General features: G+C 58.6%; 50 protein-coding genes, 2 tRNA genes and 6 pseudogenes (1 of these 58 only partly in view). 26 read left to right on the top strand and 32 right to left on the bottom strand.

Annotated elements, in window-relative coordinates; translation table 11 throughout:
• Window positions 1–146 precede the first annotated feature (146 nt).
• A pseudogene (locus LJU29_RS15660) lies at window positions 147–962 on the bottom strand (sensor histidine kinase); the annotation flags it as partial.
• A 25-nt stretch (window positions 963–987) separates the two neighbouring features.
• On the opposite strand from LJU29_RS15660, the gene LJU29_RS15655 reads away from it, so the two are divergent.
• Window positions 988–1,563, top strand: a complete 576-nt coding sequence (locus LJU29_RS15655; RefSeq protein ID WP_057424255.1) for a nitroreductase family protein — start codon at window positions 988–990, stop codon at window positions 1,561–1,563.
• A gap of 44 nt (window positions 1,564–1,607) precedes the next feature.
• Here LJU29_RS15655 and LJU29_RS15650 read toward each other — a convergent pair.
• Window positions 1,608–2,924 (bottom strand): annotated as a pseudogene (locus LJU29_RS15650) (APC family permease).
• 230 nt (window positions 2,925–3,154) lie between these two features.
• On the opposite strand from LJU29_RS15650, the gene LJU29_RS15645 reads away from it, so the two are divergent.
• Complete coding sequence (locus LJU29_RS15645; protein ID WP_054996809.1) at window positions 3,155–4,015, top strand: CAP domain-containing protein; 861 nt, start codon at window positions 3,155–3,157, stop codon at window positions 4,013–4,015.
• Between the two features lie 50 nt (window positions 4,016–4,065).
• Here LJU29_RS15645 and LJU29_RS15640 read toward each other — a convergent pair.
• Window positions 4,066–5,217 (bottom strand): annotated as a pseudogene (locus LJU29_RS15640) (hypothetical protein); the annotation flags it as partial.
• Here LJU29_RS15640 and LJU29_RS15635 point away from each other — a divergent pair.
• A pseudogene (locus LJU29_RS15635) lies at window positions 5,217–5,813 on the top strand (COG4705 family protein); the annotation flags it as partial. The pseudogenes LJU29_RS15640 and LJU29_RS15635 overlap by 1 nt on opposite strands.
• Here the strand turns inward: LJU29_RS15635 and LJU29_RS15630 are convergent.
• Window positions 5,804–6,016: pseudogene (locus LJU29_RS15630) on the bottom strand (response regulator); the annotation flags it as partial. The pseudogenes LJU29_RS15635 and LJU29_RS15630 overlap by 10 nt on opposite strands.
• 66 nt (window positions 6,017–6,082) lie before the next feature.
• Window positions 6,083–7,726, bottom strand: coding sequence for a malate dehydrogenase (quinone) (gene mqo / locus LJU29_RS15625; RefSeq protein WP_257110903.1), 1,644 nt, complete (start codon window positions 7,724–7,726; stop codon window positions 6,083–6,085).
• Between the two features lie 894 nt (window positions 7,727–8,620).
• On the opposite strand from mqo, the gene LJU29_RS15620 reads away from it, so the two are divergent.
• From LJU29_RS15620 to LJU29_RS15605, 4 genes are read left to right on the top strand one after another with little or no spacing between them, the layout of a single operon-like run.
• Entirely contained in the window at window positions 8,621–9,292 is a 672-nt protein-coding gene (locus LJU29_RS15620) for a (2Fe-2S)-binding protein (protein WP_054995159.1), read from the top strand.
• The gene (locus LJU29_RS15615) at window positions 9,292–10,275 is read left to right on the top strand and encodes an FAD binding domain-containing protein (protein WP_005777643.1); all 984 of its coding nucleotides are present in this window, start codon (window positions 9,292–9,294) and stop codon (window positions 10,273–10,275) included. The genes LJU29_RS15620 and LJU29_RS15615 overlap by 1 nt, the downstream gene beginning before the upstream one ends.
• Before the next feature lie 9 nt (window positions 10,276–10,284).
• Complete coding sequence (locus tag LJU29_RS15610) at window positions 10,285–12,501, top strand: xanthine dehydrogenase family protein molybdopterin-binding subunit (RefSeq protein WP_057424258.1); 2,217 nt, start codon at window positions 10,285–10,287, stop codon at window positions 12,499–12,501.
• Window positions 12,502–12,503: 2 nt separating this feature from the next.
• The gene (locus LJU29_RS15605; protein WP_257112757.1) at window positions 12,504–13,472 is read left to right on the top strand and encodes an XdhC family protein; all 969 of its coding nucleotides are present in this window, start codon (window positions 12,504–12,506) and stop codon (window positions 13,470–13,472) included.
• Here the strand turns inward: LJU29_RS15605 and LJU29_RS15600 are convergent.
• A pseudogene (locus tag LJU29_RS15600) lies at window positions 13,453–14,076 on the bottom strand (nucleotidyltransferase family protein). The gene LJU29_RS15605 and the pseudogene LJU29_RS15600 sit on opposite strands and share 20 nt — an antisense overlap.
• A gap of 128 nt (window positions 14,077–14,204) precedes the next feature.
• Here LJU29_RS15600 and LJU29_RS15595 point away from each other — a divergent pair.
• Window positions 14,205–14,789, top strand: a complete 585-nt coding sequence (locus tag LJU29_RS15595) for a flavin reductase family protein (RefSeq protein WP_005733382.1) — start codon at window positions 14,205–14,207, stop codon at window positions 14,787–14,789.
• Between the two features lie 221 nt (window positions 14,790–15,010).
• On the opposite strand, the gene LJU29_RS15590 is transcribed toward LJU29_RS15595, so the two are convergent.
• Window positions 15,011–16,402, bottom strand: a complete 1,392-nt coding sequence (locus LJU29_RS15590; protein ID WP_005757877.1) for an aldehyde dehydrogenase family protein — start codon at window positions 16,400–16,402, stop codon at window positions 15,011–15,013.
• Window positions 16,403–16,504: 102 nt separating this feature from the next.
• Between LJU29_RS15590 and ptrR the strand changes: the two genes are divergently transcribed.
• Window positions 16,505–17,383, top strand: coding sequence for a putrescine utilization regulator PtrR (gene ptrR / locus LJU29_RS15585; RefSeq protein WP_257110902.1), 879 nt, complete (start codon window positions 16,505–16,507; stop codon window positions 17,381–17,383).
• Between the two features lie 14 nt (window positions 17,384–17,397).
• Here ptrR and LJU29_RS15580 read toward each other — a convergent pair whose 3' ends face one another.
• Entirely contained in the window at window positions 17,398–18,492 is a 1,095-nt protein-coding gene (locus tag LJU29_RS15580) for a tartrate dehydrogenase (RefSeq protein WP_257110901.1), read from the bottom strand.
• 113 nt (window positions 18,493–18,605) lie between these two features.
• Between LJU29_RS15580 and LJU29_RS15575 the strand changes: the two genes are divergently transcribed.
• Window positions 18,606–19,517 (top strand): LysR substrate-binding domain-containing protein, encoded by a 912-nt coding sequence (locus tag LJU29_RS15575; protein ID WP_004665017.1) that lies wholly within the window; start codon window positions 18,606–18,608, stop codon window positions 19,515–19,517.
• A gap of 16 nt (window positions 19,518–19,533) precedes the next feature.
• On the opposite strand, the gene LJU29_RS15570 is transcribed toward LJU29_RS15575, so the two are convergent.
• The 5 genes from LJU29_RS15570 to ribBA form a co-directional block, all read right to left on the bottom strand.
• Window positions 19,534–20,688 carry an ABC transporter ATP-binding protein gene (locus LJU29_RS15570; RefSeq protein WP_257110900.1) on the bottom strand — a complete coding sequence of 385 codons (1,155 nt, stop codon included), beginning with the start codon at window positions 20,686–20,688 and terminating at the stop codon, window positions 19,534–19,536.
• Window positions 20,685–21,500 (bottom strand): ABC transporter permease, encoded by an 816-nt coding sequence (locus LJU29_RS15565; RefSeq protein WP_054995436.1) that lies wholly within the window; start codon window positions 21,498–21,500, stop codon window positions 20,685–20,687. The genes LJU29_RS15570 and LJU29_RS15565 overlap by 4 nt, the downstream gene beginning before the upstream one ends.
• A 6-nt stretch (window positions 21,501–21,506) precedes the next feature.
• Complete coding sequence (locus LJU29_RS15560; protein ID WP_080438570.1) at window positions 21,507–22,463, bottom strand: ABC transporter permease; 957 nt, start codon at window positions 22,461–22,463, stop codon at window positions 21,507–21,509.
• On the bottom strand, window positions 22,448–23,473 hold the full coding sequence (locus tag LJU29_RS15555) for an ABC transporter substrate-binding protein (RefSeq protein WP_257110899.1): 1,026 nt from the start codon (window positions 23,471–23,473) through the stop codon (window positions 22,448–22,450). The genes LJU29_RS15560 and LJU29_RS15555 overlap by 16 nt, the downstream gene beginning before the upstream one ends.
• A 290-nt stretch (window positions 23,474–23,763) precedes the next feature.
• Window positions 23,764–24,873 carry a bifunctional 3,4-dihydroxy-2-butanone-4-phosphate synthase/GTP cyclohydrolase II gene (ribBA, locus tag LJU29_RS15550; protein WP_257110898.1) on the bottom strand — a complete coding sequence of 370 codons (1,110 nt, stop codon included), beginning with the start codon at window positions 24,871–24,873 and terminating at the stop codon, window positions 23,764–23,766.
• Between the two features lie 94 nt (window positions 24,874–24,967).
• On the opposite strand from ribBA, the gene LJU29_RS15545 reads away from it, so the two are divergent.
• Complete coding sequence (locus LJU29_RS15545; RefSeq protein WP_004665021.1) at window positions 24,968–25,258, top strand: DUF1330 domain-containing protein; 291 nt, start codon at window positions 24,968–24,970, stop codon at window positions 25,256–25,258.
• Between the two features lie 51 nt (window positions 25,259–25,309).
• On the opposite strand, the gene LJU29_RS15540 is transcribed toward LJU29_RS15545, so the two are convergent.
• The 6 genes from LJU29_RS15540 to LJU29_RS15515 form a co-directional block, all read right to left on the bottom strand.
• Entirely contained in the window at window positions 25,310–25,873 is a 564-nt protein-coding gene (locus LJU29_RS15540; protein WP_005757895.1) for an NUDIX hydrolase, read from the bottom strand.
• 1 nt (window position 25,874) lies between these two features.
• The gene (locus LJU29_RS15535; protein ID WP_002553605.1) at window positions 25,875–26,627 is read right to left on the bottom strand and encodes a GntR family transcriptional regulator; all 753 of its coding nucleotides are present in this window, start codon (window positions 26,625–26,627) and stop codon (window positions 25,875–25,877) included.
• A gap of 188 nt (window positions 26,628–26,815) precedes the next feature.
• A complete protein-coding gene (locus LJU29_RS15530; protein WP_002553606.1) occupies window positions 26,816–27,301 on the bottom strand; it encodes a flavin reductase family protein in 486 nt (161 codons plus the stop codon).
• Window positions 27,302–27,314: 13 nt separating this feature from the next.
• Complete coding sequence (locus tag LJU29_RS15525; protein ID WP_005757901.1) at window positions 27,315–28,796, bottom strand: aldehyde dehydrogenase; 1,482 nt, start codon at window positions 28,794–28,796, stop codon at window positions 27,315–27,317.
• Window positions 28,793–29,641 (bottom strand): alpha/beta fold hydrolase, encoded by an 849-nt coding sequence (locus tag LJU29_RS15520; RefSeq protein ID WP_005757902.1) that lies wholly within the window; start codon window positions 29,639–29,641, stop codon window positions 28,793–28,795. Before LJU29_RS15520 ends, LJU29_RS15525 begins: the two co-directional genes overlap by 4 nt.
• A 48-nt stretch (window positions 29,642–29,689) precedes the next feature.
• Window positions 29,690–30,280, bottom strand: a complete 591-nt coding sequence (locus LJU29_RS15515; RefSeq protein WP_005757904.1) for an amino acid synthesis family protein — start codon at window positions 30,278–30,280, stop codon at window positions 29,690–29,692.
• Window positions 30,281–30,551: 271 nt separating this feature from the next.
• Here LJU29_RS15515 and LJU29_RS15510 point away from each other — a divergent pair, with 271 nt between their 5' ends.
• The 4 genes from LJU29_RS15510 (at window position 30,552) to LJU29_RS15495 (ending at window position 34,760) form a co-directional block, all read left to right on the top strand.
• The gene (locus LJU29_RS15510) at window positions 30,552–31,691 is read left to right on the top strand and encodes a glutathione-independent formaldehyde dehydrogenase (RefSeq protein WP_057453585.1); all 1,140 of its coding nucleotides are present in this window, start codon (window positions 30,552–30,554) and stop codon (window positions 31,689–31,691) included.
• A 107-nt stretch (window positions 31,692–31,798) separates the two neighbouring features.
• Complete coding sequence (locus LJU29_RS15505; RefSeq protein ID WP_002553611.1) at window positions 31,799–32,659, top strand: SDR family oxidoreductase; 861 nt, start codon at window positions 31,799–31,801, stop codon at window positions 32,657–32,659.
• A gap of 231 nt (window positions 32,660–32,890) precedes the next feature.
• Complete coding sequence (locus LJU29_RS15500; RefSeq protein WP_005733403.1) at window positions 32,891–33,286, top strand: low affinity iron permease family protein; 396 nt, start codon at window positions 32,891–32,893, stop codon at window positions 33,284–33,286.
• Window positions 33,287–33,329: 43 nt separating this feature from the next.
• On the top strand, window positions 33,330–34,760 hold the full coding sequence (locus LJU29_RS15495) for an NAD-dependent succinate-semialdehyde dehydrogenase (RefSeq protein WP_005757909.1): 1,431 nt from the start codon (window positions 33,330–33,332) through the stop codon (window positions 34,758–34,760).
• A 71-nt stretch (window positions 34,761–34,831) separates the two neighbouring features.
• Here the strand turns inward: LJU29_RS15495 and pbpG are convergent, their stop codons facing one another.
• Window positions 34,832–35,767, bottom strand: a complete 936-nt coding sequence (gene pbpG, locus LJU29_RS15490; protein WP_002553614.1) for a D-alanyl-D-alanine endopeptidase — start codon at window positions 35,765–35,767, stop codon at window positions 34,832–34,834.
• A 267-nt stretch (window positions 35,768–36,034) separates the two neighbouring features.
• On the opposite strand from pbpG, the gene LJU29_RS15485 reads away from it, so the two are divergent.
• Window positions 36,035–36,595 carry a hypothetical protein gene (locus LJU29_RS15485; protein ID WP_005757910.1) on the top strand — a complete coding sequence of 187 codons (561 nt, stop codon included), beginning with the start codon at window positions 36,035–36,037 and terminating at the stop codon, window positions 36,593–36,595.
• 96 nt (window positions 36,596–36,691) lie between these two features.
• On the opposite strand, the gene LJU29_RS15480 is transcribed toward LJU29_RS15485, so the two are convergent.
• Window positions 36,692–36,874: a hypothetical protein gene (locus LJU29_RS15480; RefSeq protein ID WP_005757912.1), complete on the bottom strand. Its 183-nt coding sequence runs from the start codon at window positions 36,872–36,874 to the stop codon at window positions 36,692–36,694.
• Between the two features lie 172 nt (window positions 36,875–37,046).
• A complete protein-coding gene (locus LJU29_RS15475) occupies window positions 37,047–37,403 on the bottom strand; it encodes a hypothetical protein (RefSeq protein WP_057453588.1) in 357 nt (118 codons plus the stop codon).
• Window positions 37,404–37,613: 210 nt separating this feature from the next.
• Between LJU29_RS15475 and LJU29_RS15470 the strand changes: the two genes are divergently transcribed.
• Window positions 37,614–38,429 (top strand): shikimate 5-dehydrogenase, encoded by an 816-nt coding sequence (locus LJU29_RS15470; protein WP_257110897.1) that lies wholly within the window; start codon window positions 37,614–37,616, stop codon window positions 38,427–38,429.
• A gap of 39 nt (window positions 38,430–38,468) precedes the next feature.
• Here the strand turns inward: LJU29_RS15470 and LJU29_RS15465 are convergent, their stop codons facing one another.
• Entirely contained in the window at window positions 38,469–39,131 is a 663-nt protein-coding gene (locus LJU29_RS15465) for a YceH family protein (RefSeq protein WP_005757918.1), read from the bottom strand.
• A 154-nt stretch (window positions 39,132–39,285) separates the two neighbouring features.
• Here LJU29_RS15465 and LJU29_RS15460 point away from each other — a divergent pair, with 154 nt between their 5' ends.
• Both LJU29_RS15460 and LJU29_RS15455 read left to right on the top strand, forming a co-directional pair.
• Window positions 39,286–39,795 (top strand): DUF1993 domain-containing protein, encoded by a 510-nt coding sequence (locus tag LJU29_RS15460; RefSeq protein WP_002553619.1) that lies wholly within the window; start codon window positions 39,286–39,288, stop codon window positions 39,793–39,795.
• A 210-nt stretch (window positions 39,796–40,005) separates the two neighbouring features.
• Entirely contained in the window at window positions 40,006–41,160 is a 1,155-nt protein-coding gene (locus LJU29_RS15455; RefSeq protein WP_257110896.1) for an MFS transporter, read from the top strand.
• On the opposite strand, the gene nhaR is transcribed toward LJU29_RS15455, so the two are convergent.
• Window positions 41,052–42,059, bottom strand: coding sequence for a transcriptional activator NhaR (gene nhaR, locus LJU29_RS15450; RefSeq protein WP_257110895.1), 1,008 nt, complete (start codon window positions 42,057–42,059; stop codon window positions 41,052–41,054). The genes LJU29_RS15455 and nhaR overlap by 109 nt on opposite strands.
• 132 nt (window positions 42,060–42,191) lie before the next feature.
• Between nhaR and LJU29_RS15445 the strand changes: the two genes are divergently transcribed.
• Window positions 42,192–42,428, top strand: coding sequence for a hypothetical protein (locus LJU29_RS15445; protein ID WP_005757924.1), 237 nt, complete (start codon window positions 42,192–42,194; stop codon window positions 42,426–42,428).
• 43 nt (window positions 42,429–42,471) lie between these two features.
• Complete coding sequence (locus LJU29_RS15440) at window positions 42,472–43,230, top strand: TerC family protein (RefSeq protein ID WP_005757925.1); 759 nt, start codon at window positions 42,472–42,474, stop codon at window positions 43,228–43,230.
• Window positions 43,231–43,327: 97 nt separating this feature from the next.
• Here LJU29_RS15440 and LJU29_RS15435 read toward each other — a convergent pair whose 3' ends face one another.
• Window positions 43,328–43,510: a hypothetical protein gene (locus LJU29_RS15435; protein ID WP_005757926.1), complete on the bottom strand. Its 183-nt coding sequence runs from the start codon at window positions 43,508–43,510 to the stop codon at window positions 43,328–43,330.
• A gap of 219 nt (window positions 43,511–43,729) precedes the next feature.
• Between LJU29_RS15435 and LJU29_RS15430 the strand changes: the two genes are divergently transcribed.
• On the top strand, window positions 43,730–44,425 hold the full coding sequence (locus LJU29_RS15430) for a peptidase C39 family protein (protein ID WP_257112756.1): 696 nt from the start codon (window positions 43,730–43,732) through the stop codon (window positions 44,423–44,425).
• Between the two features lie 59 nt (window positions 44,426–44,484).
• Here the strand turns inward: LJU29_RS15430 and LJU29_RS15425 are convergent, their stop codons facing one another.
• Window positions 44,485–45,768 (bottom strand): NAD(P)/FAD-dependent oxidoreductase, encoded by a 1,284-nt coding sequence (locus LJU29_RS15425; RefSeq protein ID WP_005757927.1) that lies wholly within the window; start codon window positions 45,766–45,768, stop codon window positions 44,485–44,487.
• A gap of 181 nt (window positions 45,769–45,949) precedes the next feature.
• On the opposite strand from LJU29_RS15425, the gene LJU29_RS15420 reads away from it, so the two are divergent.
• Together LJU29_RS15420 and LJU29_RS15415 are read left to right on the top strand one after the other, a co-directional pair.
• Window positions 45,950–46,026: transfer RNA gene (locus tag LJU29_RS15420), tRNA-Val, on the top strand.
• Window positions 46,027–46,192: 166 nt separating this feature from the next.
• Window positions 46,193–46,269 (top strand) — tRNA-Val (locus tag LJU29_RS15415).
• Window positions 46,270–46,405: 136 nt separating this feature from the next.
• On the opposite strand, the gene LJU29_RS15410 is transcribed toward LJU29_RS15415, so the two are convergent.
• From LJU29_RS15410 to LJU29_RS15400, 3 genes are all read right to left on the bottom strand, one after another.
• Window positions 46,406–47,467 (bottom strand): SDR family oxidoreductase, encoded by a 1,062-nt coding sequence (locus LJU29_RS15410; RefSeq protein WP_257110894.1) that lies wholly within the window; start codon window positions 47,465–47,467, stop codon window positions 46,406–46,408.
• A 127-nt stretch (window positions 47,468–47,594) separates the two neighbouring features.
• Window positions 47,595–47,957, bottom strand: coding sequence for an NUDIX hydrolase (locus LJU29_RS15405; protein WP_057423724.1), 363 nt, complete (start codon window positions 47,955–47,957; stop codon window positions 47,595–47,597).
• A 318-nt stretch (window positions 47,958–48,275) separates the two neighbouring features.
• The gene (locus LJU29_RS15400; RefSeq protein ID WP_005743562.1) at window positions 48,276–49,352 is read right to left on the bottom strand and encodes an NAD(P)-dependent alcohol dehydrogenase; all 1,077 of its coding nucleotides are present in this window, start codon (window positions 49,350–49,352) and stop codon (window positions 48,276–48,278) included.
• Window positions 49,353–49,619: 267 nt separating this feature from the next.
• Between LJU29_RS15400 and LJU29_RS15395 the strand changes: the two genes are divergently transcribed.
• Together LJU29_RS15395 and LJU29_RS15390 are read left to right on the top strand one after the other, a co-directional pair.
• Window positions 49,620–52,502: a bifunctional diguanylate cyclase/phosphodiesterase gene (locus LJU29_RS15395; protein WP_257110893.1), complete on the top strand. Its 2,883-nt coding sequence runs from the start codon at window positions 49,620–49,622 to the stop codon at window positions 52,500–52,502.
• Window positions 52,503–52,680: 178 nt separating this feature from the next.
• On the top strand, window positions 52,681–53,235 hold the full coding sequence (locus LJU29_RS15390) for a hypothetical protein (protein ID WP_005757228.1): 555 nt from the start codon (window positions 52,681–52,683) through the stop codon (window positions 53,233–53,235).
• Window positions 53,236–53,456: 221 nt separating this feature from the next.
• Here LJU29_RS15390 and LJU29_RS15385 read toward each other — a convergent pair whose 3' ends face one another.
• The 3 genes in view from LJU29_RS15385 to LJU29_RS15375 are tightly spaced (at most 22 nt apart) and all read right to left on the bottom strand, a layout consistent with a single transcriptional unit that may run on beyond the window.
• On the bottom strand, window positions 53,457–54,395 hold the full coding sequence (locus tag LJU29_RS15385; protein ID WP_054098409.1) for a carbohydrate kinase family protein: 939 nt from the start codon (window positions 54,393–54,395) through the stop codon (window positions 53,457–53,459).
• A gap of 22 nt (window positions 54,396–54,417) precedes the next feature.
• A complete protein-coding gene (gene xylB, locus LJU29_RS15380; RefSeq protein WP_257110892.1) occupies window positions 54,418–55,899 on the bottom strand; it encodes a xylulokinase in 1,482 nt (493 codons plus the stop codon).
• Window positions 55,900–55,908: 9 nt separating this feature from the next.
• Window positions 55,909–55,910 carry a 2-nt sliver of a mannitol dehydrogenase family protein gene (locus LJU29_RS15375; protein ID WP_054994950.1) on the bottom strand. Its footprint extends 1,480 nt past the window's final position, so a 2-nt sliver of its 1,482-nt coding sequence is all that appears in the window; its start codon lies off the right edge, out of view — the gene reads right to left on this strand; its stop codon straddles the right edge of the window (only 2 of its three bases are visible, at window positions 55,909–55,910).

Below are 55,910 nucleotides of genomic sequence, written 5' to 3'. Positions count from 1 at the left end.
TTTTTTTTTATGACGGTAAGGGTGTTTTTTGGCCTGTGAAAAAAATTTAACTTAGCGTGCTTATTAATAGTGTCGCACCGTTAATCTCATGATGTTTCTCATGCCATTCATGACGACGCTGAAGTTATAGAGGCTTGCTGTCGAATTTACCGGTACTGCACTAGCCGAGTCCGGAAATCCAGCTCCGCTCTGGTGCCTAGCGTCGGCATCGACTCCAGGGTCAGCGTCCACCGAAATCGTTCGCAGATGCGCCGCACCAGAAAAAGCCCCAGGCCTTTCCCGGTGCCCGCTCTGGTCGAGTTTCTCAGCAGAGACAGGTAATGGAGGGACGCCTGCGCAGTGTCGAAGCCTTCGCCCGAGTCGGTCACGCTCAATACACCGTCCTTGAGGCGCACGGTGATTGTTCCGTCATAGGTGTTTTCGGCAGCGTTACGCAACAGGTTGCCGATGGCAATGCGTAACATCGCCTCGGGCACTTGCAGGCAAAGCGTCTGGTGGATGTGCACCGAAAACTGCACGGGTTTGCCGTCCAGAAGGTGTTGGTGGTCCTTGACCAGGCCTGGCAACAGGCGGTCCAGCTCGACGGGGTCGTCCGGCGCCGAGGACATGGGCTCGCGCGACAAATACAGCAGCGCGACCATGATCTCGGTCAGGTTATCCACGGTTGCCCGCATGCGTTGAATCGGTGGCGCTGCACACGCGGGTAGCGCTTGCCTGGCCAGCACATCCAGCGCGCCGCTGATCACCGCGATCGGCGTACGAAACTCATGACTGGCCTGATCGAGAAGGGCGCGTTCCCGGGCCATGAATTGCTCGACCCGTTCCAGATGTGCGTTTATACCGCAGGCAATGTCTTTGAGTTCTTCCTGGTCGTATTGCACTGGCAGGCGTTGCGAAAGGCTTTCCGGATCGAGTTGCTTCATGCCTAGCGCAAGCGCCTGAACCGGGCGGTGCAGGCGCACAGCCTATGCCCCCTCCAGCGGGAACATGCAGCCTTATCAACTGCACTGGGTTCGCGATCCTGGGCTCAAAGCGAATTTGGCGGTCGCTTGCAACGGCCAGAAAGCTGCAGCATCAGCGGCCGAGCTCATCGTGATCGTGGCGAGTCCTGCGCTGGGGTTGCGTACAGCCAACGCACAACTTGCCCACGTTGAAGGTTCGTCTGTGTTGGGAACAGATTCGAAGGTCTGCTACCGCAAACAGATAGGTATGTTTCAGAAGGTTCTCGGAGTGGGATCTTCTGTCTTGTGGTCGCCCATTGTTGCGGTTGCAGCGCTGATCCGACCGACCCTCTCGCTACTCCCCATCGGCCATATCGGCGGTCGGCAATGGGCGGCACGCAATGCCATCTTCGCAGCTCAAACCATCATGCTTGGTGCAGCCGCGAAGGGCATCGATACGTGCCCGATGGAAGGATTTTCAGGCGCGAAAGTTGCCAAACTTCTCCAGCTGCCACGTGGTGCCGTCATACCGCTGGTTATCGCTCTTGGCTATCGAGCAGACGATGCGAGAATCGAAGAGCGGTGGCGCAATCCGATTTCAGACATCGTCGCTACACACTGAAGTAAAGCCTGAATCACGCGCGTGGCATGCATCACAAATGCCGTTCAGCGCGGGTGTGAAACCAGCACTGAACTGCCTAATCGGGTCAGTCCATAAAGCGCGGCTCCGACAGCGAGCATCATGCTGGCACGCAACTAGGTTTCAGGGCCTTGCTGGGTCAGCAAAAGCAGGCAGGAAAGAATCGCCAATACCGGAATGACCCAGTGAACCTGAAAATGGCCGGCTTCGACCTTGTCGCGCTTGAGCACCAGAACCGCGATATTGACGCTGAGAAACACGAACAGCAGCAATAACACCACGGTTTCAGCGAGCGTGGTGAGGGTGCTGGTAAAGGACAGCGCGATGGCAACCACTGTGGTTGCGAAAATGGCCACGCCGGGTGTGCGCCGTTGAGGCAGAACCGAGCCCATCACCGCGGGCAACAGTCCTTCACGAGCCATCCCGAAGGTCAGTCTGCTGGCCATGATCATGGTCAGCAGTGCGCCATTGGCAACCGCAATCAGCGCGATCACCGCGAACCATGGGGCAGGTATCCCCAACCCTGAAGCACTGACGACATCCATCAGCGGGGCCTGCGAAGCTTTCAACTGTTCGACGGGCAGCACCATGGCCGCGCCCACGCCGACCAGCATGTAAACCACGCCTGCAATGAGCAGTGCACCGAATAGCGCCCGTGGATAAACCCTGCGCACATCCTTGATCTCTTCGGCCAGGTTGGCAGACGTTTCAAAGCCCACAAATGAATAAAATGCCAGTAGCGATGCGGCAAGAATCGCGGTGGCGGGTGAGTTCGTGTCCAGTTCGAATACACGTTGCGGCACACCATTACCCTGACTGACAAACCAGACTGCGGCCGCAATCACCATTGCCAGCCCGCTCAGCTCAATCAGGGTCATTACCAGATTGGCCGACAACGACTCCTTGATGCCACGCGCATTCAACAGCGCAACAATCACCAGAAAGCCCACACATACCCACTGCGCCGGCCAGCTCACCAATGCCTGGAAATAGTCGCCGGCAAACGCGACCGCCAGCCCGGCCGCACTGGTGACACCTGCCGCCACCATGGAAAAGCCGACCAGAAACGACAGCAGCGGCTTGCCGAAGGCTTTTTCGGCATACACCGCTGCACCGCCCGCACGAGGGTATTTGGTCACTAGTTCCGCATAGGACGCAGCGGTCAGCAAGGCGAAGCACAGGGCAATCAGCAGGGGTGCCCAGATGGCTCCGCCGACACGTCCGGCGATGGTGCCTGCCAATGCATAGACGCCAGCACCCAGCACGTCACCGAGGATGAACAGTGTCAGCATCGGTGCCGTGATTGCCCGGCGCAGCGACGGAGTTTCGGGAGGAGTGGCCATGGTGAAAGAATCCTTTCTCGGCAGTTACAGGAGGTCTGTAAGGAAGATCGTGATGGTCCGGGTAAATTCAACGTGATCGCGAGAGGCCCGGATCAGCGGTGCTTTTTGCCGGAACAGGCATTTGAATAACCACTGCACTTGAACATGCAGCATGAACCAAGAGGCTTTTTCAGGGTCCTATTCGGGCCTTGAAATTCATGGCGTGCCTTTTCCTTTTCGAGTCTGTGTTCATGCCTGAATCGCACCGTTATTTCTGGCGCATGTGCGTGTACCTCGTGCCTCTGCTGCCCATGTACGCCAGCCATGCCTGTGCCAGTGACGAGCGACAACTGGTCCAGGTCATCAACGATTTTCGGGGGCAACCTCAGCGCTGCGAAGCACGGATGACAAAAATCTCCAGGGCGCTGACGCTCAACACCAGCGTAGCGTTGCCGATCAATTTCGCTGGCAGTTCACGTGATGCGCTCAAGGCATCCGGTTACCAGGCGGTCACCGTCCGGACCATACGACTTGCGGGTGCGCAGAGCGCTGGTGAGGCGTTCGGCATGCTCGAAAAACGCTATTGCGGCGCTTTGCTTGACCCGCAATACGCCGACATCGGTATCACTCGCGAGCGTGGCGACTGGCGTGTGGTATTGGCGAAACCGTTGATCGACGAAAGCCTGGAGGATGCACGCTCGGCTGGCCGCATACTTCTGGCGCAGGTCAATGCCGCGCGAGCCAAGCCGCGCATGTGTGGCAAGCAGCCGTTTCCTTCGGCCAGACCGCTGAGCTGGAACACGACCTTGGAAATGGCTGCACAGGGGCACAGCCAGTCGATGGCCAGCGAGAATTACTTCACGCATCGCGGCTTTGATAACGACTCACCGGCAGATCGCGCCCGTGCGGCAGGTTACGGCGGACGGCAGATCGGTGAAAACATCGCAGCAGGGCAGAGCACCGTCAGCAAGGCAATGGCCAGCTGGCTGGCCAGCCCGGGACATTGCGCCAACCTCATGAACCCGATGTTTACCGAGGTCGGCGCGGCCTATGCGACGGCTACCAACGCCGATTACGGTGTGTACTGGACCATGCTGTTCGGCGCTCCCTGATCAACCGAAAAGCCGCCTGAACGGCGGCTTGTCGAACATGCATGAATGGCTCAGACCTTCGAGCCGCTCCAGCGCGGTGCTTCTCTCAATTCGTCACGCTTCTGTTGATCCGGCGATTTGTGTGGCTCGCCGTATTCCACGTGTAACGTGTCATCAAGACGGTTGGTGGAAGAGCCGCCTTCCTGCGGCGTTTCGTCGAAATGCTTCCACTCGGCACTCTGGAAGCGGAACAGGTTGTCGTCTTCAGGCGCTTCGCGTTCGCGATAGTGGTGGATCGAGTAGTGTGCATATTCGACCTTGTCGCCCCAGTCGGACTGCAGCAAACCGTCTGCCGCCAGATCGCGATACCAGTCGTTTTCCTTTTCGGATGCTTTCTGCTTTTTGTTATGGTCGACGAAATAGCCAATGATCCCGCCAACGACAGCAATCACAACGCCGACGAGGAAGAATGGCCCGGCCAGCGCGGTGGCCGCCGCGCCGCCTGCACCCACCAGCGCCGCGGTTCCCAGTACGCCGGCTGACGCGCCGAAGGCGCCGCCGGCAATTTGCAGGCCGCCTGCGGCCTGAGCGAGCTTGTCACCTGACTTCACGCCGTCCTTGATGGTGAATGCACCCAGTACGATATCGGCAAAACCACCAGCCAGATCCGTTGCAGGCCCCAGTACTTTGACGACCGAGGCCGCGATTTTATTGGCAGTTCCAGAAGACAGTTTGGCCCCTGAAGCCTGCACGGCGTCATCCAGCCGCTGGGTGATGCCACCCATGGCCTGGCGTTCCGCTTCTGCACCGCCAGCCATGTCGCCCAGCGTCGAATTGAGCCGATATTCATCAGTCGCATCCAGTGCGGTGCGGATCTCGCTCAGGTTGCTTGCGGAAATGCCGCTGACCCTGACTTCCTTGGCCTTGCCAAAGCTTTCCTTGCCCCATATCTCCGGTAACGTCTTGTCCAGCCCCAGCATGTCCACCAGGCCGCCTTTACCCATCAGGTCGCCAACCTGATCAGCCAGACTTACAAAATGGCTGGCACCGCCGGCAAAGCTCAGAAAGCCCTTGAGCTCTGCCTTGAGCAGGCCGAACAGGTCCTTGGTGGCGAGGGCGTTATTCTCGTCGCTGATCTTCGACGGGGCGGCGACCAGATCGTTGAGATCGCTGGTCAAACCGTCGGCCTGAATAGACTGTGCCGCCTTGCTGGCGCCTTCTGGTGCTTTACTGGTTGGTCATTCTTTCCACCAGTACTGCAGGCACCACGATGTCGGACTTCATGGACCGAACACTCGGGCTTGGCTACGCAACGGGCTCTGCAATTCTGATTACCCTGCTGATGGTCATTTTTTACGCGTGGTATGTCAGCGAGAAATCGTTGTCGGTAAACAGAGTTTCGACGCTGAAAGGTGAGCTTTTTTACTGGTTCGCGATTCTCATCTCCAACACGCTGGGCACAGCGCTCGGCGATTATCTGGCCGACGACTCGGGGCTCGGTTTTGCCGGGGGGGGGGCAGTGCTGATCGGTTCTGCGATAGCGTTGGTCGTCGTCCTGCATTTCACTACCAGACTGTCCTCGATCATGCTTTTCTGGATAGCCTTTGTGTTGACGAGGCCATTCGGGGCAACGCTGGGTGATGTGCTGACCAAGCCCTACGAGAAGGGCGGGCTGGATTTCGGCACGATAGGGTCGTCCGCAGTGTTGCTCGCGGTGTTGCTGGCGCTGGTGGTGGTGGTGGTGGTGGCGACTTACCGTGAGCGGAAACCTTCGCCAGCCGATAACAGGCTGATTGAGAGCGAACCCGGTCAGGCCTGAAGCAGTTCGCTCAAGGCCTCATTCAACTGCTCTGCACTGAACGGTTTGGCGACGCAGCGCCGGTCAACCCATACCTCGGGAATGCCCAGTCGCCCATACCCGGAGCAAAACATGAAGGGTATGCCGCGATGGGCAATGGCCGCTGCTATCGGGAACGAGTTACCGCCGATGATATTGATATCCAGAATGGCCAAGTCATAGTCGCGCCAATTACAAAAAAGCCCCGCCAGACATTGTCTGACGGGGCTTTGCTTCAAACTGTGAAAGCCTTAAAGCGCCATGTCACTGGCTGGATTGCTTTCCGCTGGCTGTGCAGCAGGTGCAGGTGTTGGAGCATTACCTGTCTTGTTCACCGGCGGCGGTGGAGTCAGTTGCAGGACTTCTGCTGTGTAAGCCCATTCCTCGGCAACGCGATCCGGGTTGTTGTTCAGCTTGGTGCCGTAGCTAGGCACGATCTGGCGCAGTTTTGCCTGCCATTCCGGAGTCGCTACCTTGTCCTTGAAGACTTTCTCAAGCACGCCCAGCATGATCGGCGCTGCAGTCGAAGCACCTGGCGATGCGCCCAGCAGACCGGCGATGGAGCCGTCCTTGGAAGCAACGATTTCGGTACCCAGCTTCAGAACGCCGCCTTTTTCTTCGTCACGCTTGATGATCTGTACGCGCTGACCGGCTTGCATCAGGCGCCAGTCTTCTTTCTTAGCGTTCGGGAAGTACTGCTGCAGAGCAGCGAAGCGATCGTCGTCAGACATCATTACCTGACCTGCCAGGTATTCGATCAGCGGGTACTGTTCGATACCAACGCGAGTCATCGGCCACACGTTATGCGTGGTGGTGCTGGTCAGCAGATCGAAGTAGGAACCGTTTTTCAGGAACTTGGTCGAGAAGGTCGCGAACGGGCCAAACAGGATCACGCGCTTGCCATCCAGAACACGGGTGTCAAGGTGCGGAACCGACATGGGTGGCGCGCCAGTCGACGCGATACCGTAGGCTTTGCCCATATGCTGCATGGCCAGAGTCTGGTTGTCGGTGACAAGCCACGAACCGCCGACCGGGAAGCCGCCGTATTCCTTGGCTTCAGGAATACCGGATTCCTGCAGAAGGTGCAGGGCAGCACCGCCAGCGCCGATGAACAGGAACTTGGTGTCGGTCTCGGTGACAGTACCGTCTTTCAGGTTCTTGTACTTGACGCGCCAGGTGCCGTCGTCGTTGTGATTGATGTCTTCGACTTCGCTCGACAACTGCAGATTGAAATTCTGCTTGGCTTTCAGGTTGGCGACGAACTGGCGGGTGATCTCGCCGAAGTTGACGTCGGTGCCAATCGGGCTCCAGGTCACGGCCAGCTTCTGCGCCGGGTCACGACCTTCCATCATCAATGGAACCCACTTCTTGATCTGCTCGTGGTCTTCGGAGTACTGCATGCCGCTGAACAGCGGGCTGGCCTGCAATGCTGCGTAACGCTTGCGCAGGAACTGGATGTTGTTGTCGCCCCACACGAAGCTCATGTGCGGCGTGGAGTTGATGAACGAACGCGGGCTCTTCAGAACGCCGGTCTTGACCTGCCACGACCAGAACTGACGGGAAATCTGGAACGCTTCGTTGATCTCGATGGCCTTGGAGATATCAACGTTGCCGTTCTTGTCTTCCGGGGTGTAGTTCAGCTCGGCCAGGGCCGAGTGGCCGGTACCGGCGTTGTTCCAGCCGTTGGAGCTTTCTTCGGCCACGCCATCGAGACGCTCGACCATTTCCATCGACCAGCTCGGCTCCAGCTCGTTGAGCCAGACCGCAAGTGTTGCACTCATGATTCCGCCGCCGACGAGCAATACGTCGACTTTCTTGGTTTCAGCCGCCTGCACGGGCATCAGGCCCATGGAAATGGCCAGACCCAGCAGGGCCGTGTTCACTTTTTTAAACATTCTGTCATCCATCTGATAAACGCCATCCGCCGACTAATCCTGAAGAAACGGCCTGTCACATGCATCGAAGCCTGCGACAAACGCTCGCACCCACAGGGACTAGAGGTGGACATACAAGGCCAATATAATACCGCTCGAGACCTCAATTTATGTCCTGCTGCGCTGACTTCTTATCATCATTGGATTCAGCGTCATGAGTGACATTTGCTCTGTTGGTGTGCGGCGACGCCCGGGAATATCACCCCTCGGCATCCTCCAGAAAACACACCTGGTCAGCCTGTTCACGGAGTCTGAGACGCCGCATCGGGGCATGGAGGCACGCCTGATGTGCAATTTAATGCACGCGTGCTGCGACATTCCCACGGTGGCATACCGGCAAAGACGCGGCATTTTCGCATAATGTGCACCTCGGTTGCGAGATGCCATCATCAAATCGGGCGCGAATGCCTTGATTTAGACGCTTCACAGCCTGCCCCCCATCTATATCGTCGTTTATGCGCGGGTCTTTAGCCGCTTGCCAGAATGTGGCAATCCGCCGGACCCCGTCGCCCGCGCACATTTTTAACTGCCGCACGGCATTCATGAGCCAGTTTCACAAGGGTGTGTGGATTTGCCTGGCTAATCAGCATCCCGACCACCTGCTAGTGTCAATACACGACTGTGGTGTGTGGTGGCTGCAATCTCCGGATACAGACGCCCGTCAAACAGTTGGAACTTTACCAGCGCTGGCCAGTTAAACACTTAACCGGTGATAGCGTTTTGGCTCTGATCACCCATGAAAACCCGATGAAAGATCAAGGCAGCGCGCCGTGGAGCAGGAGTACGCCCAGGCCGCTGACCAGACAATAACGCCCGTCGCTTTACAGCAGCGTCGGCTATTACCGAGTGACCCTGATGAGTGAACCCAAAAAGCACAAGGATTCTGCTGTGGACAGCAGTGCCGTGCAGCCTTCGCGCCGAAACTTCTTGAAGTTCGGGGCTTCCGGCATTGCTGCGGCCACGCTGTCTGCCTGGATACCCTCCGACGGCATGCTGCAGGCAGCCCCGGCGGCTCCTGTAATCGAAGACAGTGACGCGCCTGCAGCGGGCGAGCAGCGCATCCAGTTGAAGGTCAATGGCCAGGTTCATACCCTGAACGTGCCGGCCAACGCCGTTCTGCTCGACGTGCTGCGTGACCGCCTGCAACTGACGGGCACCAAAAAAGGCTGCGACCATGGCCAGTGCGGTGCTTGCACGCTGTTGGTCAATGGCGTGGCGATCAATTCCTGCTTGTCCATTGCCGTCCAGCATCAGGGCGACAGCATCACAACCATCGAAGGCCTGGCCGAGAACGGCAAGCTGCACCCGGTACAGGAAGCCTTCTGGGAACACGATGCCTATCAATGCGGTTATTGCAGGTCTGGACAGATAATGAGCGCCGTCGCGATTCTCCAGGACCCGAACATCCCTTCCGATGACGCCAGCGTCAGAGAAGCCATGAGCGGCAATATCTGCCGCTGCGGTGCCTACAAGAACATTCTCTCGGCCGTGCAGTCTGCGCGTTCGAAGATGGGAGGAGCTGCCTGATGCGAACGTTCGATTACGCTCGGGCTGCATCGCCCGCGCAGGCATTCAGCACTGCGTCGGGTGAGGGGCAGCGCTTCTATCTGGCAGGCGGCACCACGTTGCTTGATCTGGTCAAGCTGGATGTGATGCAACCGCAGCAACTGGTGGACATCAATCATCTGGCGTTGAAACAGGTCGAGTCGCTGCCCGATGGGCGTCTGCGCATCGGCGCGCTGGTGAGCAACACTGATCTGGCCAGGCATCCACTGGTGCAGCAGCGCTATCCGGTGTTGTCCGAAGCGATTCTGGCGGGTGCTTCGACCCAGTTGCGCAACAAGGCCACCACCGCTGGCAATGTCATGCAGCGGGTGCGCTGCCCGTATTTCCGCGATGGTATTTCAGCCTGCAACAAGCGCCAGCCGGGCTCCGGTTGCGCAGCTATCGGCGGCATGAACCGCAGCGTGCATGCGGTGCTGGGCACCAGCGATCACTGCATTGCAACGCATCCTTCGGACATGTGCGTCGGCATGGCGGCCATCGGCGGGCAGGTAACCGTTCAGGGGGCCAATGGTTCGCGAGATATTCCTTTTGCCGACTTTCATCTGCTGCCCGGTGATACGCCGCAACGTGAAACTGCGCTGGCGGCCCACGAACTGATCACCCACGTGACGCTGGATGCACCGCTGGCAGGCGGTCGTTCTTCTTATCTCAAGCTGCGCGACCGTACCTCTTACCAGTTTGCCCTGGCGTCCAGTGCAGTGATTCTGGTGATGGACGGCAAGCGAATCACCGATGCGCGTATCGCGCTGGGTGGCGTGGGTACCAAGCCGTGGCGGGCCGTGGAGGCTGAACGTGCACTGATCGGTCAGCGTGCTGACATGGACACCTTTGCGCGGGTCGCAGCGCTGGCGATGAAGGGCTCCCGGGCCTATGAACATAACGCCTTCAAGATCCCGCTGGGTCAGCAGGTCATCGTTCGCAATCTTCGTGACCTCACGGCGTAGGAATCTCTCATGAGCGAAAACATTATTGGTGTGCCGCAGCGTCGTATCGACGGCGGCAAGAAAGTCAGTGGTCAGGCGCGCTATGCGGCAGACCACCCGATGGGCAAGATGCTGTATGCCTATGGCGTCTACAGCACCATAGCCAACGGGCGCGTGGTTGCCGTAAAGGATCAGCAGGCCAAGGCGATGCCTGGCGTTGTCGATATCTTCCATCATGGCAATTTTCCTGCTTTGCACCGTACTCCGAACACCAAGCTGAGCTTCGCCAAGATGCTTTCGGCGAGCAAGGCGGACGAGCATCGCCTGCCGTTCGAGGATGACCGGGTCTATTACCCTGGCCAGTTTGTCGCTCTGGTGGTGGCCGAAAGCTTCGAGCAGGCGAGGGCGGCTGCCCACCGCGTGACTGTCGAGTATGACGAGCGCCCGGCGGTTAAGGACCTTGACGAAGGCATGCGGGTCAATGGTGCCCGTGATGGCGGTGCCGGGCACAACCGGGGTAAGCCGGACAGCGCGTTTGACAGTGCAAAAGTCAAAGTCGATCAGACTTACACCACGCCGGTTGAAGTGCATAACCCGATGGAGATGCACGCCAGCACGGCGTGGTGGCAGGACGGTAAGCTGTTTGTTTACGAAAGCACTCAGGGCGTGGTCAACCACCGCAACCTGCTGGCCAACGTTTTCGACCTTTCGCCCGACCGCGTTGAAGTGCGCGCACCGTTCATAGGCTCGGGCTTTGGCGGCAAGCTGTGGCCATGGCCGCACTCCGTGGCAGCCTGCGCCGCGGCCAGGGTTACCGGTCGCCCGGTGCAACTGGTGTTGCCACGCGCGCAGATGTTTACCACCGTGGGCCATCGTCCGGAGACCCGCCAGCGCTTGCGTCTGGCCACCGATGCCAGCGGCAAGCTGGTGTCGATCCGTCACGAGTCGTTCAACAACACGTCGATGCTGGATGATTACACCGAAAACTGCGGTGGCGTGACCAAAAGCCTGTATGCCTGCGACAACGTGCTGGTCAGCCACAAGATCAGCTCCATCAACCGGGGTACGCCGACTTCCATGCGCGCGCCGGGTGCGGCACCAGGACTGTTTGCGTTGGAGTCGGCCATTGATGAGATGGCGTTGGCCAGTGGCATGGACCCGCTGGCATTTCGCAAGCTGAACCTAGCCGACAAGGATCAGAGCGTCGGCTTGCCGTGGTCCAGCAATCACCTGCCGGAAGCTATCGACAAAGCCGCCGAGCGATTCGGCTGGCACGCGCGCAAGGCCGATATCGGCTCGATGCGTGAAGGTGATGAAATCATTGGTTACGGCATGGGTGCCTGTAACTGGGAAGCCTATCAGGTGCCCACCGATGCGCGGGTCATCCTGCGTTCCGACGGTACGGCACTGGCCCAATGTGGCTTGCAGGACATTGGCACCGGCACATACACCATCGTGGCGCAGACTGTCAGCCAGTTGACCGGCATTCCCGTTGAGCGTGTTGAAGTAGAGCTGGGCAGTTCGTCCTTCCCGGCCGGCCCCGTTTCCGGTGGTTCATGGGTGACCGCCAGCGTAATGCCGGCGATTGCCGGGGCCACGCGTGAAGCGTTGCAGAAGCTGCGCCAGTACGCTGTCAGCAAGGATGCGGTGTTCGCCGGGCAGGACGCCGAGTCGATCAAGGTCGAAAACGGGCAACTGGTGATCGGCGAACAGCGCGCCAGCTTTGTCGACGTGCTGAAGGGGCAGCGCCTGTCGCGCGCTGAGGGTAATTTTCAAAGTGGTATGCCGGAGGCGGGCAAGTATTCCTTCCGCTCGTTCGGTGTGCATTTCGTCGAAGTGCGCTGGGATCCGGGCATTTCCAGCCTGCGCGTCTCGCGGGTGGTCAGTGCCATTGACGTGGGCAAAGTGGTCAACCCGCTGGCAGCACGCAATCAGGTGGAAGGCGCAATCGTGATGGGCATCGGCATGGCGTTGTTCGAAGCCGGTGAATATGACCCGCGCAGTGGCATGCCGGTCAATAACAACTATGCCGAGTACGTCGTGCCGGTGCATGCGGATCAGCCGGATATCGACGTCTTGCTGCTCGATTATCCGGACTACAACCTGGGTGAGTTCGGTGCGCGGGGTATCGGCGAAATCGGTGTGACCGGGCTTGCAGCTGCCGTGGCCAATGCGGTGTATCACGCGACCGGCAAACGGGTGCGCAGCCTGCCGATCAGCAAGGAAAAACTGATGGCGGGGTTGTAGCAATTAAACAGCTCGATTTGCAGGTGGTGCAACAGGCTCGTGACTGGCTGGCTGGCGGCAAAGCCGTCTGGCTATGCACGGTTCTCTCTACGTTCGGCTCGGCCCCACGCGGGCCCGGGGCAATGCTGGTGGCGCTGAGCAGCGGTGAGCATTGCGGTTCCCTGTCTGGCGGCTGTGTGGAGGAGGACTTTCTCGAACGGGTCGCTGCAGGGCAGTTTCAGCCGGTCAATCAGGTCGTTCGCTACGGCGACGGCGGCTTCGCACCGACGCGGGCCTTGCCGTGCGGTGGTGTGCTGGGTGTATTGATCGAGTTCATTGCACCGAGTCCGCAAGCGGATGCACATCTGGGGGCTATCGAGCAGGCGCTTGCCGGACGCGAGCTGGTCAGCAGGCACGTGCAGTTGGGCGGTGGGCAGAGAGAAATCGGAACTGCAACGATGGGCGAAGCGCGGGTGCAGGTGGACGGCGAACGCATCAGCATTCGTATGGGGGCGGTGTATCGCGTGCTGCTTGCCGGGCTATCGCCGGTGGCGGAGTTCTGCGCCAGTTTTGCCGTCGCGATGGGCTATGAAGTCATCGTCTGTGACCCGCGTGTCGAGGTCACCTCAGGGTTTTCGATGCCGGGTGTCGAGGTGCGCGGTGTATTGCCTGCGGTGTTCATTGCCGAAGGTGGCTGTCACAGTTCGACGGCGGTACTGGCGTTGACCCATGATCCGAAACTGGACGATCTGAGCATGCTTGAAGCCGTACGCACTGAGGCGTTCTACATAGGCGCGATGGGTTCGATGCGCACCAGCAGCAAACGTCTGGAGCGTCTGGGCCGGATCGGCGGGCTGGATGCCAGGGTGCTGAAGAGAATCCATGCCCCCATCGGCCTGAACCTGGGCAGCAAGACGCCTTCCGAAATCGCCATTGCGGTGATGGCTGACATCCTGCGCGTGGCCAACGGTGTCAGTCGTGCCGAGGTTTAAGGTATTGCGCACAGGCTTGCGCCAGCGCTGACGGAGTGTCGGCGTCGCGCAGAATGCCTGGGTCATCGCAATTCAGTACGTCACACACCTCCGGGTTGTTCATGATCAGGGCTTTAGCGCCCTGATCGCCTTCCAGCGTCTGCAGTGTCGGCCAGAACTGCCGACCAATGATCACCGGATGGCCGCGCTGGCCGCCATGCATTGGCACGGCAATGCGCTGAGGATTGGCCATTGCGGCCAGGTCACGCAGGGTCTGCGGCTTTATCTAGGGCATATCTGCAAGCAGAATGGCGACGGCCTCGGCAGCGGAGTCCATTAAGGCGGCAATGCCGCTGGCGAGACTGTGGCCCATGCCCAGGTCGGCATGTTCGCTGCGGATGATTGTTACGTCTGCGGGAATACCCAGTGCTTCAGCGTCATCGTCCGTACGCAGTACCAGCCCCACGTTGCCGAATTCGTTTCTAGCGTTTTCAAGACTTGCGGTCAGCAAGGTACGTCCACAGGGCAATGCTGCCTGTCTTTTATCGCCACCAAAACGCCTGCTTCGGCCTGCCGCCAGTACCAAGGCGAACACTTTGGGGTTCTGGCTGTCTATGCTGCTCAATCCGATGCCTTATGAGTCGTGAGAGGGTTCGCGTGCAGCCACACCATGCAGTACGGCTGGTGTACGCAGAATGCCTTATTTCGCTGCTCTGCCGGTAGCGGTACGAATCATGTTTTCGAGGGTTTCAAGTGGACAATCACATTCGTCCTGTCGAGCTGGAAAAAGCCTACCGTCTGCTCAATCACGGCCCGACGGTGCTGGTGTCCTCCAGTCATGAAGGCACTCACAACGTCATGTCTGCCGCATGGGCCTGTGCACTGGATTTCTCGCCGCCCAAGGTGACACTGGTGATCGACAAGATGACCAAAACCCGTGGGCTGGTGGAGAAGAGTGGTTATTTTGCGTTGCAGGTGCCCAATCTGGATCAATTGCAGATGACCTTCGACGTCGGCACCCAGAGCAAGGTCTTCACCCCGGACAAGCTTGATAAAGCCAATGTCGACCTGTTTCTGATTGAAGATCATGTCACGCCGCTGGTTGTCGGTTGCTCTGCCTGGCTGATCTGCAAGGTCATTCCGGAGCCGCACAATCAACAGACCTACGACCTGTTCATTGGCGAAGTCATCGGCGCCTGGGCTGACACCCGTGTGTTCAACGACGGGCACTGGGAGTTCGAAAAGGCCGACCCGAAATGGCGCAGCCTTCATTACGTGGCGGGCGGGCATTTCTATACGATTGGTGAGCCTGCGATTGTGGAAACGGGCGAGGAGTAATCGCCCTGGACGCTTGGAAGACTGGACGCAGAGCGTCCAGAACGGCATGTCGACGCAGAGCGTCGCACGATAGTTGAAGTTCACGCACCCAGAGGGTCTTGTGGGAGCGAGCTTGCTCGCGAAGAGACCCGCATGACCGCCAAAGATTTATGCTGATGTGAGTCCGCCTTCGCGAGCAAGCTCGCTCCCACTGGGACATGTGTACTGGTGTTTCCCAACCCTCAGTGCCGATCGCGCCATACGGTCTGTGCATTGCAGAACTCGCGTACACCGAAGTGCGAGAGTTCACGGCCAAAGCCGCTTTTCTTCACGCCGCCAAACGTCACGCGCGGGTCTGAAGCGCTGTAGCCGTTGATGAACACACCACCGGTTTCCAGTTCTTCGGTCATGCGCTCTGCCAGTTGCAGATCACGTGTGTAGACCGTCGCGGTCAGGCCGAATTCGCTGTCATTGGCCAGCTCCAGAGCGTGCTGCGCGTCGCGGGCGGTAATGATCGATGCTACCGGGCCGAACAGCTCCTGCCTGAAGGAAGTCATCTGGTCGGTCACGTCGCCCAGTACGGTCGGCTCGTAGTAGTTGCCTTGGCCATCAGCCTTCTTGCCGCCCAGCAACAGTTTCGCGCCTTCGGCAAGGGTGTCCTGAACCTGAGCATCCAGTTCATCGCGCAGATCGAAGCGTGCCATCGGACCTATGTAGGTCTCGCCGGACAACGGATCGCCGATCACCAACTGGCGAGTCTGCTCAACGAACCTGCGCGTGAACTCCTCGACCACACCTTGCTCGATGATCAAACGCTTGGCCGCGGCACAGACCTGCCCAGTGTTCTGGAAACGACCGATGACAGCCGCTTTCACAGCCTGATCCAGGTCTGCGTCATTGAGCACGATGAACGGGTCGGAACCGCCCAGCTCCAGCACGCACTTCTTGAGCGCCGCACCGGCCTGAGCACCAATGGCCTGGCCGGCGCGAACACTGCCGGTCAGCGTGACGGCCGCAATGCGTGGGTCGGCAATGGCCTTCGAGACGCCCTCGGCAGCCACGTTGATGACTTCAAAAACGCCCTGCGGGAAACCGGCGCGCTTGAACGCGTCGAGCATCAGGTATGCGCAACCCATGACGTTGGGTGCATGCTTGAGCACGTAGGTATTGCCTGCCAGCAATGTCGGAATTGCGCCGCGCAATACTTGCCAGATCGGGAAATTCCACGGCATCACCGCAAGAACAGGGCCCAGCGGACGGTACTCGATGCGTGCCTTGTCATGCTCGACCTGAGTCGCCTCGGCCATCAGCATTGCCGGGCCTTGCGCTGCATACCAATCGCATAACTGCGCGCATTTCTCGACTTCGCCTCTGGCCTGCGTCACAGGCTTGCCCATTTCCCGGCTGATCATCTGGGCAATGTTTTCGGCGTCGTCGCGCAGGGCCTGGCCCATGGCGATGATCAGTTGCGCACGTTGCTGGACAGGCGTGCGCTTCCAGCCTGCAAAGCCGGCCGTCGCACGCGACAGGCTGCGATCCAGCATGGCGTCGGATTCGAAGGCGTAGTGGCCGATCTGTTCGCCTGAGGCGGGGTTGATCGAGATTGCGTGGGTGTTGCTGGTGACAGTAGTCATTGCGCCATCCTGTTGAGGTGGGAAGTGGGACCAGAATATAGGTGTGCAATGCTTTCTAAAACTGAATAATAATGATCGCATCGTTCATGATTGGAGAATGAAATGGATCTGGTTCAGCTGGAGATGTTCAAGGCGGTGGCTGAACACGGCAGCATCAGCGCTGCTGCGCAGCATAATCATCGCGTGCCCTCGAACCTGACGACGCGTATCAAACAGCTGGAGCAGGATCTGGGCGTCGACCTGTTCATTCGCGAGAAGCACCGCTTGCGCCTGTCTCCCGCAGGCTGGAATTTTCTCGATTACACGCGGCGCATATTGGACCTGGTACAGGAGGCGCGGCTGGCGGTTTCTGGCGAAGAACCGCAAGGGCCTTTTTCACTGGGCTCGCTGGAAAGCACGGCGGCCGTGAGGATTCCTGCGCTGTTGGCGGTCTACAACCAGCAAAACGCCAAGGTCGAACTGGACCTGTCCACCGGGCCGTCCGGCACCATGATCGACGGTGTGCTTGCCGGGCGCCTGGTTGCTGCGTTTGTCGACGGGCCGGTGCTGCATCCATCACTTGAGGGTGTGCCGGTATTCGAAGAGGAAATGGTCATCATCGCGCCACTCAACCATGCGCCGGTCAAGCGCGGGCGGGATGTGAGCGGTGAAAGCATCTACGCGTTTCGTGCCAACTGCTCGTACCGGCACCACTTCGAACGCTGGTTTACCGAGGACGCCGCAGTGCCGGGCAAGATCCACGAAATGGAGTCTTACCACGGCATGCTGGCCTGCGTCAGCGCCGGTGCCGGCTTGGCGCTGATGCCACGCAGCATGCTGGAAAGCATGCCCGGTTGTGCCACAGTCAGTGTCTGGCCCTTGTCCGAAAAGTTTCGTTACCTGCACACCTGGCTGATCTGGCGTCGAGGCACCGTATCGCGCAGCCTGACCCGCTTCGTGGAGTTGCTGGAAGAACAGGCCAGACCGCCGCAAGCCGGATGAGGTAACGTCAGCACTTACTGCGCGGCAGATACCCGTCCGGCAATCGCTGCACCCACTTCCTGGGTCGAACGCTTGCCGCCCAGGTCCGGTGTGACGTCGCCACTGGCAATCACTTGCTCGATAGCAGTGATGATCTCGTCATGAGCCGCCGTGAAGCGTTCATCGCCCTGGCCGAGGAATTCCAGCATCAGCGCGCCGGACCAGATCATCGCAATCGGGTTGGCGATGTTCTTGCCGAAGATGTCGGGCGCCGAGCCGTGCACCGGTTCGAACAGGGACGGGAAGTTACGCTCCGGGTTGAGGTTGGCCGACGGCGCAATGCCAATGGTGCCAGCGCACGCCGGGCCGAGGTCGCTGAGGATGTCGCCGAACAGGTTGGACGCCACCACCACGTCGAAGCGCTCGGGTTGCAGCACGAAGCGCGCGCACAGAATATCGATGTGTTGCTTGTCCCAGCTGATGTCCAGGTACTGACTGGCCATCGCCTCGGTGCGCTTGTCCCAATAGGGCATGCTGATCGCCATGCCGTTGGATTTGGTCGCGGAAGTCACGTGCTTGCGCTCGCGTTTGCTGGCCATCTCGAAAGCGAACCTGAGAATACGGTCCACACCGCGACGGGTGAACACAGATTCCTGCAACACGAACTCGTTTTCGGTGTTTTCAAACATGATCCCGCCCAGCGACGAGTATTCACCTTCGGTGTTTTCCCGCACCACGATGAAATCAATATCGCCCGGTTCGCGATTGGCCAGCGGGCAGGGCACGCCGGGAAACAGGCGCACCGGACGGATGTTGGCGTACTGATCGAACTCGCGGCGAAACTTGAGCAATGAGCCCCAGAGAGAGATGTGGTCTGGCACTTTTTCCGGCCAGCCCACGGCACCGAAAAAGATCGAGTCGAAGCCTTTGAGCTGTTCAAACCAGTCGTCCGGCATCATCTTGCCGTGCTTCAGGTAGTAATCGCAGCTGGCCCATTCGAAGTATTCGAACTCCAGCTCCAGACCGTGCTTCGCGGCGGCAGCCTGAACCACGCGTACGCCTTCGGGCAGTACTTCAAGGCCGATGCCGTCACCGGCGATGGCAGCAATACGCAGTTTCTTGTTGTTCATGTCGGGCACTCTTGTCGGACGGCTTGTCAGGGATGAGTCACACAGGCCATCCATGCTATAAGCACACGATATAAAGATAATCAGTCGATTAATGGGTTGAGAAAACACGAATCGTGAATTATCCAAACCTTGATGACCTGAACGTGTTCATCCACGTTGCTCGACGCTCGAGCTTCGTGGGTGCTGCCAATGAGCTGGGCATGTCCGCTGCTTATGTCAGCAAGCGGGTCAAACTGCTGGAGCAGAATATGAGCGTGGTGTTGTTGCACCGCTCAACGCGGCAAGTGTCGATTACCGAAGACGGCGAGCGAGTCTATGAGTGGGCTAAAGGCATTCTGGAGTCGGTGCAGCAGATGGGCGACGAAGTTGCCGCGCTGCACGGCGAGCCCAGTGGCTTGCTGCGAGTGGTCAGCAGCCAGGGCTTCGGTCGCCGTTTCGTAGCGCCTGCCTTGTCGGAGCTGGCGGCGCTTTATCCGAAGCTGGATATACGTCTGGATATTCAGGACCGGCTGGTCGACCTGATCGAGGAGGGCGTCGACCTGGACATCCGCGTCGGCAACGAAATTGCCCCGCACCTGCGTGCAAGACACCTGGCCAGCAACTGGCGCGTGTTGTGCGCGAGCCCCGCTTACCTGAAAGATCATGGGGTGCCATTGAGTATCGGTGAGCTGGCCAACCACGATTGCCTGGTGATCAAGGAGCGCGACCGTCCGTTCGGCATATGGCATCTCAATGGGCCGCAAGGCGCTGAAACCGTCAAGGTAACCGGCAGCCTGTCCACCAACCACGGCGAAATCGCCCGCCAGTGGTGCCTGGACGGGCGCGGTGTGTTGCTGCGTTCGCTCTGGGATGTGCGCACTGACCTGGCCGAGGGTCGGCTGGTTCAGATGCTGCCGGAATACCGTCAGGATGCAGACATCTGGGCGGTGCATACCTCGCCGCTGATGAGTTCAGCCAAGGTCCGCGTCACGGTGGAGTTTCTGCGTGACTACCTCGCCTTGCATCCCTCACCGGCAAACCGCTGACCCGTGCAGACCGGCGTCAGTGCGATCCCGCTGCCTTGTTCAGGTCGCTGTCCGTCCATTCAGTGTAGATACACGCGTCGGCAGCGGCCCAGCGTACCCGCACCGGGTCGCCAGCCCTGAGCCGCATGCCGGTCGCTGAAAGCGCTTTGACAGTCATGGCAGTACCGCCTGTGGTGACCACCGAGCAGGTCTGGCTCTCGCCGAGAAAAAGCACCTCATTGACCTTGGCACTCACTTCGTTCCAGCCTGCTTCCAGTGGTGTTCCAGCAGCCTGTTCAACGCTCAGCGCCTGGGCTTTCTCCGGGCGAACCATCAGCAGAACGTCCTGATCGGTCTTCAGGCCCGGGGTCAGGCGAATCGCCAGCGCAAGGCCTTCAAACGTAGCTACGGCGTTGCCCTGTGCTTTGAGCCTGAGGAAGTTCGAGTTGCCGAGAAACGACGCAACGAAGGCATTTGGCGGGTCCTGATACAGGTCATAACCCGAGCCCAGACCGACGATTTTGCCGTGGCTGAAAATCGCGATGCGCTGGGACAGGCGCATGGCTTCTTCCTGATCGTGGGTCACATAGACGATGGTGATGCCCAGCCGACGATGCAACTGACGCAGTTCGTCCTGCAGGTCTTCACGCAGCTTCTTGTCCAGTGCGCCCAGCGGCTCGTCCATCAGCAGGATGCGTGGCTCGTAGACCAGCGCCCTGGCAATGGCGACTCGTTGCTGCTGGCCACCGGACAGTTGCGAAGGGCGGCGGTGAGCAAACTCTTCCAGCTGGACGAGCTTGAGCATCGCATCGACTTTCTTTTCGCGCTCAGCCGCAGGCAACTTGCGGATCGCCAGCGGGAAAGCAATGTTGTCGCGTACCGACAGGTGCGGGAATAGCGAGTAGCGCTGAAACACCATGCCGATGTCGCGCTTGTGCGGCGGCACATTGACCAGCGATTTGCCACTGACCAGAATCTCGCCCGAACTGGGCGTCTCGAAACCGGCGAGCATTGACAGCGTGGTGCTTTTGCCCGAGCCACTGGAACCTAGAAAGGTCAGGAATTCGCCGTCCTGAATATCCAGGGAAATGTTGTCGACAGCGGCGAAATCACCGTAGTGCTTGTTCAGGTTGCACAGGCTGACCAGCGTTTTCTGATCCTGATGGGCGGGGTCTTTGATCACGGCACTCATGAAGTACTCCTGGCTTCGTTGCGGCGACGCAGGGTCGCGGCGATGAACATGATCAGCACCGACAGGGCAATCAGCAGCGTTGAGGCAACAGCAATGACCGGCGTCAGGTCCTGACGCAGGGTGGTCCACATTTTTACGGGAAGGGTTTGCAGGGTCGGGCTGGCCATCATCACACTCAGCACCACTTCGTCCCACGAGACCAGAAACGCGAACAGCGCGCCAGCCATCATGCCCGGACGGATGCCGGGAAAGGTCACTTTGTAGATCGCCTGCAGGCGTGACGCGCCACAGATTACCGCAGCATCTTCAATGGACTGATCGAACAGTTTCAGCGAGTTGATGATCGAGATGATGGTGAACGGCAAGGCGACGATCACATGGCTGACGACGAAGGAAAACAATGTGCCGGTGTAACCGAGTTTGAGAAACAGGGCATACACGGCAACAGCGATAATCACCAGCGGCACAATCATCGGCAAGGTGAAGACGCCATACAGGAAATCGCGCCCGGGGAAACGGCCGCGCACCAGCGCGAAAGCGGTGGGCAGGCCCAGCGCCACCGAGGCAATGGTGGTCAGAGTCGCGACCTTGAGGCTCGACATGGCGGCCGCCATCCAGTCCGGGTTGGAGAAAAACTGCTGATACCACTTCAGTGTCCATCCGGGTGGCGGAAATACCAGCCACTGTGATGAACCGAATGACAGCAGAACGATGAACAGGATCGGCAGCAACAGAAACAGCGCGATCAGGCCAGTGGTCAGGTACAGACCCGTACGCAGGCCGGGGCTCATGGCATTGGGTGTCAGGAGCATGGCGGTTTACCTCGCGTTACTGGCACCGACCGGCGATTCCGGCTGGAGCTTCAGGTAGAAGTAGAACAGCACCAGCGTAATCAGCACCAGCAACGCAGCGGCGGCACTGGCCAGCCCCCAGTTGAGGAACGACTGCACCTGCTGGACGATGAATTCGGGCAGCATCATGTTCTGCGCGCCACCCAGCAGCGCCGGGGTAACGTAGTAACCGAGCGACATGACAAACACCATCAGCCCACCGGAAAACAGTCCCGGACGGCACAGCGGCAGGAATACCCTGAAGAAGTTGGTCCATGGGCTGGCACCGCAGATCGAGCCGGCCTGCAACACCATCGGATCGATGGCCTGCATGGTCGCCTGCAACGGCAGGACAATGAACGGAATCATGATGTAGCTCATGCCGATCACCACGCCGGTCAGGTTGTGCACCATCTCCAGTGGCTGATCGATAATGCCCATCGCCATCAGCGCCTTGTTGACCACCCCGGACGCCTGCAACAGCACCAGCCACGAGTAGGTGCGCGCCAGCAGGCTGGTCCACATCGACAACAGCACAATGTTCAGAATCCAGCGTCCCCAGCCACGCGGTACCAGGGTGATGACCCAAGCCAGCGGGAAGCCCAGCAGCAGGCTGAACAAGGTCACCAGACCAGCGACGGAAAAGGTATTGAGCAGCACCCGCGAGTAAGCCGAGTTGGCGAACAGTTGTTCGTAGTTGCCAAGGCCCGGCACCGGCTCAAGCACACCGCGCAGCAGCAGGCCGATCAGCGGGGCGAAGAAAAACAGTCCGAGAAAGATCAGCGCCGGAAGCAGATTGCGGCTGCCACGCCAGCGCTGAGCGAGGGAAGGGGATCGCTGCATGCTCGTCGCCTTGTCGTGTGCCGCACCGGCGGTGTGCGGAGCACCACCGGCCGGGATGGGTTGACGAGGAGCGACCGCTGTCATTTTTACTTGACCAGCCATTCGTTCCACCGTGTCGCAATGTCTGCGCCATTCTTGGCCCAGTATGCGAAGTCGAGAGTGATTTGATCGGCAACATGGGCGGTCGGCAGGTTAGGTGCCAGTGTTGAGTCCAGGCGCGCAACGCTCTGAGTGTTTACCGGGGCATAGGCACTGAGGTTGGAGAAGTCTGCCTGGCCTTTGGCGCTGGTTGCATTGGCGATGAATTTCATCGCGGCATCCTTGTTTTTTGCGCCTTTTGGCACGACCAGAAAATCAGCCATGACCAGGTTTTGTTTCCAGCTCACACCCACCGGTGCGCCGTCCTGTTGCAGCGCATAGACCCGGCCGTTCCACATCTGGCCCATCGCCACTTCGCCAGAGGCCAGCAGTTGTTGAGACTGTGCGCCGCCGCCCCACCAGACGATGTCCTTCTTGATGGTGTCGAGTTTCTTGAAGGCGCGGTCGAGGTCCAGCGGGTAGAGCTTGTCGGGGGCTACGCCGTCGGCCAGCAGGGCCAGTTCAAGCACGCCGGGGCTTGGCCATTTATACAGCGAGCGTTTGCCGGGGTAGGTTTTGGTGTCGAACATGGCGGCCCAGTCGACGGGTGGTTTGGCACCCACTTTGCTTTCGTTGTAGCCAAGCACGAAGGAGAAGAAGAACGAACCGGCACCGTGGTCGGTGACAAAGCGCTTGTCGATCTCGTCGCGTTTGATGGTGTTGAAGTCCAGAGGCTCCAGCAGGCCTTCGCTGGCGGCACGCAGGGCAAAGTCGGCTTCGACATCGACAACGTCCCACTGCACGTTACCGCTTTCGACCATGGCCTTGAGTTTGCCGTAGTCAGTGGGACCGTCCTGTACGACCGTGATCCCGCTGGCCTTGCTGAACGGAGCTGTCCAGGCTTCTTTCTGAAAGTCCTGGGTGGAACCGCCCCAGCTCACGAAGTTGACGCTCTCGGCGGCGCTCGCGGCGACACTCGAGAGAGCCAGCACGCCGGCCGCCAGAACTGCTGCTGCACGTTTGTTCAACACCATTTTCACGCCCTCATTTGTTGTGTTTTGAGCGGGCTTTTCTTGCCCGCGTAATCGGGAGCAGTAGGTCCAATGGGCCTTGAAACCTGGTACAGGTCAGGAGCTGTTATTAGTGCTGTCCCTTGGCGGGCGCGCCTGACTAAATCGTGTTTTTATGGAATGTCATATTATGGTATTCCAAAATTTCTGCAAGCGTTTTGCCCTGTCAAAATGCCCTCATCGAGTGTTTTTGCGGTAAACCCATGCGGTTGCCGAGCGGAGGCCGTGGGGCGTGCCCGTGGTACTTTTGCCGGTCAGCCGGGAAACGGAATATTTTCAATCACTTCCAGATCGTAGCCGGTCAAACCTGCGTATTTCAGTGGCGGGCCGAGGTGGCGCAGTTTGCCGACACCCAGATCCTGCAAGATCTGAGCGCCAGTACCGACCTCGGAATAGATACGCGATTGCGAGCGAGTGTATTGGCGCGGCGGCTGGGTAAGTTGCGGAATTCGCTCCAGCAATGCCTGTGAGGACTCGTGACTGGCCAGCACCACGACCACGCCGCGACCTTCTTGCGCCACCCGTTGCAGCGCGGCCCAGAGCGTCCAGTTCGACGGGCCGGTGTATTCGGCGCCGACCAGATCGCGCAACGGGTCGACCACATGCACGCGCACCAGAGTAGGGTCGTCGCGGCGGATATCACCCATTACCATGGCCATGTGTACGCCACCTTCGATGCGGTCTTCGTAGCTGAACAGGCGGAAGGTGCCGTGTACCGTGGGCAGGTCGCGCTCCCCAATCCTGACGATGGTGTGCTCGGTGCTAAGCCGGTAATGGATCAGGTCGGCGATGGTACCGATACGGATTCCGTGTTTCTCGGCGAACAGTTCCAGATCAGGGCGACGCGCCATTGTGCCGTCGTCATTCATGACCTCGACAATCACCGAGGCGGGGGAAAAACCAGCCATACGTGCCAGATCGCAGCCCGCTTCAGTGTGCCCGGCGCGGGTCAGAACACCGCCTTCACGCGCGCGTAACGGGAAGATATGACCCGGCTGCACCAGGTCTTCCGGTACTGCGTGCGGGTTGACGGCGGCCTGAACGGTACGCGCACGATCTGCCGCGCTGATGCCGGTGGTCACGCCCGTTGTCGCTTCGATGGACACCGTGAACGCGGTGGCGAAGACACTGCCGTTGCTCGGCACCATTTGCTCCAGGCCCAGACGCTGACAGTGTTCATCGGTCAGCGTCAGGCAAATCAGCCCGCGTGCTTCGCGAGCCATGAAACTGATTGCCTGTGCTGAACAGCAATCGGCGGCAAGTAGCAGATCGCCTTCGTTTTCCCGGTCTTCGTCATCAACCAGCAAAACCATTTTGCCCAGGCGGTAGTCTTCAATGATGTCTTCGATGCGGTCGAATGCCATGTTCAGTATCCCGGTTTTATGGGTAAACGAATCGTGGTATACCATAAGACAGAATATTTCACAGATTCCCCATCATTGAAACAGTGAGATCACGATGAAGGCTTATTGGATTGCACACGTCGATGTAACCGACCCTCAGCAGTACACTGAATACACCCAGCGTGCCCCCGCAGCGTTCGTGCTGTTTGGTGGCAAATTTCTGGCGAGGGGCGGGCGTTCCGAAGCGCTGGAAGGGCGTGCGACGCCACAACGCACGGTGATTATCGAATTTGAGTCCTACGAGCAGGCAGTTGCCTGCTATCACTCGCCGCAATACCAGAACGCCATGAGCCATCGACAGGGCGCAGCCAAGGCCGAAATCGTGATAGTCGAGGGGCAGCCTTGAGCAGCAGACAAAATCCAGATGCGGCCCGGACTGCTTCGCCTGGAGCTGCGCTTAACGAATAAAATGGACCTTGCCGGTGTCGTCGTTGCCCATGTAGATGCCATACACCCCCGCCTGACGCTCTTCGATATAGCGTTCCAGTATCTGGCGGATGGCGGGGTAATAGATGCTGTCCCACGGGATGTCTTCAGGGGCGAAGAATTGGTAGTCCAGGGTTTCCGGGCCGAACTGGCCGGTGACTTCCAGGGCGATGGCACGGAACACGATGTAGACTTCGCTGATCCGCGGCACGCTGAAGATGGAATAGGGCGAGACGATTTCGGCACGCACTCCGGCTTCTTCCCAGACCTCACGCAGCGCCGCCTGCTCGGTGGTTTCGCCGCTTTCCATGAACCCGGCAGGCAGTGTCCAGGTGCCGGGGCGCGGCGGTATGGCGCGTTGGCACAGCAGATATTTGCCTTCCTGCTCGATGATGCAGCCGGCAATGATCTTCGGGTTGACGTAATGAATGTACTGGCAGCCGCCGCATATCAACCGCGCGTGGGTATCGCCCTCGGGGACGCGCTGAGCCAGGTCAGCGCATCCGCATTGAGGGCAGAAGCGCGGTGTGACCATGTCAGCGCCCTATGCGGGGTTCTTTGAGTGCCACGGGCGCGATGATTTCGCGGACTTTGGTGTCTTCGTCCTGCTTGGATTTCAAATATTCCAGTGCCACGCGTGCGGCGTTGCGCACGTGATCGACCGAGGCCTGATGCGCGGCCATCGGGTCGCCGCTCTTGATGGCCTCGACCATGAGTTCCATTTCCTTGTTGCTCGCACCGCGGCGGTTTTCCTGGGAGACCGAGGTGGCGCGTAGATAGCTGATGCGCGCCTGCAACTGACGCAGCTGTGTTGCGGCGACGTGATTACCGGAGCCTTCCAGCAGTACGTCATAGAAACCCTGGACCGAATCGATCACTTGCTGCAGCTCGCCTTCCTTGAGCGCCTGGCGATTTTCCTCCAGGGCTTTTTCCAGGGCGCGAATGTCCTTGGGCTTGGCGCGCAGGGTGAACAGCTGAACAATCAGGCCCTCCAGTACGCACCGCAGCTCGTAGATATCGCACGCGTCTGCCAGGGTGATAATGGCAACGCGCGGGCCTTTGGCATCGGCGAACTCGACCAGGCCTTCGGATTCCAGATGGCGCAGCGCCTCGCGCACCGAGGTGCGGCTGACGCCCAGACGGTCACACAGATCACGCTCGACCAGACGATCGCCCGGCAGCAGCTGAAAATTCATGATCGCGCTGCGCAGCTTGTCCAGCACAATCTCCCGCAGGGTGACGGGGTTGCGGTTGACCTTGAAGGTGTCATCGAGTGGCAGGCGTTTCATCGGGTGTGCTCGGAATGGGGCTGTCAAAGTAAAAACGTGACTGGAAACCGTGGCTGGAAACAAAGTCTCGCTCATGTCGGCAGCCCACAAACCACGCGGGCTGCTGCATGGCCCGGACGGATGAACCCGGGTCGCGGCCGAGTTTATCACGCCGATGCCTGCAACCACCAAAACCGCCCGGCGCAGCCTCAGACGATGGCTGGCAGTGCGCCCATCTTGCCGCGGTGATAAACCATTGGTGTGACTGGTACAGCGGGCAGGATCAGGTTTTTCACTGCGCCGACAATGATTGCATGATCGCCACCGTCGTATTCGCGCCACAGCTCGCATTCAATGATAGCGGTTGCCTTGCCCAGCAGCGGGTTGCCCAGCTCGCTCAAGTGCCACTCGATGCCTTTGGTCTTGTCCTTGCCCTTGCTGGCGAACGCATAGGCTTCGACCTGCTGGTCGGCAGACAGCAAGTGAATGGCGAATTTTTTGCTGTCGCGCAGCACCGGGTAAGTGTCCGATGCGTAGTTGGGGCAGAACAGCACCAGCGCCGGGTCGATGGACAGCGCACTGAACGCACTGGCGGTGATACCGACCAGATTGCCCTCGGGGTCTAGCGTGGTGACAATCGTGACGCCTGAAGGGAATGACGCCATGACTTCTTTGTAGATACTCGGTTCGATCATCGCAGCGGCCTCGTTAACGCATGACAAATGGATCAGGCATGGGCGCCTGCGAAAGGTTGATCCACACCGTTTTCAGTTCGGTGTAGGCCAGTACGGAGTCTATCCCGCTCTCGCGGCCGTAGCCGCTGTTTTTGAAACCGCCGATAGGCGCCATGGCCGACACGGCACGATAGGTGTTGACCCAGATGATACCCGAGCGAATATCCCGCGCCAGGCGATGCGCACGGCCCAGGTCACGGGTCCAGATTCCGGCAGCCAGGCCGAACTGTGAGTCGTTGGCAATGGCCAGCGCCTCCGCTTCGTCCTTGAAACGAATCACCGATGCCACCGGGCCGAACACTTCTTCCTGCATGATTTTCATCGAGTTGCGGTCGCATTCGAACAGCGTAGGTTCATAGAACCAGCCTTTGCTGTCCAGCCTCGGGCGCTTGCCGCCCAGACGCAGGCGTGCACCTTCGGCCAGCGCGTCCGCCACCAGGCCTTCTACCACGGCCAGTTGCTGGGCTGTGGCCATCGGCCCCATTTCGGTAGTTTCATCCTGCGGATTGCCGATCCGGATACGACTGGCGCGCTCGGCCAGGCGTTCAATGAACTCATCGTAGATTTCGTCCTGCACCAGCAGTCGCGAGCCGGAAACACAGCTTTGCCCGGACGCTGCATAGATGCCTGCGACCGCACCATTGATGGCACTGTCCAGATCGGCGTCGGCGAAAATGATATTCGGTGATTTTCCGCCGAGTTCCAATGACAGTTTGGCGAAATTCTCGGCGCTGCTGCGCACCACGTGGCGAGCCGTGGCCGCGCCACCGGTAAAGGCAATCTTGCGCACCAGCGGGTGGCGGGTCAGTGCAGCGCCTGTTGTCGGGCCGTAACCGGTGATGACGTTGACCACGCCGGGCGGGATACCCGCTTCAAGCGCCAGCCGCGCCAGCTCAAGCACGGTGGCCGAGGCGTGTTCCGATGGCTTTAGGACGATGGTATTGCCCGCCGCCAGCGCCGGGGCCAGCTTGATGGCGGTCAGGTACAACGGGCTGTTCCACGGAATGATTCCGGCGACCACGCCCATCGGTTCATGCACGGTGTAGGCGAACAGGTCCGGCTTGTCGAGGGGCAGGGTGCCGCCCTCGAGCTTGTCAGCCAGCCCGGCGGTGTAATGAAAGAACTCCGGCAGGTAACTGACCTGACCACGGGTTTCGCGAATCAGCTTGCCATTGTCGCGGCTTTCCAGCTGCGCCAGATTCTCTTTGTTTTCGGCGATCAGGTCGCCCAGTTTGCGCAGCAGCTTGCCGCGTGCCGTGGCAGTAAGGCCTCGCCACGCTGGGCCCTCGAAGGCTTTCTGCGCGGACTGCACGGCACGTTCTACATCTGCTTCGTCGGCGTCGGGCAGTTGCGCCCACGGTTCAGCCAGCGCTGGGTTGAGGCTGTCGAAAGTCTTGCCGGACAACGCATCGACCCATTGGCCGTCGATGCACATCTGAAAGCGGGTAAGGCTCATGCAACTATCCCCTTGATCGGGTTGTGGGCAGTCGCCAATTTGTCGAGACCGGTTTTTTCAAAGAAGTCGAGTAACACCTGGTTGACCAGGCGCGGCGACTCAACCGGCATCATATGGCGTTGATCGGGTAGTATCGCGACTTCGGCACCGCTGATGCGCATGGCCAGCTCACGGGCCATTTCCGGCGTTGATCCAGGGTCAAGTTCGCCTGTTGCAATCAGGGTTGGTGCGCGAATATCGCCCAGATCTTCGGCGCGGTACATATCCTGGGTAGCAAACAGCTTGTAGGTAGTCAGGTAGCCTTGCGGATCGTTACTGGCCAGATTCTGCCGAATGGCCGCAATCTGCGCCGGGTTGGCCGCCTGATACTCACGGCTGAACCAGCGTGACAAAGCTTCGCCTGCGTTGGCGTCCGGCCCGTGCTCGGCGGCCTGGCTGGTGCGCGCAATGACGCCTGCACGCTGTTCAGGGCTGCGGTTGAACACGCTGTTGAGAATCACCAACCCGGCGAGAAGCTGCGGAAACTCCAGCGCGAATGCCCTAGCCACCAGCCCGCCCATCGAGAAGCCGACGACCGTCGCCTGGGGCAGTTGCAAATGCTCCAGCAACTCACGAAGTTGCTCGGCATAGCCCGGAAGGCCAGTGTCCGGGTCCGGACGCGGGCTGGCACCATGGCCGAGCATGTCATAAGCGATTACCTGATAATTCGTGGCCAGGCCAACGATCTGGCCGCCCCACATTTCCTTGTTCAGGCCCACCCCGTGAATCAACACCACGGGGTGACCTTGGCCGGTAGCCAGATAGCTGGTACCCGCCGGGGTGTGTTCAGCGGTGAGCTGAATCATGGATCGCTCCTGCGCAGAGGTTGGAAGATTGATCGCAGCTTTTATGGATTACTGAGCCTTTTCGGCGGCCAGTTCTTCCAGGTCGATATAACGATTGCCGATCCGCGGGTGCAGGCGTCCGCCGTTGGCGGCACCGAGGACTACGATGATTTCGTCGGCACGGGGCGAATCTTCGATGTGCATCTCCAGCGTGATGTAGTGCGAGCGCAGGCCTTCATCATCCTTGTGCATCATCGGAATCTGGATGGACGTGCCTGGGCCACCGCGCTTATTGGTAAAGCTCAGGTAGCTCTTGGCCTTGACCGCTTCGCGGTAGTGGTTGCCAAAGCGCAGGGTATGGATCACCGCCGAAGCGTGTTCGATTTCGCCTTCCGCCCCGACCACTGCAGCCTTGCCGTAGGCCTCGATGTTCTGCGCGCCGCCAATCGCATCGGTGAGGCGCTTGACCATCAACTCGCCCAGTGCGGAGCAGTTGGCGCGAATCTCCGGTTTCAGGTCTTCGACGAAACCACGGCCCAGCCAAGGGTTCTTGATCACGGCGGCCAGCCCGATCATGGTGACCGGCTTGTCGGCGGCCTTGCCGCCCTCGATAAAGGTTTCTTCGGTGTACGTGACGATCTTGCGAATTTCAAAACTCATGAACGACTCCCGGAGTGAGTGTTTTTGTATTTCGTCTGATGGTATACCATAAGATTAGGCGTGCAAATGCTTTCTTTGCAGTGAATACAGGGGCCGGGACTCATCTCATATTCCCGGATCAATACGCACGAACCGCTCTGGCTCGCGCTCATCAATGACCACTCGTCAGGTATGAAGGCAATCACTTTGAACAGGCGTCTTCTGGTCGTGACAGATATTCGGTGAGCCTTAAAAAGCCCTACCGAATTTTTCACCTAAGGAGACTCAGAACATGAAAGCCATCGTCTATGGCGGTCCGCGTGACGTCAGTGTCAAAAACGTACCGGATGCGAAGATCCAGAAGCCAACAGATGCTCTTGTCCGAGTGACCTCCACCAACATCTGTGGCTCGGACATGCACATGTACGAAGGGCGCACGTCTTTCGAGACGGGGCGCATTTTCGGTCATGAGAACCTCGGCCAGGTGATCGAAGTCGGCGCCGGCGTCGACCGCATCAAAGTGGGCGACTGGGTGTGCCTGCCGTTCAATATTGGCTGCGGCTTTTGCGAAAACTGTGAGAAGGGCCTGACCGGTTATTGCCTTACCGCCAACCCGGGTAGCGCGGGTGCGGCTTACGGCTTTGCCGACATGGGCGATCATGAGGGTGGCCAGGCCGAGCTATTGCGCGTGCCGTACGCCGACTTCAACTGCCTGCTGTTGCCTGAAGATGCTGCCGAGCGTGAAGAAGACTACGTCATGCTCTCGGACATCTTTCCTACCGGTTGGCATGCCACCGAGCTAGCCGGGCTGCTGCCTGGCGAAAGCGTTGCTATCTATGGCGCCGGTCCGGTTGGTCTGATGGCTGCGCACTCGGCAATGATCAAGGGTGCTTCGCAAGTATTCGTGGTCGACAACCACCCGGATCGCCTGGCGCTTGCAGCGAAAATGGGCGCGACGCCGATCAATTCGCTGGAGCAGGGTGCGGTGGATCAGATTCTCAATCTGACCAATGGCAAAGGCACCGATCGTGGTTGCGAGTGCGTGGGTTATCAGTGTTGCGACCGTCATGGGCATGAGGCCAATCACGTCACCATGAACAACCTAGTGGCCTCGACCAAGGCCACTGGTGGTATCGGTGTCGTGGGTGTTTTCGTGCCACAGGACCCGGGCGCGCATAACGATCTGGCGAAGGAAGGCAAAATGGCCTTCGATTTCGGCTCGTTCTGGTTCAAAGGCCAGCAGATTCGCACCGGACAGGCCAACGTCAAAGCCTACAACCGTCGCCTGGCCGAGCTGATCCACCATGATCGGGCCAAGCCTTCGCAGATCATTTCCCATCGTCTGAAACTTGAGGAAGGTCCTGCGGCCTATCAGCATTTCGACGCGCGCGATGAAGGTTGGACCAAAGTGGTTCTCAAGCCGAGTGCCTGATTGCTGCAACTGATCAACCCCCTTGTCGCCTTTGGCCGTGCCCGGCGACAAGGAGCAGCGCTATTTTTATTCAGTCAGTTTTAATTGAGCCAGGGAGATTTATTCAGATGAACGAAGAATACCCAAAGCCACCGTTTGCCAGTCAGCCGCAAGAGGTTCCAGGGTTGCAGGGCAAGATGGACCCTTATCCGGATTGCGGCGAAAAAAGCTACAAGGGCTCCGGGCGCCTGCAGGGCAAGATTGCATTGATCACCGGTGCCGATAGCGGCATCGGTCGCGCTGTCGCCATAGCCTTTGCACGAGAAGGCGCGCAGGTTGCAATCTCGTACCTGAACGAGCATGAAGACGCGGAAGAAACCAAGCGCTGGGTCGAAGAGGCCGGCAGGAAGTGTCTGCTGTTGCCGGGTGATCTGGCCCAGAAGCAACAGTGCGAAGACATCGTGAGCAAGACGGTGGCTGAATTTGGCCGTATCGATGTGCTGGTCAACAACGCCGCGTTCCAGATGAATCACGAGACGCTGGAAGAAATCTCCGACGAAGAGTGGGTCAAGACCTTCGATATCAACATCACTGCGATGTTTCGTATCTGCAAGGCCGCGGTCCCGCATATGCCGCGGGGTGGCTCGATCATCAACACCAGTTCGGTCAATTCGGACATGCCCAAACCGACGCTGCTGGCGTATGCGACCACCAAAGGCGCGATTGCCAATTTCACCGGTGGCCTGGCGCAGTTGCTGGGCGACAAGGGTATCCGCGTGAACAGCGTGGCCCCCGGCCCGATCTGGACGCCACTCATCCCGGCGACCATGACCGACGAAGACGTCAAAAGCTTCGGCAGCGAGACCCCGCTGGGCCGTCCAGGTCAGCCGGTGGAAGTTTCGCCCATCTACGTTTTGCTGGCCTCGGACGAAGCCAGTTACATTTCCGGCTCGCGCTATGCAGTGACGGGCGGCAAGCCGATCCTGTGAATTCATAGAACGTTTGTGCGGTTGAAGCGGTGCCTGGCGGGTGCCGTTTCTCCCGCATCAGGCGTGATATTTCAGGCGCGATGTATGGTCCGGTGCCACTGCGGATACACACCTTTCCGGGTTTAATGGGCATTGAAGCCTGTCAGTAAGCTGAACGGATCCAACTGTTGCAAGAAATTTCAATGCGTTAGCGGTGTCCATGTAAGACACCCCGTGTTCAGGCAGTTGTTAATGAAGTTCTCCAGATTTTCCCAATCCCTTTCGAAATGGGCCGGCAGCCCGGCCACTTTTGCTTCAGCCGTCGTGCTTATTTGTCTCTGGGCATTCACCGGTCCGTGGTTTCACTACAACGATACCTGGCAGTTGATCATCAATACGTCGACTACCATCATTACCTTCCTTATGGTGTTCTTGATCCAGAACACGCAGAACCGTGACAACGATGTCCTGCACCTGAAAGTCGACGAGCTGTTGCGCGTGACCAAGGATGCGCAGAACTCGTTGCTGAACCTCGACGGCCTCACGCAGAAGGACCTCAGGGCCCTGCGCAAGAAATACGAAGCCATGGGCGGCGAGCACGATATCGAGGCCCCTTTGCCAATGGCTGGTGCCGAGCAGCGAGTCTGATCGCTCAGTAACGCCGTTTTTTCAATTACCTATGGAGATTTTCATGTATCCAGACGTACAGCTTTATATCGATGGCCAATGGCGCGCGAGCCGCGATGGCCGTTCCATTCCGGTCATAGACCCTGCAACCGGCCAGTCGCTGGGCAGTGTGGCACATGCCGGTATCACCGACCTTGACGAAGCCCTGGCGGCGGCCGAGCGTGGCTTTGCCACCTGGCGCGCCACCTCGGCCTATGATCGCTACAAGCTGATGCAGAAAGCCGCGAACCTGATTCGCGAGCGTGCCGACAACATTGCCCGGATCATGACCCAGGAGCAGGGCAAGCCCTTGGCCGAGGCGCGGATGGAAACCCTTTCTGCCGCTGATGTCATCGACTGGCTGGCCGAGGAAGGGCGTCGCAGCTATGGCCGTATCGTGCCTTCGCGTGGCGTGGCCATTGAGCAGAAGGTCGTCAAGGAGCCGGTCGGTCCTGTTGCGGCGTTCACACCGTGGAATTTTCCGATCAATCAGGTGGTGCGCAAGTTGTCGTCTGCACTGGCAGCCGGGTGCTCGATCATCGTCAAGGCTCCGGAAGAAACTCCGGCGTCGCCTGCCGAGCTGATTCGGGCGTTTGCCGATGCCGGTGTTCCGGCAGGCGTGATTGGTCTGGTCTACGGCGATCCGGCTGAAATCTCTGGCTACCTGATCCCGCATCCGGTGATTCGCAAGGTCACGTTTACCGGTTCGACACCGGTCGGCAAGCAACTGGCTGCACTCGCCGGGAAACATATGAAGCGGGCGACCATGGAGCTGGGTGGTCATGCGCCGGCGCTGGTGTTCGATGACGCTGATATCGACCTCGCTGCGCGCGTGCTGGCCAACGCGAAGTTCCGCAATGCCGGACAGGTCTGCGTATCGCCGACGCGGATTCTGGTGCAACGCAAGGTGCTGGATGCGTTCACCGAGAGGTTTGTGGGCCTGACCCGCGAGATCAAGGTCGGCAACGGTCTGGAGGCGGGCACCACCATGGGGCCGGTAGCCAACGAGCGACGTATTCCTGCGCTGGTCGATCTGATCGAAGACGCTGTGCGTGGAGGTGCAACCCTGTCTGCCGGAGGCAAGGCTGTCGAGGGGCCGGGCTATTTCTTCGAGCCAACCGTATTGAGTGGCCTGACACCGCAAATGCGCATCATGAACGAAGAACCTTTCGGGCCGGTTGCGCTGCTGGTGCCGTTCGACACGGTTGAAGAGGCTATTGCCGAATCCAACCGGGTGCCGTTCGGGTTGGCGTCCTACGCGTTCACGACCTCGATGAAGACCGCTCAGGCGCTGAGTACTTACATTGAGGCGGGCATGCTGTCGATCAACCATCAGGGTATCGGCTTGCCGGAAGTCCCGTTCGGCGGGATCAAGGATTCCGGTTACGGTTCCGAAGGCGGCACCGAGGCCATTGAGGCTTACCTGAACACCAAGCTGGTCACTCAGTACAACTGAGTGCGCAACGGGTAAATAAAAACGGTCGCGATGTGCAAGCATCGCGACCGTTTTTTTGTTGCACGTACCCGTCAGTCTTTGGCTTGAATACCGGTCTGTCTCATGACCAGATTCTTTTCTTTCTTGTACTGCAGGGCAACTTCAGGTGCCGGGCCGCTCTGGCCGGTTTCCATCCACTTGCGTATACGGCTGGCGTCAGCGAAGTGGGTGTACTTGCCGAAAGCATCCAGAATAACCACGGAAACCGGACGATTGGCCATGCTGGTCAGCAGCACAAGGCAGTGGCCGGCCTGATTGGTAAAGCCGGTTTTGGTCAGTTTGATATCCCAGTTGTCCTTGCGCACCAGGTGGTCGGTATTGCTGAAACCCAGGGTGTAGGTCGGTTTACGGAACGTCACCGTCTTTTGCTCGGTGGTGCTCAGTTCACTGAGCATCGGGTATTTGCGTGCCGCCATCACCAGCTTGGTGAGGTCGCGTGCAGTGGATACGTTGTAAACCGACAGGCCGGTAGGTTCGACATAGGCGGTATGTTTCATGCCCAGCGCCTTGGCCTTGGCATTCATCGCCAGAATGAACGCGGGATAACCACCGGGATAGCTGTGCGCCAGGCTCGCCGCAGCGCGGTTTTCCGACGACATCAGGGTGATCAGCAACATGTCGCGGCGGTTCATTTCGCTGCCGAGTTTAACCCGGGAGAACACACCTTTCATTTCCGGGGTCTGGGAGATATTGACCGGTATGACTTCGTCCATCGATTGTTTGGCATCAAGGACTACCATCGCGGTCATCAGTTTGGTGACCGAGGCAATCGGTACAATCACGTCCGGGTTACTGGAGTACAGAACTTTGTCGGTTTGCAGGTCGATGACCATTGCGCTGCCTGAGGCGAGGTGCAGATTGGAAGGATCACGATTCAGAACAGCGGATTCGTTTGCCAGCGTGGTAGTGGAAAGCGCCGGGCCGGTAAGTACAAATAATAGGCCCAGAAGAGACAGACGAATTTTCAAGAGCAAGGCTCACTCGATAAAGGTGGTAATGGAAGGGATCGCGTCAAAACGCTGCATTTTATGAGCAGACTTTGCGGTATGTCGATGGGTGTCGTAGGGCGTTTCATTAAAAAATGCAGGAAACGGGATTTCGTTAAGTTGCGGTTAAGTGGCTTTTTGCTCTCAAACCTGTTTAAAACCGAACCACAACTGAATAGTCGTGGTGTGAAAGGCCTGCACCGATTAGCATTCCAAGCCATTCAGGTCACCGATTCAAGGAGTCATGCAATGCTCAAGGGGTTTGTCAGCAAGGATTACGCAGTATTGGTGATCATCGCTTCGCTGGTTGTCATCCTGCTGCTGGGTGTCGGCTTTACATCACGCCCCAGTGACTGGGCAGGCTGGATGCAGGCCATTGGCCTGATCGTCGGTTTGATGGTTGCCGTGGCTGTACCCGCCATTCAGCGCAAGCAGGAAGCGGAGCAGGCGCGCAAGCAGGTACGTGACCGCGAAGTTGGCTACGCACGGCGCATGCAGTATCTGTGTGGCGAGCTGAGCGAATTGCAGGGCCGTATCAGTCTCAACCTGACGCACCTACGCGCCACTGACCGGCACAGCTTGAAATACACATTGCAGGACTACCTGCATCGCCTGTTCGAGTCTCACAAACAGGACCTGAACGATGATCGCGTGGTGCTGGCTCACGAGTTGCGTCAGGTTGCCAATGACCTGATCGATGAACTCGACAGTGGTCGGACCGACCGTGTGGTGTTCATGGCACTGGAAAAGCGCTTGCAGAAGCTGGCACATCGTTGTCAGGTCAATGCTGCTATGGCCGAGCGCGGCTGAGGCGGATCGTCTGCTTTCCCTGGCTCAAAAAAAGCCCGCCTTCAAAGAGGCGGGCAAAGGGATGTGCGGAGCAACGCACGAGGTTCGCAGAAAAAATCAGCTGTTGAGGGGGTGGCACTGCATTTGCCGCGACAAGGCTTCCGCCACAGGCAAAGACGCCAGAGGGCCGCTGACCGGCTCGCCATCCTGAATCAGGTACCAGCAGGCCAGCAGACCTCGCTCTCTGAGCGGCGCTGGAACTGCACTGCCGACGACGGACATGATGTGTACCTTGGTCATAACTGCCTCCTCAATCCATGCCGCTACTGTAGTGGCCGATCGGGAAAGTTAGAAATCGACAGTCTCAATAGTGGTCATTGATAGCAACGAGGGTCGGGCACATTGCATCGGCAGGCGATAGTGTGAGCACACCAATGAAAAACCCGCCTGAAGAGGCGGGTTTTTTGTTCGGTTACCAGCGGCCGCGTGGCGGGCCGTAGTAATAGTCCGGGCCTGGTGGTGGCCCGTAGCGATGGTAGTAGCCTGGCGGTGGAGGCGGTGGGTAGCGCTCGACAACCTGGTAGACCGGGGCCGGCTGATAATAGACCGGTGGTGGTGCGTAGTAGACCGGCTGTTGTTGCACATAAACCGGCTCGCGCTCTACGTACACGGTTCTATCGCGACTTGAAGATACCGCCGCCCCGACAACGGCAGCGCCTACGATAGCACCTACCACGGCAGGGCCACCCCAGCCACGGTCAGCATTCGCCTGGCCAGCAAGGGCCAGGGCACCTACAAACAAGGCGATCTTGGGGATTTGACGAATCATGATTGTTCCTCGCTCTCAACCCGTTGTCGCGCGCCTGCATCACTCTCAAGCACTGCCACGGGATAACACTATGACATCGAAATTGTAAGAATCTGCGAAAGTGCTGAGTAAATTTTATGTAAGGTGTGCGGCGCGTGTCCTCGCGTTCACTGGTGCGTAGCATACGCTTTTATCGAATATTCAAGCCATTACCGTCTGGAGGAAACCCGTATGCCCATTACTGCAAACAGAGACACATTGTTGTGCATGTCCATGGCCGCCCGTCCCGGCAACTTTGGCGTGCGTTTCCACAATCATCTTTATCAGCAGTTGGGCCTTAACTTCTATTACAAGACGTTCTCACCCAATGATCTTGCCGCTGCCGTGGCGGGCATTCGGTCGCTGGGGATACGTGGCAGTGCGGTTTCGATGCCGTTCAAGGAAGCCTGCATTGAACTGGTCGACGAACTTGATGCTTCCGCCGCCGCCATCCAGTCGATCAATACCATCGTCAACACCGACGGGCATTTGAAGGCGTTCAACACGGATTACATCGCGGTTGCGCAGCTCATGGAGAGCCACGCCGTCCCTCGTAGCGCTTTTGCCCTGCGCGGCAGCGGGGGCATGGCCAAGGCGGTTGCGTTCGCGTTGCGCGATGCGGGTTTCACCGATGGCCTGATCGTGGCCCGCAACGAGCAGGCCGGTCGACGCCTGGCCGAGGCGTGTGGCTTTCGCTGGCAGGCGGAGCTGGGAAGCGCGCGACCACCTTTACTGGTCAACGTCACGCCGCTGGGCATGCAAGGTGCCCAGGCTGACGAGTTGTCGTTTGACTTGCAGGCCATCGATGCGGCCGAGACGATTTTCGATGTGGTGGCCACCCCGGCCGAAACGCCGCTGACCCAGGCTGCCCGCCGCCAGGGCAAGCGCGTCGTGAGCGGCGATGAAGTCGCGGCGATCCAGGCATTGGAGCAGTTTGTGCTGTATACCGGCATTCGCCCGACCGATGAGCAGTATCAACAGGCTGCGGCGTTCGCCAGAGCCGGATAGTGGTGGCCTGTGCACAGAGTCGGACGTGGGCGACGGGCGTTACTCCAGTCTGGCAAGGCGCTCTTCAAGGGCAGCGACGCGCGCTTCCAGCTCATCAAGACGCTGGCTGGCAGCCGGGTTTGCCGCATTACGCTCAGGCGCGTGTTGACGGGCTGCAAGCAGCTCTTGCAGATCATCCGGGTCGCCCAGCAGGTGCATGTAACGATCTTCCCGTTGACCGGACTGGCGGGGTACGAGCATCGCCAGGCCTCTGGCGATGAGCCGTTCCAGTTGATGGATGAGTTGCTCGCTGTCCTCGAAATCGTGCATGCGGTGACTGCGCGTGAGCAGTTCGCTGACGGTTTGCGGGCCGCGCAGCAGCAACAGGCCGGTCAGTATCACCTGCGCGGGGACCAGCTCAACGGCCTTGTCGACCCGGTGCTCCCAGCGATCAGCGCGACTGCCCATCACCAGACGCGTCAGGCCTCGACCCTCAAGAGCGCGCAGGCTCTGCCCGACCTGGCCCGGAGTCAGACTCATGACCGGATCGCGACTGGTCTTCTGGTTGCAGGCAAGTACCAGTGCATTAAGGGTCAGCGGGTAGGTTTCCGGGTTGGTCGCCTGTTTCTCGATCAGGCAGCCCAGAACACGCACTTCAGAGCTGTTGAGGTGCAGGGCGTCGGCATTCGGGGAGGATTCGGAGGAGGACGATTCAATGGACATGACGCTTCCCTGAGTGATGGCGGTGGATCAGCGTAGGGCGTGGCGCACATTATTGCCAGTGTCTGTTGCACTGATCTGCAGGGTCGCTGAAAAGTGTCACGGTGTTTGCCATCAGGTGGGTCTATAATTGCGCCTTTCTCAATCAGGATATGTCATGTCTATTTCCCTGTACGCCGCTTCCATTCCTGTCTTTCAGCAAATGCTCAATGCGCTGAGCGATGTTCTGACCAAGGCCGAAGCCTACGCGACCGAGAAGAAAATCCAGCCGCCAGCGCTGCTGCAGGCGCGTCTGTTCCCGGACATGTTGCCTTTTACCCGTCAGGTGCAGATTGCCGTCGATTTTGCCAAGGGTGCTTCGGCCCGCCTGGCAGGCGTCGAGATCCCGCAATACGATGACACCGAAACCACCTTCGCCGAACTGCAGGCACTGCTTGCCAAGACGCTTGCGTTCATCGGCAGCATCACGCCCGAGCAGGTCGACGGCAAGGAAGGTATCGAAATCGTCCTGCGTCCCGGCACCGAAAAGGAAAAGCGTCTGAACGGTCAGGCTTATCTGCTCAGCTACGCCTTGCCGCAGTTCTTCTTCCATGTCACCACCGCTTACGACCTACTGCGCCATAACGGCGTTGAAATCGGCAAGCGTGACTTCATGGGCAAGTTCTGATTCTGAAACGTGCGGGGCTGAAGCCTCGCTGATGTTCTCGTCCCTCGGCGTTATGCGCAAATCCAACTGACTATCGTGCCAATGCTCCGCATTGGCACGCATTGGCTGATGCAGAGCGTCACGAAATGCATTACCACGCGGAGCGTGGGAACGAGAGTTGTTGGGATGTCAGCCCTGTTTTTCGGGCTGTAGTGTTGTTCTGGAGTATTCATGTTGTTGCCCATACTTCTGTTGTCGGCCGCCGGTTTCACCGTGCTGACCACAGAATTCGTCATTGTCGGTCTTTTGCCTGCGGTTGCCCGCGATCTGGATGTCACGGTTTCGCAAGCGGGGCTGCTGGTCACCCTGTTCGTATTCACGGTTGCAGCGTTCGGTCCTTTTCTGACCGCTTATTTCTCGCGTTTCGAGCGCAAGCGTCTGTTCATCAGCATTCTTGTGCTATTCGGCTTTTCAAATCTACTGGCAGCGCTGGCACCCAATATTGCCGTGATGGCGCTGGCGCGGCTGTTTCCTGCGTTGGGGCTGCCGGTATTCTGGGCGCTGGCCAGTGAAACCGCCGTGGACATCGTCGGGCCGCAGTTCGCTGGCAGGGCGATTGCCAGAATCGGTTTCGGCATCGTTTGCGCCACTGTGTTCGGTATCCCCATAGGTACTTTGATCTCCGATGCTTTCGGCTGGCGCAGTGCGTTTCTGGTGCTCGCCGGTCTGGCATTTGCCAAGGCTCTATTGCTGGCGGTCTATCTGCCACGGACCGCGGCGAAGAAAAACCCGGTGTCGATCCTCAACCAGTTCGGCATATTGCGCAGTCGGATGATGCAGGGGCATGTGCTGCTGTCGGTACTGGTATTCAGCGGCATGTTCACCGCCTACACCTATCTGGCGGACATGCTGGAGCGTCTCGCCGGTTTCGACGGCAGCCTGGTGGGCTGGTGCCTGATGGGGTTTGGCGCGGTCGGCTTGCTCGGCAACTCGCTGGGCGGGCGCATGGTTGACCGGCATCCGCTGATTGCCAGCCTGGTATTCTGCGCCTTCATGGTGGTCGGCATGGTCGCTGTGGTGCCCAGCATCAACTCGGTGTTCGCCTTGCCAGTCGCGCTGGCAATATGGGGTATCACCCAGGCAGCCTTGTTTCTGGTCAGTCATGTGCGGTTGATCAAGGCCGCGCCGCAAGCACCTGCGTTCGCGGCGTCGCTTAACATCGCCGGAGCGAATCTTGGCATCGGGATTGGTGCGATGATCGGCGGCAGGGTCATCGATCATCTCGGTCTGGGGAACGTCGGTTTCGCTGCCGCTGGCATTATCGCTCTTGCGATTGTGCTGGCAGTGCTGTTGATCAGACGTGATTCCGGCCCGCTTGCAGCCTGACTTGCGTCGGTAAACAACTGGTTTCGTGCGCTTTCGGCGATGGCGACAACGCCAGGGTGTTTGACCTTGCGCTCTACGGTGATGGCGTAGATGGATTCGGTCACCGCATCAGTGTGGCCTATCAGTTGTACGCCATATTGGCTCTGCACCTCATCGGCGATTACGCTGGGCGCAACAAAGACACCGCTGCCGGATTTGCCAAACGCCTTCATCAGCGCGCTGTCATCGAACTCGCCGATGATGCGCGGCTGGATGCTCTGTTCGGCAAACCAGCGCATCAGCCGGCCGCGAACGACGGTTTCCTGGCCTGGAATCAATAGCGGCGCACCGTGCATGCACTGCGGAAAGCCACTCCCGATACGTTCTGCCACTTCACGGGTCGCAAAGAAGCTGACCCCGCATTCTCCCAGTTTCTGGCTGTAGCCCTTGATATCCAAGTGCTGCGGCATGGGGCTGTCCGAGATCACAAGGTCCAGACGCTGGATTGCCAGGTCTGCCAGCAGCCTTTCCAGTTTATCTTCCCGGCAGGTGATGCGAATGGACTCACTGAGGTTCATGGTCGGGGCAATCAGCCGGTACACGATGGACTTGGGCACCACATCAGCTAACCCGATGCGCAACAGCAGTTGCTGTTCATCGGGCTGCGAGCGCAACAGGTTTTCGAGATCATTGCCCAACTGAAACATCTGTTCGGCGTAAGGCAGGGCCAGGCGACCCGCTTCAGTCATTTCCAGTTGCCGGCCTACGCGCTGGAACAGATCGACACCCAGTGACGCCTCCAGCAGGCTTATCTGTCCGCTGACAGTCTGCGCGGTGAGATTCAACTGCTCGCAGGCGCGCACGATGCTCCCGGTTTTGGCTACTACCCAGAAATAGTGAAGCTGACGGTAATTGAGCATGATCTCTGCCGATTCGGTAAAACCGAAGTATAAGCCTTATAAAATCGAATTTTCCGTATGTTTCAAAATGTCTAGAATCTGCTTCCAACGCCGGGCTAAACACGCCGCCCAGCCTTGCTTAACGAGGAAGCCATGAATAAAACCCTTTACGCTGCACTGCTGGGCTGCTCGCTGCTGGTAATGGCAGGATGCGATCAGATAGAGTCATCCACCAAGCATGTGGTGAATGCAGCAGCCGACACTGCAAAACAGGCGATTGACGAAACACATCAAGCCGCAACCAAGGCCATTGATGAGGCAAAACAGGAACTTTCGGTGCAGCAGCCACCACAAAGCTCGGCTGAAACCGAAAATACGACCGATAAATAAATCTGACTTACAACTAATATTGGCTCAGGCAGGGCAGTGATCTATGGAATACCTATTGGAACTCGCAACAAGTCCGGCAGCCTGGATCGCGCTGGCAACATTGGTGGTCATGGAAGTCGTACTGGGTATCGATAACCTGATCTTCATCTCGATCATCACCAACAAGCTCCCTGAGCACCAACGAGAAAAGGCCCGCAAACTGGGTATCGGTATGGCGCTGGTGATGCGCCTTGGCTTGCTCAGCACCGTGGCGTACATCGTGCAATTGACAGAGCCGGTATTCGAGGTATTCGGCCAGGCGTTCTCGTGGAAGGACATGATTCTGATCGCTGGTGGCCTGTTCCTGGTCTGGAAAGCGACGACGGAAATTCACCACAGCATGGACGTCAAGACCGAAGAAGAGAAAGCCCTGGGTTCGGTCGTGGCATTGAGCATGAGCGCGGCCATCGTGCAGATCCTGATGCTGGATCTGGTGTTCTCCATCGACAGTATCATTACTGCCGTGGGCATGACCGAACACTTGCCGATTATGGTCATTGCTGTAATTACTGCCGTCATCGTGATGCTTGTTGCCGCCAACCCGCTGGCGAAGTTCATCAACGATAACCCGACAGTGGTCATGCTGGCCCTGGGCTTCCTGATCATGATCGGTATGACGCTGATCGCCGAAGGCTTTGGCGCTCATGTACCCAAGGGCTACATCTACGCTGCCATGACCTTCTCGGCAGCCATTGAAGGCCTGAACATGCTGGTACGCAGAGCAAGACGCAAAAAGGCTGCTGCTCAGGTGTCCTCGCACTGATAGCAGGCCAGGCTGAAAAAAGGTCGACCCGGGTAACCGGGTCGACCTTTTTGCATTTCCACTGCCGACAACTTTATTCGAGCGGCACAACGAACTATCAGCTGGCCACAGCAGCGGGTACTTTGACAGCCTTTACCAGGCTCGGCCGTTTTGCCGCAGGTGGCGCTGCACTGTGCGGCTGGTGATGGCGACGGGATATACGCATTACGCCCCACAGCATGGCACTGGCTACAGCAAGCCACGAAGCGAGCAGCATCACGATTGTCAGTTCCAGGCTCATAAGTGCCTCCACATTCCTGCTTTTGTTGCGGTCTTGATAACTGACAGTCTAGTACGGGGCATGTTTCGGTTAATTGACCAGTGGCGCAGGGCTATGAACTATTTTCTCCATTCGGCCCGATGAGCCGCAGTGCCTGACTATACCCTGAACCCCCAGAGCTCTATGATCGGTGTCCAGGCCGGGTCGTGGGTTGCCCGGCATCAGTTGAAGCGAGTGAACATCTTGTCGGTCTCTTTCTATTCCGGTACTGCCGGTGCATTACGTTCATGGCTGGTTTTAGCCTTGCTCATGGGGCTTGTCGGCTGTTCTTCAATGGTCACGCCCGAGATGAAACGCCTTCCGGACCGGGTCGAACTGACGTCGGTGCCGTTCTTCCGTGGGAACGCCTACCAGAGCGGACCAATGGTGCTGGCGAGCATGCTGGCCAACCAACAGGTGCAGACCACGCCCGGCTTGCTCGACAAGCCGCTGCAACTGCCAGGTGCCGAAGACCGGCTCGAACAGAATATGCAGAAGGTTGCGCGGGAGTACGGGTTCATGGTCTATCCGCTTGATGGTCAATTACACGACCTGCTGACTCAGGTGTCGGCGGGCTATCCGGTCATGCTGCGCTTTTCCCAGGGCTCTGCACTGTGGAAGAGCCCACGTTATGCCGTGTTGATTGGTTACAACCGGGTAAAGGAAACGGTATTGTTGAATGCAGGCATGGATCGTCGCTATTCAATGAGTTTCAGCCGCTTCACATCGGCGTGGAAAGAGGCCGGCAGTTGGGCGGTGCTGGTTCAGTCGCCCCGGCAGCTGCCCGCCAACGTCGAGCAGCAGCGCTGGTTGCAGGCCGCTGAAGCTTTATCGAAGTCCGGACAGGAGCAGGCGGCGGGCGAGGCGAAACGAACGCTGGCACGCGGCGTTAAATGAAATAAACGCGGCACAAACAAAAACGGCACCGATAAGGTGCCGTTTTACTGTCAGCGAACTTAAAAACCCAACCTGTCACGCAGGCTGTAATACCAGGCGCCCAACGCAGTAAGCGGGGTGCGCAGCATCTGCCCGCCAGGGAAAGGATAGTGGGGCAGGTCGGCGAACGCATCAAAGCGCTCTGCCTGACCGCGCAACGCCTCGGCCAGTACCTTGCCCGCCAGATGCGTATAAGTCACGCCGTGTCCGCTGCAACCCTGCGAGTAATAGATGTTGTCGCCAAGCCTGCCAACCTGAGGCAGGCGAGACAGGGTCAGCAGAAAGTTGCCGGTCCATGCGTAGTCGACCTTCACATCCTTGAGCTGTGGAAACGCCTTGAGCATCTTCGGCCGGATAATGGCTTCGATGTTGGCGGGATCTCTGGCACCGTAGACCACGCCGCCGCCGAAGATCAGGCGCTTGTCGGCGCTGAGGCGGTAGTAATCCAGCAGGTAATTGCAATCCTCGACGCAGTAATCCTGCGGCAGAAGTGTTTTGGCCAGTTCATCGCTCAGCGGCTCTGTGGTGATCACTTGAGTGCCACAAGGCATCGACTTGGCAGCCAGCTCCGGAACCAGATTTCCCAGATAGGCGTTGCCGGCCACGATGATGAATTTCGCGCGGACCTTGCCTTGCGCCGTATGGACCACAGGGTTGGCACCGCGCTCGATGCGAATGGCCGCCGACTGCTCGTAAATCGTGCCGCCCAGGGTCTCGACCGCGGCCGCTTCACCCAGCGCCAGATTGAGCGGGTGAATATGGCCGCCGGTCATGTCCAGCAGCCCGCCGATATATTGATCACAGGCAACGACTTCGTTGATCCGGCGCTTGTCCATCAGCTCAAGGCCGGTGTGGCCGTAACGCTCCCACAGTCGCTGCTGGGCTTCCAGATGCGCCAGTTGCTTGCCGGTCAGCGCTGCAAATACACTGCCATCCTTCAGGTCGCACTGGATACCGTAGCGGGAAACCCGATCACGAATGATGGATGCGCCCTCAAAGGCCATCTGCCCCAGCAACTGCGCCTGGCGTGGCCCGACGGTTCGCTCGATCACATCAATGTCACGGCTGTAACTATTGACGATCTGCCCGCCATTACGCCCCGACGCGCCAAAGCCGACTTTTGCCGCTTCCAGCACCGTGACCCGGAATCCATTCTCCAGCAGGAACAGCGCACTCGACAGGCCTGTATAGCCAGCTCCGATGACGCACACGTCGGTTTCGACTTCACCCTGCAACGCTGGACGTTCCGGGGCGGCATTAGCTGAAGCGGCGTAGTAGGACTGCGGATAGGGCGTATTTGCCATCCTGAGGCTCCGTTTAATATTCTTGACGATGTGGCGATCGTACCCGAGAACCAAAAGCTCTGCCAGCAACAGGCGAAAAGTGTCATTCCCTGCCAACGGGCAAAAAACGCTGTAATTCATAGGCTTAGAGAAAAAACAGATTGACAGGTATCTGAATATCCGTAGAATGCGGACTCACAGCAGGCACGTAGCTCAGTTGGTTAGAGCACCACCTTGACATGGTGGGGGTCGTTGGTTCGAGTCCAATCGCGCCTACCAGATAAAATCCGCTCTGCTGGGCGGTAAGAAAAGGGTCAGCCGAAAGGCTGGCCTTTTTTTGTCTCTGGGTGCTGAACCCCAGGGTAAAAATTTCGCGTATTCAGAGAGTTACTGCAAAAAAGAATTTGACAGGCATTCGAATATCCGTAGAATGCCGACCCACAGCAGGCACGTAGCTCAGTTGGTTAGAGCACCACCTTGACATGGTGGGGGTCGTTGGTTCGAGTCCAATCGCGCCTACCAGATAAAATCCGCTCTGCTGGGCGGTAAAAAAAGGGTCAACCGAGAGGTTGACCCTTTTTTGTTGCGTCTGTTTCGCTCGAAGCCAGTGCCTACTCTTGTGCCAACGCAGAGTCTTGGCACAAGAGGGCAAGCAGCTTCAGGGAATCAGTCGGTCACGGCGCAGCTTTTCAAATACCTCGAAAAACGCATCGTCACTCGCCTGGAACGCCGTGAAGCCCAGTTTGCGACTTTTCGACATATCCGTAACCACTTCGATCGGACGGCCCAGATCGGCGTCGGTGTGCCATGGCGAAATCAGGCGATTGATATCACCTTCCTTGAGTTGATGCTCGCGGACAATATCGGTCCAGGCAGCCTGATCATCGGCCATCTGCGTTTCCAGCGGGGCTGGCTCGCTCGGAAAATCGGCTGGCTGCAGGTCGAAGTACTCGGCGATCTGCCCCCACATCCAGCTCCAGCGGAATACGTCGCCATTGGTGATGTTGAACGCCTGATTTGCCGCAGCAGGCGTCGTGGCGGCCCACAGTTGCTGATGGGCGAGCTGACGTGCATCGGTCATGTCGGTCAGACTGTCCCACTGCACGCGTGAGCCCGGAAACACGAAAGGTCGGCCGGTTGCCTTGCAGATCGAAGCATAGACGGCGAGGGTGGTCGCCATGTTCATCGCATTGCCGACCGCGACACCTGTCACGGTGTGCGGGCGATGGACGCTCCAGGTAAAACCGTCTTTCTCGGCGGCAGCGAAGACTTCATCTTCTTGCGCGTAATAGAAGTTCTCGATATCCAGGCGCGCTTGCGTTTCCCTGAACGGCGTTTGTGGCAGCGTGCCTTTGCCGTAGGCTTCGAACGGGCCAAGGTAATGTTTGAGCCCGGTGACCAGCGCGACACGTTTAACGCTGCCAGCGGGGCGCACCGCGTCCAGCACATTGCGCACCATTGCAGCGTTGACGCGAATGTTCTCTGCTTCAGTGGCCTGACGCGACCATGTGGTGATGAAAACGTGGGTGGGCTTCAAATCAGCCAGGGCCGCACTGACGGACTCCGGGTTCTGCGGGTCTGCAGCCACCGGAGTTACGCCGGGCCGCGCTGAAGGGCTACGGGAGAGGGCGGCAACCTGCCAATCGTTTTCCAGTAACAACTGTGTGATTGCACTGCCGACAATGCCACTTGCGCCAACAACCAGGGCGGTCTGAGTCATAGGGGATCTCCTGAGACGGGGATGAAGGTAATGAACCGTCTGCTCTCTCAGAACAGCTTCAGGCCTGACCGTTCAACCCGATCTGGCTGATCACCCTTTGGCGTTGCGCCAGATGCTCGAAATTCTCTCAGGCCCGCTGGGCATATGACTTGACGATGGTCTTGGTCGCACTGCTGGCCTTCAAGTCTGCAAGTTTCTTCGGAGCCAGCCATTTGCAAGCGGTAATCTCATTCTGTGGCGAAGGCTCGCTTGAGGCCGGGACCTGCGTAGTGAACACGTAGTGAGTAACCTGATCTTTCTCATAAACCTCGAGATAGAGCAGATCAAGATTTTTCAGGCCTGTTTCCTCGCACAATTCACGCATGGCGGCCTGAGCAGGCGTTTCACCAGCCTCGATCTTGCCACCAGGCAATGCCCAGCGCGATTTTGGTTTGCGCACGTAGAGGACCTGGCCGTCGCGTTTGCAGATGACTGTCGCTCGTTGTTTCATGATTTGTTCACCTGTTAAAACGTCCGTTGACATGAGTATCTGCAAGGACTTCGTGAACTTGAGACCCAAAGGCAGTCAATGATAGTCACTAAAATGTAATAAATAGTTCATTTTTCTGGCCAGGACAAGCTCATGCCAGCATGAAGCAGGGTGGGCCAGGCGCAAGTGCGGGCTTCAAGCCGTTGTCGACACTTACAGTGAGTATGAGTATCAGTGGGTTATTGTCTGTAGTCAGTTCATGCCTTGCGACGTACGGCATGTCTCGTGCGCGCAGCCATCCATGGCAGCGCCAGGCTCTTCAGGTGCATTCAGCCCGCATCATGCGGCGTTTGAGTCAGCAGGAATTTCCTGCTTGAGGCTGGCCATGTCGATGACGAAACGATATTTCACGTCGCCTTTGAGCATCCGCTCATAAGCCTCGTTGATGTCCTGCATGGCGATCATTTCAATGTCTGAAACGATGCCGTGTTCGGCGCAGAAATCCAGCATTTCCTGGGTTTCCTGAATGCCGCCGATCAACGAGCCTGCCAGACTGCGGCGTTTGAAGATCAAATTGAAGACTGCCGGAGACGGGTGCGGCTCTGCCGGTGCGCCGACCAGCGTCATGGTGCCGTCACGCTTGAGAAGGGACAGAAATGCATCCAGATCATGCGGTGCTGCGACTGTATTGAGGATGAAATCCAGGCTATTGGCCTGGGCTGCCATCTGTGCAGCATCTTTGGATACAACAACTTCGTCGGCACCCAGCCGCAAGCCATCTTCACGCTTGTCGGGCGATGTCGTGAACAGCACCACATGAGCGCCCATGGCGTGCGCGATCTTGACGCCCATGTGGCCGAGCCCTCCGAGCCCAACAATGCCCACTTTTTTGCCCGGGCCGACCTTCCAGTGGCGCAATGGCGAGTACGTGGTGATACCTGCGCACAACAGCGGCGCGACGGCGGCCAGATTGGCGTCGTGAGAGATGCGCAGGACGAACTTCTCCTTGACCACGATCTTGTCGGAGTAGCCGCCGAAGGTGTTCTCGCCGCCAAATACCGGGCCGTTGTAGGTACCTGTGAAGCCGCTCTCGCAATATTGCTCGTCACCCTCTGCGCAGGGTGTACATTGCTGGCAACTGTCTACCATGCAGCCGACACCCGCGAGGTCGCCGACCTTGAAATGTTTGACGTCTGCACCGACTGCCGTTACCCGGCCAACGATTTCGTGGCCCGGAACCGAAGGGTAGAGTGTGTTGTGCCACTCATTGCGTGCGGTATGCAGGTCCGAGTGACAAACGCCGCAGTAGAGAATGTCGATCTGAACGTCTTCGGCACCGGGTGAGCGGCGTTCGAACTGATACGGTTTGAGCACTTCCTGAGCAGACTGCGCTGCGTAACTGTAAGTCTTGACCATGACTGTCACCTGTTCAGTGGGGGAAGAATATGTAACGCCGCGAGCAAGCATAGCCGAGCCCTGCTCATTCACCTTGGCGGTCTCGCGACACACCTGAATCTGACCCGTATGGCAGCCGTGTAGTGCCCCACGTCACATGGATGTCATCTGACAGGCAAAGGGTCTGCCAAAAAGGTATGAACTTTGCAACAATGCAGCAGCACACTTGTTACCTTTGGTCATGGTTTTCACGGATGACCGTCGTCGGCTCATGCATCTGGTGTTTCCATGACAGTCTCACATCTGGCCACGGGTATATGCCCGAGCGTAGCGTTCAGTCCAGACACCACGTTGGCTGCCAACCATGACAGATTCGCCAGTCACGCGCCCATCGACGCACTTTTGAGCGCTGCACGGGAACAGATACCGGATATCGCCTGGGCGGCCTACGCTGCAGGCGAGCTGAAATGTCTGCTCGGGCAGGGCGACCCTGCAGTCGTCTGGCCTGCGCACATCGCTGCTGAAGACTTCGACACATACTGTGCTCAATTGCAGCTTCATTGCCGAGTCGCCGGGCAGGGCGAGGGCGTGTTGGGCTGGGTGCTGGCGCCAATGGCCGAAAAAGACCATCCCGCGCTGGCGGATCTCGCTGCCAGACTGGGTTCACTGTTGCAGACCGCTGCGTTGATCCGGGCGCAGAACACCCAGCGGGTTCTCTATGAAATCAGCCTGCTGGCCAGCTCCACGCTGGATCGCGGGGCTTTTCTGCAGGGTATTCATGAGCAGTTGAGTGCGCTGATCGATGCCGAGAACTTCTACGTCGCGCTGTATGACCAGCAAAGCCGCAAGATCACTTATCCGTATTACATCGACCGTTTCGATGACGAAGCGATGGGCCACGAGACGTTCGAATTCATCGACGCCGATCGAATGTCGCTCACCGGGTATGTCTTGAGCACCGGGCAACCCTTGTTTCTGGAAGCTGCCTGTATCGAGCGGGCAAAAGCCGAAGGTCGTTTTTTCTGGGTGGGGCGTCTGCCGGAGTTCTGGATGGGCGCGCCCCTGAAAAACGCCTCGGACGAAGTATTCGGCATGGTAGCGATGCAGGTCTATGACGTGTCCCGCGTCTACAGTGCTCAGGATCGCGCGTTGTTTTCCGTGGTGTCGCGGCATGTGGCGATGGCCTTGGACCGGCTGCTGCGCCGTACCGACCTGGAGCAGATTGTGGCACTGCGCACACAACAGCTTTCGGCAGCCAATGACGCCCTGCGCCAGGAAGTGCGCGACCGTGAACGCGCCGAGCACTTGCAGAGTGCTCTGTTCCAGATTGCCGAGCTTTCCAGCCAGCCGGGCGATATGAATGAGCTGTTTCGCAGCCTGCACATGATTGTCGGCGAGCTGCTGGTAGCACTCAATTTCTACATCGCCCTTTACGACAGCGCTACAGGCGAAGTGACCTTTCCTTATTACATCGACGAATTCCAGCCCACGCCGCCACGTTCACGGCGTGGGCAGCGCGGCTTTACCGAGTATGTGATAGGCCAGCGGCGACCGTGCCTGATCGATTACGACGATGCCCGCAGGCTGGAAAGCCTGGGCGAAATCGAGGTGCAAAAAAATACCGGTCGTTCTTCTTCCTGGCTGGGTATCCCGCTGTTCGATGGCGAGGAGGTGCGCGGCGTGCTGGTGGTGCAAAGCTATTCGAAGGATGTCAGCTATACCTTGCGTGATCAGGAACTGCTGACCTTTGTCTCTCGCCACATCGACACGGCACTGTCCCGGCGCAGCGCGGCAGAGGCGATCCACACCGCCAATGTGCTCCTCGAAGCCTGGGTTCGCGACCGGACCCGGGAGCTGGATCAGGCCAACGCCAGGTTGCAGCATGAAAACTCCCACGACTCGTTGACCGGACTGCCTAACCGCAGTCACTTGCAACATCGCCTGAAACAGGCGTGGCAGGACTTTTGCCTGAACGGCCAGCAGCTGATTGTCATGTTCATCGATCTGGATCGTTTCAAGATGATCAATGACAGCCTTGGCCACCACTGCGGCGATATCCTCCTGATGCAGGCCGCCGAGCGGCTGCGCAGTTGCATGCGTGAAGGGGATCTGCTGGCCAGGCTTGGTGGTGACGAATTTGCGGTGCTAAGCATCGATGCACCGTTACAGGCCGGTACGGATATAGCCCAGCGGATCCTGACCGCGTTCGAGCAACCGTTCGTGATTGACGATCACAGCGTCTTTTCTTCTTGCAGCATCGGCGTGGTGGGTGCTGACAGCCGCTTCCATCAGGAGCCGGCGGACCTCTTGCGTGATGCCGACACCGCCATGTACCGGGTCAAGAATGGTGGGCGTGACAGCTTCGCCGTGTTCAATCAGGCTCTGCGTCGGGAGGTGTCGGATCAGGTGGAGCAAGAGGGAGCCTTGCGCACGGCCCTGAAGCGTACTGATCAACTGATCCCCTATTTTCAGCCGGTCATCTGTGTCAGGACCGGAGAGTTACTGGCGTTCGAAGCGTTGATCCGCTGGCGCATGCCGGATGGACGAATCGTCGGGCCGGAAAGCTTTTTGCCTGCGCTGGAGGGTTTGCGCCTGATCGGCCGGCTGGATATCTACATGCTCAAATGCGTGGTGAACATCCTGGCGCAACCCGAGAACGGCCACTGGCCGCCAGTGCATGTGAACTGCTCCAGCTACAGCATCACCCGCCCGGCATTCGCTGCAGAAGTGCTGGCGATGCTTGCTGAACAGAATGTTGCGCCCTGGCGTCTGTGCCTGGAACTTACGGAGGGGGCATTGGTGGCCGACCCCGAGCAGGCACGCCTGTCAATGAAGCAACTGGCCGAGCAGGGCATGTCGGTCATGCTGGACGATTTTGGCGCGGGGTTTTCTTCGCTCAGCTATGTGCATCAGTACCATTTCAGCGGCTTGAAAATCGACAAATCGTTTATCTTCGGACTGGCCTCCAGCATACGCAGCCGAGCCATCGTGCGGGCCATCGTACGCATGGCCGAATCCCTTGATCTGAACGTCGTCGCTGAAGGGGTGGAAGATCTGGAAACACTTGAGCTGCTGCGCGAGATCGGTGCAACCCAGGCGCAGGGTTACTACTTCTCTGAGCCGTTGCCGATCGAGCTGTTGAACGTCAATACCGGTCGTGCGGCAGGCTGAAAGCAGCCTGTGTCGGCGAATGTTTGCCGCAAACGGCAGAATGTATGGGTTTTTTTGACAGTGCCGATCTTTAGCTTTTGAATTTAAGTTATAAAAATCAGTAATTTATGGGTTTACTGTGCACTTGGCACTGGACTTGCTGTTGAACCTGCGCAACAGGTTCATCAGGAGGTGAAAGATGATTATTGGCACGAGTGCGCTTGAGCAGCTTGTTTCCCGGGCTGTGGTTGGGCGCAAAACCGTAGATGAGGTGTCTCAGGACGCATTCAGCTCGGTTGCCGCCGCTGGCCTGACATCAGGTTCAGCACCGGTTACCACGCCGGTCAGCAATTCAACATCGCAAGACAGCAAGCAGGACAACAGCGGTTACAACGAATCCTTCGCGCGGATGATGATCAATCTCAAGTCTGCCGGTGATTCGTCACTGTCGGAAAAGACGGCTGATCGCGACAACGGTGTCATCGGTTCAGTGGCCAGCGCCACCAGCACCACTGACACTGCATCGACGGATTCGGTAGAACAGAAGTTCATGGACTCTCTGAAGCAGACAGCCGAAGAGAAAGTGCGCGAGAAGCTGACGGGCGTCACCCAGAAAGACTACGACGCCATGGCACCTCAGGACCAACTGGCCATTGACCAGAAAGTCCAGGACGCGCTCAAGGACAAGCAGAACAACGTTGCGGATGACATCAACACCCGCATCAGAGGTATCAAGGCCGGGATGGTGGCTTGACCAGGCAGTGGGTTCAGTTGCTTGTTCGGCGACTGTAATGGCTCTTTCGTGAGCAAGCTCACTCCCACAAATGGAATGCTTTCCAAATGGGAGTGAACCCTGAAACTTCTCCCGCTTGGAACGGGTTCGGAATGTGGGAGTGAGCTTGCTCACGAAGACTTTATTTCATGCGTTACATGTTGCGGATGCACCGCTGTTTTTGTTTCTCGTCGAAAACTGAATCACCCCAACTGATGCCGATACGGCAGATCCGGCCCGACCTTTGTGCAGGTCAGCGCGGCTGCGCCGACGGCAAAATTCAGCATCTCGTCCAGGGTTTCCCGTGACAGCGTCGACAAGCCTTGTGGCGTATCGAGCTGACGCTCGCTGAGGAAGGTCAGCAGCGCCGCCTGAAAAGTATCCCCGGCCCCGACGGTATCGGCGGTGACCACCGTTTTTGCCGGCACTGACCAAGTACCATGCTGCCGGGTAAAGACGCTGGCACCTTGCGTGCCGCGGGTGACGATGACCAGTTGCGTACGCTTGCCCAGCCATCCCTCGGCGATTTTTTGTGGATCGCTGTCCGGGTACAACAGGTGCAGATCTTCATCACTGACCTTGATCAGGTGCGCATGTTCGGCGAACGCTGCGATCTGGCTGCGCCAGCGCTGAATGTCCGGTGCCGGGTTGAGGCGCACGTTGGGGTCCAGTGAAATCAGGCGCGTCGCACTTTCGCGGGCGACCAGCGCCAGCAGTGTGTCGGCAATCGGCTGCACCACCAGCGAAAACGAGCCGACGTGAATGCCGCGTACCTGCGCATCGAGTTCCGACAGATGCTCAAGGCGCAACTGCCGGTCCGCGCAGCCGTCGCCGCGAAAGCTGTAAGTCGGCGAGCCGTCGCTGCCCACGGCGACCATGGCCAGTGTCGTGGGCGCGTCGAACTCAACCAGGTGATCGGTATTGACCGTTTCCTTTTCCAGCACGGCACGCAGACGGCGGCCCAGGTAATCGGTGGACAGCCCGGCAAAGAAGCCTGCCTCCACACCCAGGCGGCGCAGTCCGATCGCAACGTTGAATGGAGAGCCGCCGGCAATCGCATCAAACCCCAATCTGTTCAGGGAGCCGCTGTCATCAGCGCGGGTAAAAATATCGAACAGTGCTTCGCCACAAACCAGAAACATAAGTGCTCCATGAAAAAACGGTTCAAACCTTGCGCAGTTGCGCCTGATAACGCTGATAGACCTGCTGATAGGCGGCCACATTATGCACCACGGGGTGCGTCTCACTGCTTTGATCGAGACTTACACAGCGTTCGCACAGTTGCTGCAGGCCCTCAGCCTTGCCGTCGGAATGCGACCAGCACCATGCGGCCTGAACGGCCGCGCCCAGCGCGGCGGCTTCTGCGTGGTCGGTGCAGATCACCGGAGTATTCATGATGTCAGCTACGATCTGCCGCCATACCGCACTTTTGGAACCGCCGCCAATCAGGCGGATTTTCTCACTTTTGATACCACTGTCGCGCAGCAGGTCCAATCCGTAGCGAAGGCCGAAGGTGGTGCCTTCGACCACGGCGCGGGACAGGTTGGCCTGGGTCAGATTGGTACTGTCCAGCCCGACGATGCTGCCAGTGGCATCAGGAAGGGCGGGCACGCGTTCACCGTTCAGAAAAGGCAATATCAGCACGCCTTCGGCCCCTATCGGAGCCTCGGCGACGGTCTGGTTGAAACCAGCGATATCCAGAGCGAACAGCTCACGAATTGCCGTAGTCGCATTGGTCAGGTTCATGGTGCAGATCAATGGCAACCAGCCAGCGGAGGATGAGCAGAAGGTAGCGACCGACTCATGTTCGCTGACCCGCGCCTCATCAGCGTAGGCATAGACAGTGCCTGACGAGCCCAGGCTCATGGTGATCAGACCGGGCTGGATATTGCCCGTGCCAATGGCGCCCATCATGTTGTCGCCGCCACCACTGGACACCAGTGCGGCGGGGTTCAGGTCCAGCAGTCGGGCGATTTCAGGACGCAGCACGCCAACCGCTTCGTGTGCTTGCACCAATTGCGGCAGCGCCTCGCCCAGACGGCCGCTCGGGTCGATGTGCGCGAGCAGCGGCAGGTCCCATTCACGGGTGCGCACGTTGAAATAACCGGTGCCCGATGCATCTCCGAATTCAGTGCAGCAGCGGCCGGTCAGCCAATAGTTGAGGTAGTCGTGGGGCAGCAGCACCTTGTCTATACGCTCAAACAGCTGCGGGTACTGTTCCTTGGTCCACAGCAGTTTGGACACGGTATAGCCCGGCGCAATGACCAGACCAAGGCGTTGCAGGGAACCCTGCGCGCCGCCCAGGTAATCCAGCAAGCGCTGGTTTTCCGGGGCCGATTCAGTGTCGCACCACAGTTTGGCCGGGCGCAGCACCTCACCTTGAGCATCGAGTAGCACCAGACCATGTTGCTGGCCCGATACGCCGATGCCGCGAATCTGCTGCCCCGACACGCCAGACTGTGCCAAGGCATCGCGGGTGGCCTGTTGCAGCGCGTTCAGCCATTGCCCGACGTCCTGCTCGCGGCGGCCGTTATGGTCGCTGATCAGGCTATGCGAGGCCGAACCCTCGCCCAGCACAGTACCGCTTTCGGTATCGAGCACCAGCACCTTGGTGCCCTGGGTGCCGCAGTCAATTCCAAGAAACATGGGCGCACCTC

The organism is Pseudomonas ficuserectae (assembly GCF_024584585.1).
Taxonomy (GTDB): Bacteria; Pseudomonadota; Gammaproteobacteria; order Pseudomonadales; family Pseudomonadaceae; genus Aquipseudomonas; species Aquipseudomonas amygdali.
Note: the sequence above shows the minus strand (reverse complement) of the source record. Positions and strands in the feature narration are given on the sequence as shown.

What these genes read in the sequence shown, in the direction of transcription:
- LJU29_RS15555 (WP_257110899.1), bottom strand. Translation starts at nt 23,473, where the DNA reads ATGGTGTTGAACAAACGTGCAGCAGCAGTTCTGGCGGCCGGCGTGCTG.
- ribBA (WP_257110898.1), bottom strand. Translation starts at nt 24,873, where the DNA reads ATGGCATTCGACCGCATCGAAGACATCATTGAAGACTACCGCCTGGGC.
- LJU29_RS15395 (WP_257110893.1), top strand. Translation starts at nt 49,620, where the DNA reads ATGACAGTCTCACATCTGGCCACGGGTATATGCCCGAGCGTAGCGTTC.
- LJU29_RS15390 (WP_005757228.1), top strand. Translation starts at nt 52,681, where the DNA reads ATGATTATTGGCACGAGTGCGCTTGAGCAGCTTGTTTCCCGGGCTGTG.
- LJU29_RS15570 (WP_257110900.1), bottom strand. Translation starts at nt 20,688, where the DNA reads ATGAGTGCCGTGATCAAAGACCCCGCCCATCAGGATCAGAAAACGCTG.
- nhaR (WP_257110895.1), bottom strand. Translation starts at nt 42,059, where the DNA reads ATGCTCAATTACCGTCAGCTTCACTATTTCTGGGTAGTAGCCAAAACC.
- LJU29_RS15405 (WP_057423724.1), bottom strand. Translation starts at nt 47,957, where the DNA reads ATGAAACAACGAGCGACAGTCATCTGCAAACGCGACGGCCAGGTCCTC.
- LJU29_RS15480 (WP_005757912.1), bottom strand. Translation starts at nt 36,874, where the DNA reads ATGACCAAGGTACACATCATGTCCGTCGTCGGCAGTGCAGTTCCAGCG.
- LJU29_RS15410 (WP_257110894.1), bottom strand. Translation starts at nt 47,467, where the DNA reads ATGACTCAGACCGCCCTGGTTGTTGGCGCAAGTGGCATTGTCGGCAGT.
- LJU29_RS15400 (WP_005743562.1), bottom strand. Translation starts at nt 49,352, where the DNA reads ATGGTCAAGACTTACAGTTACGCAGCGCAGTCTGCTCAGGAAGTGCTC.
- LJU29_RS15590 (WP_005757877.1), bottom strand. Translation starts at nt 16,402, where the DNA reads ATGACTACTGTCACCAGCAACACCCACGCAATCTCGATCAACCCCGCC.
- LJU29_RS15385 (WP_054098409.1), bottom strand. Translation starts at nt 54,395, where the DNA reads ATGTTTCTGGTTTGTGGCGAAGCACTGTTCGATATTTTTACCCGCGCT.
- LJU29_RS15560 (WP_080438570.1), bottom strand. Translation starts at nt 22,463, where the DNA reads ATGGCTGGTCAAGTAAAAATGACAGCGGTCGCTCCTCGTCAACCCATC.
- LJU29_RS15460 (WP_002553619.1), top strand. Translation starts at nt 39,286, where the DNA reads ATGTCTATTTCCCTGTACGCCGCTTCCATTCCTGTCTTTCAGCAAATG.
- LJU29_RS15655 (WP_057424255.1), top strand. Translation starts at nt 988, where the DNA reads ATGCAGCCTTATCAACTGCACTGGGTTCGCGATCCTGGGCTCAAAGCG.
- LJU29_RS15455 (WP_257110896.1), top strand. Translation starts at nt 40,006, where the DNA reads ATGTTGTTGCCCATACTTCTGTTGTCGGCCGCCGGTTTCACCGTGCTG.
- LJU29_RS15475 (WP_057453588.1), bottom strand. Translation starts at nt 37,403, where the DNA reads ATGATTCGTCAAATCCCCAAGATCGCCTTGTTTGTAGGTGCCCTGGCC.
- LJU29_RS15580 (WP_257110901.1), bottom strand. Translation starts at nt 18,492, where the DNA reads ATGAACAACAAGAAACTGCGTATTGCTGCCATCGCCGGTGACGGCATC.
- ptrR (WP_257110902.1), top strand. Translation starts at nt 16,505, where the DNA reads ATGGATCTGGTTCAGCTGGAGATGTTCAAGGCGGTGGCTGAACACGGC.
- LJU29_RS15615 (WP_005777643.1), top strand. Translation starts at nt 9,292, where the DNA reads ATGCGAACGTTCGATTACGCTCGGGCTGCATCGCCCGCGCAGGCATTC.
- mqo (WP_257110903.1), bottom strand. Translation starts at nt 7,726, where the DNA reads ATGTTTAAAAAAGTGAACACGGCCCTGCTGGGTCTGGCCATTTCCATG.
- LJU29_RS15620 (WP_054995159.1), top strand. Translation starts at nt 8,621, where the DNA reads ATGAGTGAACCCAAAAAGCACAAGGATTCTGCTGTGGACAGCAGTGCC.
- LJU29_RS15445 (WP_005757924.1), top strand. Translation starts at nt 42,192, where the DNA reads ATGAATAAAACCCTTTACGCTGCACTGCTGGGCTGCTCGCTGCTGGTA.
- LJU29_RS15435 (WP_005757926.1), bottom strand. Translation starts at nt 43,510, where the DNA reads ATGAGCCTGGAACTGACAATCGTGATGCTGCTCGCTTCGTGGCTTGCT.
- LJU29_RS15440 (WP_005757925.1), top strand. Translation starts at nt 42,472, where the DNA reads ATGGAATACCTATTGGAACTCGCAACAAGTCCGGCAGCCTGGATCGCG.
- LJU29_RS15505 (WP_002553611.1), top strand. Translation starts at nt 31,799, where the DNA reads ATGAACGAAGAATACCCAAAGCCACCGTTTGCCAGTCAGCCGCAAGAG.
- LJU29_RS15645 (WP_054996809.1), top strand. Translation starts at nt 3,155, where the DNA reads ATGCCTGAATCGCACCGTTATTTCTGGCGCATGTGCGTGTACCTCGTG.
- LJU29_RS15535 (WP_002553605.1), bottom strand. Translation starts at nt 26,627, where the DNA reads ATGAAACGCCTGCCACTCGATGACACCTTCAAGGTCAACCGCAACCCC.
- LJU29_RS15520 (WP_005757902.1), bottom strand. Translation starts at nt 29,641, where the DNA reads ATGATTCAGCTCACCGCTGAACACACCCCGGCGGGTACCAGCTATCTG.
- xylB (WP_257110892.1), bottom strand. Translation starts at nt 55,899, where the DNA reads ATGTTTCTTGGAATTGACTGCGGCACCCAGGGCACCAAGGTGCTGGTG.
- LJU29_RS15610 (WP_057424258.1), top strand. Translation starts at nt 10,285, where the DNA reads ATGAGCGAAAACATTATTGGTGTGCCGCAGCGTCGTATCGACGGCGGC.
- LJU29_RS15470 (WP_257110897.1), top strand. Translation starts at nt 37,614, where the DNA reads ATGCCCATTACTGCAAACAGAGACACATTGTTGTGCATGTCCATGGCC.
- LJU29_RS15425 (WP_005757927.1), bottom strand. Translation starts at nt 45,768, where the DNA reads ATGGCAAATACGCCCTATCCGCAGTCCTACTACGCCGCTTCAGCTAAT.
- LJU29_RS15495 (WP_005757909.1), top strand. Translation starts at nt 33,330, where the DNA reads ATGTATCCAGACGTACAGCTTTATATCGATGGCCAATGGCGCGCGAGC.
- LJU29_RS15525 (WP_005757901.1), bottom strand. Translation starts at nt 28,796, where the DNA reads ATGAGCCTTACCCGCTTTCAGATGTGCATCGACGGCCAATGGGTCGAT.
- LJU29_RS15500 (WP_005733403.1), top strand. Translation starts at nt 32,891, where the DNA reads ATGAAGTTCTCCAGATTTTCCCAATCCCTTTCGAAATGGGCCGGCAGC.
- LJU29_RS15565 (WP_054995436.1), bottom strand. Translation starts at nt 21,500, where the DNA reads ATGCTCCTGACACCCAATGCCATGAGCCCCGGCCTGCGTACGGGTCTG.
- LJU29_RS15540 (WP_005757895.1), bottom strand. Translation starts at nt 25,873, where the DNA reads ATGGTCACACCGCGCTTCTGCCCTCAATGCGGATGCGCTGACCTGGCT.
- LJU29_RS15465 (WP_005757918.1), bottom strand. Translation starts at nt 39,131, where the DNA reads ATGTCCATTGAATCGTCCTCCTCCGAATCCTCCCCGAATGCCGACGCC.
- LJU29_RS15515 (WP_005757904.1), bottom strand. Translation starts at nt 30,280, where the DNA reads ATGAGTTTTGAAATTCGCAAGATCGTCACGTACACCGAAGAAACCTTT.
- LJU29_RS15530 (WP_002553606.1), bottom strand. Translation starts at nt 27,301, where the DNA reads ATGATCGAACCGAGTATCTACAAAGAAGTCATGGCGTCATTCCCTTCA.
- LJU29_RS15510 (WP_057453585.1), top strand. Translation starts at nt 30,552, where the DNA reads ATGAAAGCCATCGTCTATGGCGGTCCGCGTGACGTCAGTGTCAAAAAC.
- LJU29_RS15485 (WP_005757910.1), top strand. Translation starts at nt 36,035, where the DNA reads ATGCTCAAGGGGTTTGTCAGCAAGGATTACGCAGTATTGGTGATCATC.
- LJU29_RS15545 (WP_004665021.1), top strand. Translation starts at nt 24,968, where the DNA reads ATGAAGGCTTATTGGATTGCACACGTCGATGTAACCGACCCTCAGCAG.